The organism is Actinoplanes oblitus (assembly GCF_030252345.1).
Taxonomy (GTDB): Bacteria; Actinomycetota; Actinomycetes; order Mycobacteriales; family Micromonosporaceae; genus Actinoplanes; species Actinoplanes oblitus.
Window position 1 is genome coordinate 9,608,977 of record NZ_CP126980.1, and the last position, 57,671, is coordinate 9,666,647.

Genomic DNA, 57,671 nt, shown 5'->3' on the forward strand with positions numbered 1-57,671 from the left:
AACGCACGCAGAAGTACTTCCGCGTGTGCGGGCGCGGTGACGGCTACCGCCGGACGCGCTCGGCTGCCGGTTCCTCCTCGGCCAGCCGCTCCCGGGCGAACAGGCGGATCAGATTGTGGAAGCGGTACCGGCCGTCGACATGGGCTTGCAGGAGGCTCAGCTCGACGAGTTCGTCGAGGGCGTCCTCGATGCCCTCCGGATCCGCCGGATCGAGGGTGCCCGCGAGCCGCGCGTCGAAATCCGGTCCGGGCGCCAGCGACAAGCGGCGGAACAACCGCCGCGCCGGTGGGGACAACTGGGTGTACGAGAGGCTGAAGGCGGCAGCGATCCGCAGGTCCCCGGCGATGAGCTGGTCGAGCCGACGGCGTTCGTCGGACAGCCGGTCGGCCAGATGCCGCAGCGTCCACTGCGGCCGGCTCATCAGCCGGTTACCGGCGATGCGCAGGGCCAGCGGCAACCGGCCGCACAGGTCGGCCACCTCGGCGACCACGTCCGGTTCCCGGTCGCCGATGATGCGCCGCAGCAGGGTCGCCGCGTCCCCGGCCGGAAGCTGCGTGAGGTTGAGCCGGTGAACGCCCTCCAGCCCGGCGAGCAACCGGCGACTGGTGATGATCGTCAGAGCGGGTCCGGAACCGGGTAGCAGGGGCCGGATCTGCGACTCGTCCGCGACGTTGTCGAACACCACGAGCACTCGCCGGCGGTGCAACAGCTCCCGGTACGTACCGGCCCGGTCGGTCTCGTCGCCCGGGATCTCGTCGTCCCGGACGCCGAGCGCGCTGAGCAGGCGGGCGAGTGTTTCCCCGGCGCCCGCCGGACGGGCGTCCATCCCCCGCAGATCGACGAAGAGGGTGCCCCCGGTGAACGCCGTGCCGAGCAGGTGAGCCGCCTGGACAGCCAGCGTCGTCTTGCCCACTCCGGCTGTTCCGGACACCGTCACCACCGGCGCGGCCACCGGCGCCGGCTCAGCCGCGCTCGCCACCCGGGTCAGCCGAGCCAGCTCCCGGTCACGACCGGTGAAGTCGGGCACCGGCCGTGGCAGGGCACAGCAGCCGGCCGGTACGCCGGCCGTGCCCTTCGAGCGCCCCGCCCGCGCCGCGGCGAGAAAGCCCGGACGCTCGGTCTCGGCCAGATCCAGCGCCTCGGCCAGCGCCTGGACGGTACGCCGCTGCGGCGCGACGCTGCGCTCACGTTCCATGTCACTGATCGCGCGGGCGCTGACTCCCGACCGCTCCGCCAGTTGCTCCATCGTCAGCCCGGCCGTGTGCCGGTGCTCGCGCAGCCGGCGGCCGAAGGTGTCACTCATCGAACAGGCGGGCCGTTCTTCGCCGGCAGCTCACGGACACTTCGCATCCTCTCGTCTTCGTACCGTCGCACGCTGGCATGGGGCGCCTCCGGCCACCAGGGACGGGCAGTCCCTGGCAGCCGTTCCTGCCCGGACGTCCGGGCAGGTCACAGCGATCCCGGGGGAACGCCGAGCGCCGGTGGGTCAGCCGACGGGCGTGGCGGTGGCGGGGTCGGCGACGGCCACGATGCCGACCGGTTCGCCGTCGCGTACGAGAAGCGCCCTGGCCGGTGGCGGGGTGCCCGCCGCCTCAGCGACGGCCCACGCGGTGATGCTCTTGCGCGCGTCAGCGGGCAGTTCGATCCGCTTGCCGGTGCTGGTGACGGTGATGGTTCCCGCCCGCTCCCCGATGGTCACGCACTCGGCTTTGCCGGCGTACTCGACGTACCAGGAATCGAAGTCGCACGGCGACGAAAGGCCACCGAACCAACCGTCCTTCTGGCCGGTGGGTGCCGATGTCGTCAGTTCGTCCTCGATGAACTGGACCTCGACCTGACTGGTGCCGGTGGGTAGCTCGGCGGCGCCGGCCGGCCAGCCCAGCCACAACACGAACGCGGCGACCAGGCCGGTGACGGCGGTGATTCCCCAGATCAGGATGGGGCTGAGTCGAGATTTCATCAGGTCCTTCTTTCTACCGAGGGGTGGATGCGACGCACCGATTCAGCCCATGGGGTATCGCAGGCGCTGATCGCGTAGGAAAGGGAAATGCCCGGCCGGCACCTGCCGGCGCGGTGGATGAGTCAGACGAGGCCGTGGGTGTGTGCCCAGATCACCGCTTGGACGCGGTCACGGGCACCCAGTTTGGCCAGGACTCGGCCGATATGGGTCTTGACCGTGGACTCGGACAGGAACAGCTCTCCGGCGATCTCCGCGTTGGAGAGCCCCCGGCCGATGGCGACGAGTACCTCGCGCTCCCGGCTGGTCAGGTCGTCGAGCAGGCTGGTACCGCCGGCGGCGGGGATCCGGCCGCCCTGGTAGTGGTCGAGCAGGGCGCGGGTGATCCGAGGTGAGACGACCGCCTCTCCGCCGGCGACCGTCCGGACGGCCTTGACCAGGTCGGCGGACGGGGCGTCCTTGAGCAGGAAGCCGCTGGCTCCCGCGCGGAGGCCGTTGAAGGCGTACTCGTCGAGGTCGAAGGTGGTGAGGATGAGTACGCGGGTGCCGGGGCAGTTCGCGACGATGTCGCGGGTCGCCTCGATACCGTCCAGGATCGGCATGCGGACGTCCATCAAGACGACGTCGGGACGCAGGTCGCGGGCGAGCAGCGCACCGGCACGGCCGTCGCCCGCCTCGCCGACGATGCGCAGGCCGGGTGCCGTACCGAGGACCATGGCCATGCCTTCGCGGAGCAGTTCCTGGTCGTCCACGAGCAGCAGGGTTATCTCAGTCATCGGTGTCCTCGGTCTGGTGGGGAAGGCTGACCCGGACGGCCCAGCCGACCGGCTGAGGGCCGGCTTCGACGGTGCCGCCGTAGAGAGCCGCCCGTTCCCGCATCGCGATCAGGCCTTGTTCGCTGCCGACCGACGGCACCGGTGCGGTGCCGCGGCCGTCGTCGACGATCGCGATCCGGATCGGGTCGGCGCTGTAGTCGAGGTCGGCGAGGACCTCGGTCGGGTGATCCGCGTAGCGCAAGGCGTTGGTCAGCGCCTCCTGCACGATGCGGAACACCACCCGCCGCAGGCCCGGTGAGGCGGGGTCCGGTCCTCGGCGCCGCAGGGTGACCGGCAGGCCGGCGATCCGGAACGTCTCGATCAGGGTCTCCAGGTCGCCGGAAACGTCGGGGCTGCCGTCGTGCAGGACGCCGAGCAGCCGGCGCATGTCCTTCATCGCTTCCCGGCCCAGGTCCGCGGCGCGCTCCACGGCCTTGCGGGAGCGCTGCGGGTCGGTGTCGGCGACCGCTGTCGCGCCGTCGGCGAGCCGCACCATGATGGTCAGGTTGTGGGCGACGATGTCGTGCAGGTCGCGGGCGATCCGGGCGCGTTCCCGGGCCGCCGCCAGCAGACCCTCCTGCTCCTTCTCCCGGGCGAGCCGGGCCGCCCGGTCGAGCAGCCCCTGCACGTACCGGCGGCGGGTGGCGACGGTCGAGCCGATCAACACCGCGCCCACCACTGTGACGCCGTAGAAGAAGATGAAGGTGCCCAGACCGTCACGGCCGGACCGGTGCACCGTCTCGGCCCCCAGCACGGCGAGCGAGCCGAGGGTGCCGGCCGTCGCCTCCGGCAACGACCGCTGTGCCGCCAGCGAGTACATCGCCACCCCGAACGCCGCCACCAGGGAGACTTCGGTCGCGGCGTCACCGGCGACCGTCACCGCCAGCACCCACCACGGCCGTGACCGCCGCCAGATCAGCGACAGCGCCACCACCGCGTCGACCGCCACGTTCCACCAGTCGATCCGGCCGGGACCCCACAGCAGCACGTCGCTGCCGAGCCCGGTCAGGAAGCAGAACGCGACGACGAAGCCGGTACCCAGCCGGGGATGACGCGTCCAGAACGCCCGTACCGTGCCCGCCCCGGCCTCCATCCCTCACGCGTCCCGGCGAACCAGGGCGAGGGCGCCGAGCGTGGCCGGGACCGCCAGCCACGCGACGACGACGGGCAGGGCACGGGAGAACGGATCGGTCACCACCTGCGACGCGGCGGCGGAGAACGCCAGGCCGGTCAGGTCGAACCGCACCCAGATGTCGAGCACGGCCAACACCAATCTCAGCAGTAGGAGGACACCCAGCGTGAGGCCGACACCGGCCGCCGTGTTGCGCACCAACAGCGTGACGGCGTACGCGAACAGCCCCACCAGCACGCAGTATCCGATCTGGCCGGCCAGCAGGCTCAGTACTGTGCCGAACGGCACGTCGGCCAACTTCGCCCGGCTCAGCAGCGGGACGGCCGCCGCGTACCCCAGCCCCAGCGACACGGTGGCCAGCAGGGCCGAGGCCGCCGCGACCACCAGTGCCTTCGCGGCTATCACCCGGAGCCGGCGCGGCACGGCCACGAACGTCACCCGGATCGCGCCCCCGCTGAACTCCGAGCCGAGCACGAGCACCCCCAGGACCAGGACCGGGATCTGCAGGACGGCCGTAGCCCAGGAGAAGACGTCGGTAGCGGCATCCCGCGCGGTCAGGCCCTCGGCGAACGCCGAGTCGGTGTAGGCCGCCCCGGCCAGGGCGGCACCCCCGACGGCAAGGATCACCGCGGCCAGAGCGCAGGCCCGGAAGGAGCGCAGCGTGCGCACCTTCAGCCATTCGGCCGCGAAGAGGTGCGACAGATCAGGGCGTACGGCCGTGTCGGTGTTCACTGCGGGAGCCTTTCCGCGAGGTGGCGGGCGTGGTTCTGGGTCAGGGCGAGGTACGCGTCTTCCAGCGAGGCGGCGACTGTCACGTTCTCCAGCAGCAGGATGCCCGAGCGTTGCGCCAGCGCGGCGACGTCCCCGGCGGCCATCCCGGTGACCTCCAGGGTGCCGTCCGGGCGCCGGGCGACAGCCGAGCCGTGCTCGCGCAGCAACCTCTCCAGTTCCGCCGGCCGGTCGGTACGGGTGTGCACCGTCCTCGTCGCGTTACGCGAGATCAACTCGGCGACCGGGGCATCCGCGAGAACCCGTCCCCGGCCGAGCACGATGAGCCGGTCGGCGGTCTGCGCCAGCTCGCCCATCAGGTGGCTGGAGACCAGTACCGCACGTCCTTCCCGGGCCAGCGACCGCAGGAGTGACCGGATCCAGATGATCCCGTCCGGGTCCATGCCGTTCGCCGGCTCGTCGAGCAGCAACGCCGCCGGATCGCCCAGCAGGGCCGCGGCCAGGCCCAGCCGCTGACGCATGCCCAGCGAGTACCCGCCCACGCGCCGCCCGCCCACGTCGCCCAGCCCGACCATCTCGAGCAGCTCGTCCGCGCGGCGGGCGGCGATGCCGTGCGTACGGGCCAGGACCCGCAGGTGGTCGCGCCCGCTGCGGCCCGGATGGATCGCCTCCACATCGAGCAGCGCACCGACCGACCGCAACGGCGCGTCCAGATCCTGATACGGCCGGCCGTCGATCAGGCACTGGCCGGACGTCGGCCGGTCCAGCCCCACCATCATGCGCATCGTCGTGGACTTGCCCGCGCCGTTCGGGCCGATGAACCCATTGATGACACCCGGCTCCAGTCGAAACGACACGTTCTCGACCGCGGCGACAGCGCCGTAGGTCTTGGTCAGTTCACGCACTTCGATCACGGGAACGACGCTACGGACGCCACGGCCTCCGGCCATCCGACCACGGTGCCCTCCGCCGTGGTACCGCGGTACCACGGCGCCGTGGTGTGCGGCCGCTGTCAACCGGCACGGCGGATCGGCGCGCTGAACTCGACGCCGCCGTCGCGGACCGTATGACGCAGCCGCGCGACGTCCGGAAAGGCCCCGTCGATCGGATGGGCGAGCAACCGGCCGACAGCTGTGCAGTACTTCGCCATGGAGTTGCGACCCGGCATCGCGATGAACAGTTCCTCGCCGGGGCCGCACTCCAGCACCTCGGCGTCCGAGGGCAGGGCCGGCACCGTCGCCGCGTTGCCCGCGACCGCGATCCGCACCAGCCAGAACGGCCCCTCACCGGCGAGCGCGGCGCCGGGGGCGAGCACCCGCCAGGGCGGACCCACCGGCGTCGCGCCGCACGACTCCACCGCCTCGATCAGGTCCTCGGCGGCGGCTTCCAGGACCGCCTCGGTCCGGTCCCACTCCTGCCGGTCACGCCCGAGCGGGGTGACCGGCGCCGGCTTGGACACCACGGTCATCGCCGGCACCCGACGCAGAGACGGCTCCGGCGGTGCCGCCAAGAGGTCCCGGGCGGTCCGGATGGCCTCGTCCTGTTCCTCGCGCTGCCGCCGGATCCGAGCGGTGTGCTCGCGCAGCAGAGCGGATGCCACGTCCGGTTCGCCGAGCGCGCTCCTGACCTGCTTGACGCCGAGCCCGGCCTGCCGGAGAACCGTGATCAGCATGGCCTCCTCGATCTGGGCGAAGGTGTACGAGCGGTAGCCGGTCCGCTCGTCGGTCCGGGCCGGTACGAGCAGCCCCTCGGCGTGGTAGTACCGCAGCGTCTGCGCGGAGAGGTGCGCCATCTCGCTGAAGTCTTTGATCGACAACATGTCTCCCAGGGTGATCCTTGCCGTGGCCACAAGGTCAAGCCGGCGGAACGCGTCCCGCCCCGAGCTCACTCCTTGACGCCGAGGTGCTCCAGCGGCGGCGTACGCAGCAGGCGGCCGATCGGCAGGATCGTGGTGGTCAGCGCCAGCAGCGCGGTACCGCCGACCACCGTGACCAGTCCCAGCGGGGGCACGTACGGGATGAGGTTGCCGGTCAGCGCGCGGACCACAGCGACGAGGGTGAGTGCGGCGACGGTCCCGCCGATCACCAGAGCCACGCCGAGCAGACCGGCCTGTTCGGCGTGCACCATCCGGCGGGCCTGCCGGTGTGTCACCCCGACGATCCGCAGCAGGGCCAGTTCGCGGTGCCGGGCCAGTGCGGCCATCACCATGGTGTTGGCCACCGCCAGGACGGCGTAGCCGGCCATCACACCGACGAGCAGTTTGTTGAGCCACGCGGTGAGGGCGAGGTCGGTGGCGAGCCGGCCGCCGCGCCGGTCGGTGCCGGCCAGCGTGGCCGCCGGGCCGAGGGTGGCGAGGCGTGGATCCGGGACGGCACCGGGAGCGAGCCTCACGAGCACCTCGTCGTCGGTATCACGGGCGGTGTGGCCGGTGACCACGTCGTGCGGCAGCACGATGTCACCGAAGCCGAGCCCGCGGCCGTAGATCGCGGCCACCCGCAGCGTGACCGGGGTGCCGTCACCCAGCCACAGTGACACCTGCTCGCCCAGGTCCCAGCCCTGACTCGCCGCGCGTACCCCGGAGACGGCCATCGCCCGGCCGTGCAGGTCCGCCAGGTCGCCGTCGCCGACTGCGAGATCGAAGGCGGACACGTCGTCCACGGCCAGCGCCGACACCGTCTCGGCGTCTCCGCCGAAGACCTTGACGACAACTGACGTACGCCGGACCGCGGTGGCCGACCGCACGCCGGGCAGCTCGCGGGCCTTCGCCGCCGTGGTGGGCGCGAGCCCGGCCGGTGAGCTCAGCACCCAGGGGGCGAGCAGGCCGTCCCGGGCCTGGACGAGTGCGCTGCGCTCGATGTTGTCCTGAAGGAACCAGACCGAGCCGCCGAAGCCGACCGCGAGCACGAGCCCGGTCAGCACGGTGGCCGTTCCACCGGCGTTGGCCCTCAGATTCGCGACGGCCAGGTGTCCTCCGGCACCCCAGATCCGCGGCCACAGCGGCTGGAGCATCCGGGTCGCCACCCGGTTGATCCAGGGGGCCAGCAGTGCCACCGCCGTGACGTACAGGTAGAGCATGCCGATCGCACCGGTGAGGGCGACCTGGCCGCCGGTGCCGACCGTGACGGTGCTGGAACCCACCGCGCCGGCCAGTGCGATCAGACCGCTGATCAGCCGCACCCGGCCGCTACCGCCCGGCTCGACGGCGACCTCCCCGAGAGCCTCGACCGGGCGGATCGCGGTGACCCGGCGCGCCGCGAGCAGCGCCGCCAGAACGGCGGTCAGGATCGTGGTCAGGGTGACGGCCGCCGCCGACAGGAAACCGGGCGCCGGCGGGAAGCCGTCCGGCAGGAGGCCCCGCGTGGTCAGTTCATCCCGCACCCAGCGGGACGCGAGCAGGCCGGCCGGCACACCGAGCGTGGCACCGCCGGCGCCGATCAGCGCCGCTTCGGTCATCACCATCCGGCGGACCTGGGCCGGCGTGGCGGCGATGGCGCGCAGCAGGGCGAAGTCGCGGCGTCGGTGGCGGACGGAGAGGCCCACCGTGCCGGCGACCACGAAGACCACCAGCAGCACGACGTAACCGCCGAACGAGCCGCCGATCCGCACCAGCAGGCCGGCGGCTGCCGTGTCGTCGGTGCGTTCGAGCCGGCCGCGGGCGGCGCCCGCGTACACCTCGGCGCCGGCTTCGGCGGCCAGCCGGTCGACTGCGGCGTGGTCGGCCCCGGGCGCCAGCATGATGCCGATGGCATCGACACGGTCCCGGCGCGGGGCGAGCGCCGCTGCCCGGCGTTCGGTGAAGAACACCTGTGCCGTCTCGGTCTCCACGATGCCGCTGATCCGGTAGCTGGCGGCGACACCACCGATCACCAGATGGGTACGGGCGCCCGGCGGTGAGCCCGCGGCGGTGCCGGCGTCGAGGACGACCTCGTCATCCCGCCCCGGCGGCTTGCCGGCGGCGATGCGGTACGGCGCGAGCGCGGCACTGCCCCACCCGTGGCCGATGACCGGACCGGCCGCGGTGAGCAGCGGAATGGTGCGGTCGGCGACGGCTGCTGACACGCCCGGCACCCGTTGCAGGCGCTGCGCCAAGCCGGCGGCGAGCGTGCCGCCCTCGGGCAGAGCCACCCGGCTGGTCAGCCTGCTCCCGTCGAAGTCCCTGCTGGTCAAGGTCAGTTCGGGACGGGCCACTACCAGGTCGGCCGCGGCATAACGCCGCGGCTCCGGCCGGTGGAGCAGGCCGGACTCGACGAGCACGGCCATCGAGGCGAGGATCGTCGCGCCGACGGTGAGGGCGAGGAAGGTGGCCAGTGCGGATCCGGGGCGGTGCCGCAGCATCCGCAGGGCAAGCCTGATCATCGGATGGCTCCCCGGCGGTCCAGCGCGGTCAGCTGCTCGACGATGCGGGCCACGCCGAGCTGTGGTGTGTCGGACACGATCCGGCCGTCCGCGAGGACCAGGACGCGATCGGCGTACGAGGCGGCGACCGGGTCGTGGGTGACCATCACCACCGTCTGCCCGTGCTCGTCGACCACCGCCCGCAGCAGGGCGAGCACCTGCGCCGCGGTGTTGCTGTCGAGTGCGCCGGTGGGTTCGTCGCAGAAGATCACGTCGGGCCGGGCGGCCAGCGCCCGGGCGATCGCCACTCGCTGCTGCTGGCCACCGGACAGCTCCGCGGGCCGGTGACGCAGTCGCTCGGCCAGTCCGACCCGCTCGACCACGTAGGCGAGCCAGGCCGGGTCGGGGTGTGCGCCGGCGAGTCGCAGCGGGAGCACGATGTTCTCCGCCACGGAGAGCGCGCCGATCAGGTTGAACGCCTGGAAGACGAAGCCGATCCGGTCCCGCCGCAGCTCGGTGCGCCGGGTCTCGCTCATCCGGGAGATCTCGATGTCGCCGATCCAGACCTGACCGTCGCTGGGCCGGTCGAGGCCCGCGGCACACTGGAGCAGCGTGCTCTTGCCGGATCCGGACGGGCCCATCACCGCCACGAACGTGCCGCTGCCGAACGTGGCGTCGACGCCGGCCAGGGCGGTCACCGCCGCGGAGCCGCCACGGTACGTACGGGTAAGCTTCTCGACCCGGACCGCTGCGCGACTTCGCTGGTCAAGATGGACCGTCATGCTGTTGCCTCCGTGTGTCGTGACGTCGGTGCGCACACGGAGAACGCTATGGAGATCGGCGGCCGGCTCCCATCCCGCTGGCCGCCCGATCACGAGTACAGCAGGCGCTACCGTCGGGCGGTGCCGTCGAGATAGCGCAGCACCGCGGTGACCCGGCGGTCGGCCCGGTCGGTGGGGGCGAGACCCAGCTTGGCGAAGATGCCGCGGATGTTCTTGTGCACCGCGCCGTCGGTCACGAACAGGCGTTCCGCGATGGCGGTGTTGCCGAGCCCCTCGGCCATCAGGGAAAGAACCTCGCGTTCCCGTGGGGTGAGCCTGGCGAGCGCGGCGTCGGGGCGGCCCCGGGCCAGCAACTGCCGCACCACCTCGGGGTCTATCGCCGTGCCACCGGCAGCCACCCGATGCAGCGCGCCGAGGAACTCCTCGACCCGGCCGACGCGCTCCTTGAGCAGATATCCGAGCCGCTCGGCACCTCCGCCCAGCAGTTCGGTGGCGAAGGCCTGCTCCACGTATGCGGAGAGGACGAGAACCGCGAGGCCGGGACGACGACCGCGGGCCTCGCGGGCGGCCACGATGCCTTCGTCGGTGTGCGTGGGTGGCATCCGCACGTCGACGATCGCGACGTCCGGCTCGTGCTCGTCCACCGCCGCGAGGAACTCCGCGGGCGTGCCGGTGGCGGCCACCACGTCCAGCCCTTCGGCCCGTAACAACAGTGCGAGGCCTTCCCGCAGCAGGGCGTCATCCTCGGCGATCACGATCCGCATGGCAGCTCCACGTCCATCATCGTCGGCCCACCCGGTGGGCTCGTCAGGGTGAACCGCCCGTCGTGCGCCTCCACCCGGCGCCGGATGCCGGCCAGCCCGGACCCGGCACTCTCGTCGGCCCCGCCCACGCCGTCGTCGCCGACCCCGATCACCAGCTTGTCGCCGTCGATGCGCACGGAGACGGTCGCGCCCGTCGCGCCGCTGTGCTTCACCGCGTTCGTCAGTGCCTCGGCCACCACGAAGTAGGCGGTGGCCTCGACCGACACCGCACACCGGACCGGCAGCTCGACGGCGAGCCGGCACGGCAGGGCGCAGTCCGCGACGAGGCCGTCGAGCGCTCCGGCCAGCCCCCGGTCGTCGAGCACCGGCGGGAGGATGCTGCGGACCACCGTACGAAGGTCGCCGAGAGCCTGCTCGGCGGCCTGCTGGGCCCGATCCAGCAGCTCCGCGCCGACCGCCGGGTCGCGGGCGAACGCCCGGCGAGCCGCACCGAGCAGCACGGTGACGGCGACCAGCCGGTTCTGCGTGCCGTCGTGCAGGGAGCGCTCGATCCGTCGCAGCTCGGCGGCGTGTGCGTCGAGCGCCGCGGCTCGGGTCGCCGTCAACTCCGCGACGCGCAGGCCCAGATCCGCGCCGGGAACCGGACCCAGCAAACGGCGGCCCGGCCATGCCTGGGCCCGCGCCAGCCGGCCACCGGCGACGAGCGACACGACCACCCAGCCCGCCCCGATCAGCGCCACACCGACCGCCTCGGCCAGGGTATCGACGTTCCAGAAGGGAATGCCGGGCGCACCCTCGCCCGGTGGCACCAGGCGATACCAGAGCGGGAACGTCAGATCCTGGAGTGCGGACAGCGGCAGTGACAGCCCGAACAGTCCCACCGCGAAGCCGAAGAACGCGTGCACCGGCAACCAGGCCAGCTCACGCCGGACCGCCGGATCCCGCAGGGCGGCCGGTGCCCGGTCCGGCATCGGAGCCGGACCGACGATGCCGGGGCCCCAGCGGGCCAGGCGGCCCCGTTCCCGGTCGGCGATCGAGCGCACTGTCCGCAACGCGCCGGGAATCAGCGGCAGCCCCACCCCGACCAGGCTCAGAACCACGACGACGAACAGCCAGAACAGCCCCGCGATGGCCAGAATCGAGGTACCGAGCCCACCGACGAGATGCTCCAGCGCGTCGACCGCGATACGCACCCGCTCGACGTGCCGCCGCCGCATACCACCTCCCGTGCGAAACATTAGGCCGCCTCGGCACGCCGGGCAGTACAGCAGGCGCTACCTCTGATCGTCGCGGTGGCGGGATCGTCTCGGGACGCCCGCCTTCCTAGCGTGAAGTCATGACGAACCGCTACCACTCCACCGATGCACCCGCCGCCTCGTCCGACCCGTCGCGTGCGGGACGGCTGCGCCCGGCACTGTGGCTCCTACTGATCATCAGCCTCACGGTCAACGGTGCCGCCTCGACGATCGGGGCAACTGCCGTCAGCGTCGGCTGCGGGCTGATCACGCTGGCGTGCGCCGCCGGATTGGTGGCCGACCACTACCGGCACCGCAACCGATGAAGGTCGTTCAGCGTCCTCGCCGGTGACCCCAGCCGAGACGCGTGCGGCCCTTCGCGGTGTCGGGTCGCTGCGGCATCTCGCCGAGCACACCGACGAACAGCGCTTCGCGCAGCGCCACCTCGCGCGGGTCGTCCCACAGGTGGAAGCCGAGCCGGTTCATGGCGTAGGCGAAGCCGACGCCCGTGTCCGGATCGGCGAAGCCGAACGAGCCGCCCAGCCCCATCGTGCCGAACGCCGAACCGGAGGCCGAGCCGAACCGGAACGCCGGGAACGGCTTCACATATCCCAACGAGTACTGAGTGGGCAGGCGCAACACCTGGTCGGCGAGTCCCCGGGACGGCGTGCTCGCCGGGCTCTTCAACGCCTCCAGGGTCGACGCGGTGAGACCGAGCCCGGCGCCACCGGACGCGGCTTCGCCGTAGAGCCGTGCGATCGATCGCACCTGGCCGATGCCGTTGACGGCCGGGATCTCCGCGGCCTGCACGTCGGGACGGTTGATGTTCTCCGGGACGCCGAGCACCCGCGGGTTCTGGAACGCTCGCGCCGTCAGGCTCCACGGGTTGGCGAACGCACCCGCGAAAGCCGGCGGCATCGCGTTGACGTGCAGCATCATCTCCCAGGTCCGGAAACCGTGGATCCGGGCGAGGCGGCTGCGATCGGTGCTCTCCGGCAGGCCGATGTGGAACTCGAGGTCCAGTGGCGCGGCCACCTCCTCGGCGAAGAACCGTCCCAGGTGGCGGCCCCGCGGGTCGACCCGGCTGACGAGTTCGCTCTCGTACCAGCCGAGCGTCTGGCCGTGATAGCCGTGCCGCTCGCCCGGCGTCCAGGCCGGCCGCTGCTCCGCCAGCGCCGCTGCCAGCACCTCGGAGCCGGACAGGTCGCGCAGCTGGAGCGGGCGGTCGATCACCGGCAGCCCCGCCTGGTGGGAGAGCAGCTGACGTACGGTGATGTCCGCCTTGCCGGCCGCGCCGAACTCGGGCCAGTAGGCCGCCACCCGCTCGTCGTAGTTCAGCAGGCCGCGTGCGTGCAGGACCGCGACCGCCATGGACGACACGCCTTTGCTGGTGGAGAAGACCGGCACCATCGTGTCGCGCTGCCACGGCTCGCGGGCCACGCCGTCGCGATAGCCGCCCCACAGATCGACCACCTTCCGGCCGTGGTGATAGACCGCACAGGCCGCGCCGATCTCCTTTCCCTGCTCGAAATTGCGCCGGAACGCGTCCGCGACAGGGCCGTAGCCCTGCTCCACATCACCGTGAACCATCGCAGCCGGCACGTGCACCCTGAGCCCCAACTCGACCTCTCCTCATCCGCAAGACACCGAACGGTGGCATGGGAGGCAGGGGCCTGCCAGGGATCGGCGATCCCTGGCAGGCGGGCACAACACGGAGACGGGCGAGGTCACGTCGTAAGATCACCTGGTGAAGCGCGACGAGTTGGCGGACTTTCTGCGACATCGCCGGGCGGCGCTCACCCCCGCTCACCACACGGGCCGCCGGACCCGCGGTCTCCGGCGCGAGGACGTCGCCGAGCGCGCGTACATCTCGATCGATTACTACACCCGGCTCGAGCAGCGGCGCGGACCGCGACCGTCACCCGAGGTGGCCTCGGCGCTCTCCCGGGCGCTGGATCTGACCATCGACGAGCGCGATCACCTCTTTCACCTGATCGGCCACAACCCGCCGCAGCAGACAGCCGACCTCGACCGGGTCGATCCGGGGCTCCGCCGAGTGCTGCACGCCCTCGACGGCAACCCCGCGATGGTCATGTCGAACCTGGCACACACCCTGCTGCAGAACCCCTTGGCCCTGGAATTGTTCGGTGATCAGACCCACTACACGGGTCTGGCTCGAAGCGGCTACTTCCGGTGGTTCATGACGCCGGAGGAGCGCGCCATCTATCCGGCGGACATCCACGCCGCCCAGAGCGCGACCTACGCCGCCGCCGTCCGGGCCGCGGCGGACCTGGAACCCGATCCCGCCGAGGCGGAGCAGATGATCGCGGCCCTGCTGACCGGAAGCGCCGAGTTCCGCGGGCTGTGGGACAACCACGAGGTACGCCTCTGCCGTCAGGAGACCACGTCGCTGTCGCACCCGGCGGCGGGCCGGGTGGACCTCGACTGCGAGGTCGTCTTCAGCCACGACCGCCGGCAGCGGTTGCTGGTCTTCACCGCGCGCAACGGCGTGGACCTCCGGCCGCTGGTCACCCCGGAGCGGCTGACCGGCCTGTCGCCGGGCGCTTAGCCGGCCCGGCTATCGGACCGCTGAGGATCCGTCGTGCCGTCGCGCGTATTCCCAGATGGCGCGGTCGACGTCGCGTACCTCAGCGGCATCCGGCGAGCTGGAGCCGAAGAGGATCTCGCGCAACTCCTCCGAGGTGCCGCCCTCCGCCAGCAGCCAGGCTTTGACCTGCTCCGCCGCGTATCCGAGCACGTCACGATCGCCGGCCACCCGGCGTAGATGATCCCGGTCCAGCCAGGGCAGCATGTCGGCCAGCCGCTCCCGCAGGCGGGCGAACACCCGCCCGGCCACGGCTTCGGTCTCGGACCCGTCCTCGATCACCCACTGCCCGAAATCGTCCTCGGCGTCACTGGGATTCACTCGGTCGAACCAGCTCCCGTGCGAGGTGTCCGGCCGCTTCGCCGGCGGGTAGTGGTAGCGCTGCCGATCCCACTCCCAGACCGGGGCCAGCAGGAAAGCCACGTTGACGTAGAAGCGCGTCTCGCCGGAGAACGAGGTGTGCGGCTGGAGATCGACGAGGATCGCGTCGCCGGCCGCGTTGTAACGGCGGAAGACATAGCGGTCCGGCTCGAATCCGAACTCGGCCAGGTGCGCGCCGAGAATCCGCGCACATGCGGTCAGGACTGCCTTCGCCATGGTTTCTCCAAGTTCGGGAAGCCAACATCTATCACACGACGCCGATTGCCGGATCCAGCCACGGAGAGTAGCCGGATCGGCAATCGGCGTCGTCAGCGCTGATCACACACAGACGGGCACCGGCATGGGCACGCAGACCGACACGCCCCCGGGCAGGGGCAGCACTCCGAACGGTCCGGAGTACCCACCGTTCGGCACGCCGTAGTCGTTGCAGCCGCCGCCGCGAAGCGCCGCCATCGGTGCCCCGCAATTCGGCGCCGTCTGCTGCTGCGGGACGGTCTGTTGCTGGGGAGCGGTCTGCGGCTGCTGGGCGGTCTGCGGCTGCTCGGCCGGGACGGGTTGCGGTTGAGCGGCCGGATCCTTCTTCGGCCGGGCGGTCCGGTAGAGGATGGCACCCGGCCGCGTGCCGTTCCAGACGATGACGATCTCATCGCTGCCCGGCACGCCGGCGAACACCTCGTTCTCCAGGGCGAACCCGGCCCGGACGTGCCTGAACCGGCCCCACTGCCGCAGCGTCTGCGCGTAACCCTTCGCTTCCTTCGCCGCCTTGGCCGTCTGACCGATCGACTTGACCTCCCAGAAGTAGATGGTGTCGGTGTCGTCGTCGATGTAGACGATGTCCGGCTTGCCGTCGTGGTCGCACTCGCCGTTGTGGAACTTGCAACCGTTCGGGTACCGGAACGTGGTGATGACCCGGTTCGGGTTTCCGCCCATGGCCTTCACCTGCCGCCGGATCTTGGCCGCGGCGGCCTGTACCGCGGCCTCGTGCCGGAGATTCACCTGCCGGGACAGCCATTTGTTCGCGGCGCGGCGCTTGATCTCCTGCACCTCGCGCTGCAGGCTGCGCAGGTCGTCGACCGAACTCGATCCGCCGGTCGGCCCGCTCGGTTCCGCCGGCACCATCCGGCCGTCCGGGTCGGCGAAGAGAATCGGGTTGCTGTTGGCGTACGCGTAGGCGTTCCACTGCCGTGGATCGTTCAGATCCTGTTCCGGGTCGACCGAGATGAACCGGCCCAGCACCGGGTCGTAGTCCCGGGCACCCAGATGGACCAGCCCGGTCGGGTCGTTGTCCCCGCCGACGAAACCGCGCGCGTTGGGCCAGGCGGCTGCGGTGCCGCGAGGCGTGCCGTACGGCGTCTGCCGCCGGATGGTGACCTGCTGCGTAGCGGCGTTGACACCGGTCAGCTGGGTGCCCTGGTTGTCGCTGAAGAGCCACGTCAGGGAGCTGGTGCTGGAGCTGGTACGACTGGCGACCAGCCGATCCCCGAAGGTGTAGTACCGGGTCGCCGACAGGGCCGGGGTACTGCCGCTTCCGGTCCGGCGGATCTCCATGCCGGGCAGGAAGAGGCTGGCCCCGGTGGCGTCCCGGCGGATCAGCCGGTTCCCGTCCGCGTCGTAGACGTTCGTCTCGACGGCGTTACCGCCCTCGCTGACCGTGCTGAGGTGGCCCTCCGGATCCCACGTCAGGGTTTGCGTCCCCGACGTGCCGGGACGGCCGATCGTATTGCCGTTCGCGTCGTATCCGTAGCTCACCGTGACCGGGTTCTGGCCGGGCACGGTGGTCGTCATGCCGGTCACCGCGTGCGGGCGGACCACGTCGGCGCCCGGCGCCGGCACCGTGTAGTCGCGGGTGGTGTCGCCCGTCGCGGCGTGCGAGACCTCCTTGGTGCGGTTGCCCAGCCGGTCGATCGTCCAGTCCTGCCAGTACGGCGCCGGGCCGCCCAAGCCGGCGACAGACGGTGTCGCGGTCTTGCAGTCGACCGCCGTCGCGGGCGTCCACGCCGTGGTCAGCCGGCGCAGGGCGTCGTAGCCGTAACACTGGTAGTCGGCGACGCCCACCTGCGGCGTGTCGGCCAGGCCCAGGATGTTGCCGGCGTCGTCGTAGCTGTACTTGACGTTCGAGACGGTGCCGGTGGCGGTCTCCGGCTTCACGGTGACGGTGTCCACCCGGCGGGTGTAGACGTCGTAGGAGACGTTCTGCTCGGTGTAGACACCCCCCGCCGTCTTCAGCGTGGTGACTGTCGGTTCGGCGTACGACGTGTACTGCTGGCCCGCGACATACGTCCCGGTCGACGACCAGAGTGAGGTGAGCGTGGTCGGCAGGCCGGTGGTGGCGTCGTAGCCGGTGGTCACGCCCTCGTCCGGCAACCCACCGCCGGCCGGGTAACTGATCGAGGTCGGCTGTCCGGTGTACGGCGAGTACCCGAATCCGTAGACGTAGGTACCGGCCAGTCCGGTCTGGCTCGCCGGGATCACGTAGTTGACGCCCGTCGGCTGACCGCGGTCGGTGAATCCGCGTACCTGCGATTTGTAAGTGTCCGCGCCCACGTACCGCAGACTCTGGGTGAGCTGCCCACGCACGGTGACGCCGGTGTACAGCTTGTCGTAGACCCACTCGGCACGCTTGGTGGTCGCCGTCGGCACGCCGTTGACCAGCGAGCCGTCCGAGGTGGAGAGCTTGCGACCGAGCGCGTCGTACGCGTACACCAGGATCTGGTCGTTCGCGTCGATCGTGTACTGCAGCTCGTCGTAATCGGTGTAACCCGACCTGGTCAGGCCCTTGTCCGGGTCCTTCGACTCGATCAGGCGGCCGCGGATGTCGTACTTGTAGGTCCACGCGTCGCCGGCGTCGTCGGCGACCGCCGCCAGTTCGTCCTTGGCGTTGTAGGTGTAGGTGGTGCGGTAGTACGTGCCGGCCGAGCCCTGCGCGCTGTTGTACTGCCGGAGCTCGACGGTACGCCCGTCGGCATCGACGATCTTGGTCTCCACCGTCCCGCCGGTGGGCGGCACCACGGTGGTCCGGTCGCCTTCGTACGTGGTGCTGGTCCGCCAGCGCTCGACCACGTTCGTCACACCGTCGCCGGACAGGAATATGCTGGCGGTCGCCCGGTTGGCCTGGTCGTAGACGGTGCGGGTCTGCGCCGGCACGGACCAGTCCGGTTCCCACCACAGCGTTCCGGACGGGCTGTCCGGCTCGGCGTGCGCCTGGAACGTCGTCTCGGCCCGGCCCGCGGCGTCGTAGAGCGTGTCGGTCACCACCCGGCCACCGCCGACCGCCGCGGCCTGCGTCTGCCGGGGTCGCAGGAATCCGTCCAGGATGTTGTAGGAGACGGTGTAGCCGCCACCGGCGTTGAGCGCCTCGGTCTTGACGTACGGGTACGCCGACCGGGTCGCCGAATACACGTATTCGTACTTCGACGACGGCTTGCTCGGGTTGGACGTGCGCGACCAGCCCTTGTTCCACGCCGCGCTGACCCGGCCGAGCCCGTCGTAGGTGGCCTCGGAGACCTTGCCGTTGGCGTCGGTAGCCTTCCACGGCAAGCCCCAGTACGGGTTCAGCTCGTCGCTCGAGACCCAGCCTTGCTGCGTGGTCGTCGTCTTCTTGAGCACCGGGCCCGTCGCCGGGCTGTAGGCGATGCTGCTCGTGTTGCCCCGCAGGTCGGTCTCGGAGATCTCCCGGCCGAAGGCGTCGAAGCCGGTCTTCGCCACCGTCCGCCAGACAGTTCCACCCGCGGCGGTCCAGCTCCGCAGGGCGTCGGCCCGGGTGTTCTCACCGTAGACCGGGGCGGTGGCCGGATCCGTCGCGCCGTCGTAGAACAGCTGCGAGTCCGAGATCATGTGGTCCGCGCTGGTCGGCGCGGTGCCACACGGTAGAGCCGTGACGGTGGTCCGCCGCGGCAGCGTCACGATGTTCTTGGCGACGTTGCGGTTGTAGACGGTGGTCGTGCACTTCTCGTCACCGGACTTGGCGATGTCCCCGTTGTCCTGCTGCGACTCGACAGTGCCGTAGGCGTCGTCGAACTGACTCGTGGTACTTGTCGTCCGCCAGCCACGAGAGCCGTCCACGCCGAGCGCCGTGCTCTGGTAGACGGTCTGGTAATTGACGAAGCGGGCGGTGACGGTGTCACCGTTGATCGTGCGGGACGCGGTCGGAGCCGACCGCCACGGCACGTTGACGATCTTGGACACCGGCTTGCTCGTGCTGCCGTTGTAGATCACCTGCTCCCGGATCATGCCGGCGAACTGGTCCTCGTCGTAAACCGTCTCGGAGCCGACCGACGCCGGCACCGTGACACTGCGGACTCCGCCGGTCGGCGCCAGCTTGTCGCCGTGCATGCCCCGCAGGTACGTCGTCCGCGTCAGTGTCTTGGCGCTGTCGCCGACCTGGACGTCGACAGTGCCGTAGCCGCGGAACTGATTCCAGGTCTTGTACTTCGGCTTGCTCAGCCCGTCGTCGTCGGCGTAGTGCCAGGCCGGGGTGCCGCCGTAGGTGAAATAGGTGTTCTTCGGCGGCGCCTGGTGCCCGTCGGCGAGTTGGATGTCAGTCTCGGTGATCTGCCTGACCACGTACTTGTGCCACCACTCGGTGATGTCCCCACCTGAGGTCGAGTACGGATCCGGGCCGACCACCGGGAAGCAGAGCTTCGTGTTGTTCTGCGGGGAGGACGGCAGGTCCGACGCCGTGCACTCCGGCAGCGAATAGGTGACCTGGATGATCGCGCCGGTCTCGGTGTGGATGGCGGCCAGGCGCTGCCAGTTGTTCGTGGTGTTGGTCTTGGTCAGCACCCGGTTCCGGAGGGCCACCGGGTCGAAGGTCGTCGGCGGCATCGCGATCGGCGTACCGACCAGACCGGTGTGCGTCACCGAGCTGAGCCACAGACCGGCTTTCTGGCCGTCGCCCGGCGACGGGAAACTGTGCCCGAGGGTCCACGAGTCCACGTCCTGCCACGCCGGGGTGGCCGCGGAGGTGTCCCACACCCGCGTGGTGATTTTGGCGAGACGCTTGGTGGTCCAGAAAGTCGGGCTGTAGTCGTCGCAGCTCGTCGCGCCGGCCTTGCACTCTTGGTCCCATGGCGTGTCCGGCCAGTGCGAGCCGTCGTGGGTCGAGCAGTCGGCCAGGCATCGATCCGCGGACTCGAAGATCACCTGGGCGGTCGGGGTCGTCGAGCGGTCGCTGCTTCCCCGGTCCCAGGTGCCGTAGTCGATCCGGGTCAGCGTGCCGCCCCGCACGTACGACACGTTCTTGCTGCTGGTGGCCTCGGCCGCGTACTGGTTGGTCTCCTTGGCGTACGACAGCGACATCGTGTTGCCGCGCGGGTCGACGACGTAGTCGAGGTTCCAGCGCCACGCTTGTTCACAGTCCGAGTCACTGAACGCGGTGGCGTGGCACGGCTCACCGGAGTGGTTGCCGTAAACCGGCACCGTCCAGGTGGAGTTGCTGCCCGAGCTCTGCCCGAAGAAGTACTGGGTGCCGTCGGAGCCGGTGACCTTCCAGTACTCGCCGTCGTTGTCACCGTTCGACGCGCCGGTGAGCCGCTCGACCTTCGATCCGTCCTCGCTGCGGGCGTGCCAGCCCTTGCCGGACTCGTACACCAGCTCGGAGCCCGTCCCGTTCAGCGACAGCACCGCGTTGCTGGAACGCCAGCACAGGTCGCCGGTCTGCGACGGGTTGTTGGGTGAGTCCGCCTTGTCGTCGGAGCAGCCCACGTATCGGCGCTCGATGAAGCCCGGCCAGAAGTCGAAGCCCTCACCGATCCAGGACGGCTGGTTGTTGGTAGCCGACGACCGCCCGTCGACGCTCGAGGACGAATAGGAAAGGTTGATCTTCGGTTCCACGCCACCGGGCATCGGCGGCACCCGCATCGGGTAGTTCCACTCGAACGCCCCGGAGTACTGCCCCACCGCCCAGGTCGACGACGGCGCCAGCGAGGTGGCGGTGAAGTCGCCCGAGTCGCCGGCCGGGGCCGCGGCCAGCGCCACCAGCGTCGTTGCCTGGGTCACCGCGGTAACCGAGGCTCCTTCGCGCCGGGTCGGCAGCGGGGTGGCCGAGCATTCCGCGCGGTCGGGGGTGGTGAGCGCGCACTCGGGCAGCCGCCACAGCCGCAGGCGGGACGCCCACTCGGCGCCGTAGGCGTACTGGAAGCCCGAATAGTCGACGCTGACCGCCGCCTTGTCCGAGGTCTTGGCCGTGTTCATGGCCGTGGCCGTCGCCGTGGCCGCCGGCACGCTCAGGCGCGCGACCATGCCGTCGCGCCAGCGCGCGGGAAGCTTCGCCCGGTCCAGAACCTGGACGTCCACCGCCGCCAGCGCGGAACCGGGAGCTCGCGCCAGCGACACCGGCAAGTCGCCGGCGCGCTGCCGGGCCGTCGCCGACAGCGTGGCGCGCGCCGATCCGGCCTTCGGCCACACCGGTTCGGGTACGGCGTACGCCGGCTGCTTCGGCGTCGGCCAGCCGAGGCCGCGAACCTCGCCGCCGTCGCGATCGAGCTTCTCGACCTGGCTCGTCAGATGCTTCCCGTCGCCCGGCGGGGCCGCGCTTGCGGCCGGCGCTGCCAGCATCGATGCGGCGAGTACCGCTGCGGCCAAAGCTTTCGGCAGATGTCTTGCGTACGCGGCGCGGACCGGGCGCCGTCTCGGACTCACCACGAAGCTCTCCAAGATCGACAAAATCCTGTGAGCACTGTAGGACCGGCCGGTAGCGCTGTAAACAGAGAGACATGGGAATGTCACAATCGGCGCGCCGCCTCGCGGTGCGCCGGTTCGATCACTTCCCCGGCCCGCGGCAGGCGCACCCCGGCCCCCGTGACGATCGACGACGGATCGCCGTACCAGGGCGCTACCTGCCGCGCACCGCGGGACGCGTCAGCCGGCGGCCCGGACGATGAGCTTGACGACCGCGTCCGGACGGGAGACCGCGACTGCGTGCGAAGCACCCTTGACCGTCACGGTGGCACGTGAACCGGCGCGGTCAGCCATGAACTTCTGTGCCCGGAGGGGGATGTTCTTGTCGGCGCCGGCCAGCAGGAACCACGAGGGGATGCCCGCCCAGGCGGGCTCGCCGGACGCCTCGTTCAACGCGGTGTCCCGGACGGGGCGCTGGGTGCTCGCCATGAGAGCCGTCTGTCGCGCCGGAACGTCGGCCGCGAACTGCTGCCGGAACAGCGAGGGCTTGATGTAGAGGTCGTTGGAGCCGTCCGGCAGCGCGACCGGTGCCAACGTATCGCCCAGCGTGCTACCGGGGTAGCTCGCGGCGAGCTCCGCCGCGGACTCCCCTTCGGCCGGGGCGAAGGCGGCCACGTACACCAGCGCCTTCACCTTCGGGGAACGTGCCGTCACGTTGGTGATGACGGCACCGCCGTAGGAGTGACCGACAAGCACCACGGGCCCGTCGATGCCGGCGAGACGCGCGTCGAGGGCCTCGGCGTCCGAGCGGACTCCGCGCAGCGGGTTGGCCACGGCGACAGCGGTGAAGCCCCGCCGCTGCAACCGCTCGATGACCGGGGACCAGCTGGCACCGTCCGCGAAGGCACCGTGGACGAGGACGATCGTGGGTCGCTGCCCACCAGCCGGGTGCGCGGCAACGACGGTCGACGTGCCGAGAAGGGCGAGCCCGGCGACAGTGACCAGCGCGGCCAGCAGAGCGGTGATGCGTACCGTGACGCGGTGCGTGAGCATGTGCATGTCCCGGCTCTCAGTCTTCGAGGAAGGCGATCAGGGCGGCGTTGACCTCGGCCGCGTGCGTCAGCAGCAGGCCGTGCGGAGCGCCATCAATCTCGACGTAGCGCGCGCCGGGCAGGCGGCGCCGGAACTCGCGGGCGGTCGCGTCGATCGGCAGGATCCGGTCGGCGGTGCCGTGCAGGATCAGCGATGGCACGTCGATGCGCTCCACATCGGCCCGGAAGTCTGTCAGCCACGCCGGAACGCACGCGTACGCCGCCACGGGCGCGGAGCCGATGGCGGTGACCCAGTTCGCCCGCAGCGCGGCCTCACTGAGACGCGACCCGAGCGTCTCGTCGGTGTTGAAGAAGTCGACGAAGAAGTTCTCGTACCAGGCGTACCGGTCGGCTTCGGCCTGCTCGGCGATGCCGTCGAACACCGACTGCGGTACGCCAGTGGGGTTGTCCTCGGTCTGCAGCAGGAACGGCTGGAGCGAGCCCAGGAACGCCGCCTTCGCCACCCGCTCCGAGCCGTAGGTGCCGAGGTAACGGGCGACCTCGCCGGAGCCCATCGAGAAGCCGACGAGGACGACGTCACGCAGGTCGAGCTGGGTCAGAACCTTGTCCAGGTCGCCGGCAAAGGTGTCGTAGTCGTAGCCCGTCATGGTCTTGCTCGACCGGCCGAAGCCCCGGCGGTCGTAGGTGATGACGCGGTAGCCGGCCTTGACCAGCGCATCGGTCTGCTTCTCCCAGGACTGCCCGTCCAGCGGGTAGCCGTGGATCAGGACGACCGGCTGGCCGGAGCCGTGGTCCTCGTAGTAGAGCTCGACGGCGGTCGAGCCCTCGGTGCCGACGGTGATGGTCCCCATGGTGTGCCTTCCCGCCCGTCCGCCGGGTGCGAACCGGGCATGGCACGAAACCTAGGGAACAGACCGGGTCTGCCGCGTCCGTCAGGCTACGTCTTCGGCGTACGTCATCGTGCTGCGCAGCACCCCCGCCAGCTCGCCGCGGGCGGTCACGCCCAGCTTGGGGAACATCCGCTGGAGGTGGGTGCTCACCGTTCTGGGCGAGACGTACAGTCGCTCACCGATCTCCCGGTTCGTCAGCCCCTGCGCTGCCAACTGGGCGACATGCAGCTCGGTCGACGTGAGCCGGTCGACGGCGGCCGGGTCCTGCCGAGGCGAGGAAGCACCCGCGGCGCGCAGCTCCTGGCGCGCCCGCTCCGCCCAGGCCGATGCGCCGAGCGCGTCGAAGACCTCACGTGCGGCCTGCAGGACGACGCGAGACTCCGCGGGTCGCCGCTGACGCCGCAACCACTCGCCCAGAGCGAGCTGCACCCGCGCCCGTTCGAACGGCCAGTCCACGGGAACGGCGGCGAGGGCCGCCCGGTAGAGCGGCTCGGCGGCGTCGGCCGGGCTCAACAGTGCCCGGCCGAGGCGCAGTCCACAGAGCAGGGCGGGGGACGGAGTCAGCTCCCCGAGCGGGGTCAGCTCCTCCAGGATGTCCCGTACCGCCTCCGCGGACTCGCTCCGTACGCCGGCCTCGACCAGCTCGGCGAGCGCGTAGAAGCGCAACCACGGGTGGAAAGCCGGGTCGGCCGGGTCGAAGACGCGGTGCAGGTGCCCGAACGCGTCGCCGTAGCGCCCCTGACAGAGGGCCGCGTGCCCGCGGGCCGTCTGCAGGATCGCCAAGGCCGGGCGCGCGCCGGCCGGCAGGGCCGCGCGCTCCGCCTCCGCCGCCCAAGCCTCCACCCGCGGGTCGCCGCAGACGGCGGCGAGTTGCGCCCGGATGGCGTGCACCATCGCGCGCACCAGGGGCTGACCGGTCTCGCTGGCCAGCTCGGCGGCCTCCTCGGCGGCGAGGGAACCAGCGCGTACGTCACCGAGCCGCGCGGAGCTGCCTGCCTGGACGCAGAGCGCCCGAGCCAGCATCGACAACCGGCCCCGCGCCCGCAGGACGTCCAGCGATCGTGCCGTCAGCCGGCTCGCCAGAGCCGGCGCACCCACTGTCACCGCGGCACCCCCGAGGAGCTGGTCTCCCTCGGCATCCTCGGAGGAACGCTCGAGCTGACCGGCCAGGGACTCGAGGACGGCTCGCCCGCGCTCGACCGGCGCGCAGTAGGCGCGCAGCGCCACCAGGTCGGCGTTGTCCGCGTCCACGGGCATCCGGCCGACGGCGGCGGCGACCCGCCGGCGGGCAGCCGGTCCCGGCTCGCCCCAGTAGCAGTGCAGGACCGCGCCCCACAGCATGCGCAGCCCCAGCACGGGCTCACCACCAGCGGCGATCCCGACGGCCAGCTCGGCCAGCTCGGCGGTGGCGATGCCCTCGCCCCGCGCCGCCCCCTCGATCAGCGCGATGCCGACCCAGGCCGCGCGCCCCTGGTCCCGGACCGAAAGGTCCAGCGAGCGCGCCTGAGCCAGCAGGTGCGTCGCGACGTCGCCTTGGCCCGACTCCAGGGCCAGCTCGGCCGCGCGCAGCAGCCGGTCCGCGCGAGCGTGCGGATCAGCAGTCAGTTCCGCCGCCCGCCGCATCGCGGCCAGGGCCGCGGCCACGCCGCCGCGCCGCAGGGCCCGGCCGGCAGTGGAGTCCAGGTCCCGCGCCGCCTGCTCGTCGTGGCCGGAGGTGGCGGCAGCGCGGTGCCATGCCTGCCGGTCGGGCTGCCCCTGGAGCTCGGCGGCGAGAGCGGCGTGTGCGGCCTGTCGTTCGGCGGCGGTCGCGGCGTGATGCATCGCCGAACGGACCAGCGGGTGTCTGAAGACCATCCCCCAGGCCTCCACCAGGCCCGCACCGACCGCCGGGCTCAGGGCGGCGATGTCGACCGGCCTTCCGAGCATCCGAGTGGCGGCGGCGAGGCACTCGTCCATCGTCCCGTCACCGTTGAGGGCCGCGAGGAGCAGCACCGTCCGGGTGTCGACCGGAAGACGAGAGACCCGAGCCGTGAACGTCCTTTCCAGCCGCTCGGTCAATGGCAGCGGACCGGGGGTGAGCGCGTACGCCCCACCGACCGACTGCAGCGCGACGGGCAACTCGGTCAGCGCCAGCGGGTTCCCGGCCGCCTCCTCCAGCAATCGCTTCCGCACCTGCTGCCCCAGGCCGGGGGCCACGGTGTCGAGCAGCTCGCCGGACACCTCGTCGGTCAGCGGGTTCAGGGGCAGCACAGGTAGTCCGGCACCGGCCAGCCGATCGTCGAGGCCACGGGTGACGACGACCAGGACGAGGGGGTCCGACTCGATCCGCCGCGCGACGAACCCGAGCACATCGAGGCTGGCGCGGTCCATCCAGTGGGCATCCTCGACGACCACGAGCAGCGGTGCCTTGCCTGCCGCGTCCGACAGCAGAGTCAGCGCTGCCAGACCGACGAGATAAAGATCAGGTACGGCCTCGTCGACGAGCCCGACGGCTCCGCGCAGCGCGGCACGTTGCGGTCCCGGCAGGTCGTCGATCCCCTCTCGCAGCTGGTGGACCAGCTGGTGCAGGCCGGCGCAGGGCACGTTCTCCTCCGACTCCACCCCCACCGCCGTGATCACTCGGGTGCCCCGGCGGGCGGCCTGTGCCGCCGCCTCGGCGACCAGCGACGACTTGCCGATCCCGGCGGCCCCGAGGACGACCACCGCGCCGCCGGACCCGGAGGCGGCCTGCTCGACCAGGGCAGCCAGCACACGGCGCTCCGTCTCGCGACCCAGCAGCACCCGTCCCTGCATACCTCGCTCCGTCTTCTCCGCGCTGCTCCATCTGCCCACCGGGCGCCGCGTCACCGCCCGACCGGGTGGTCCCGTCCCGAGCCCGTCAGCCGACCGCGCTGGACCGGGAGGTGATCCGCACAATGGCACGCGCGCCGCCGCGCGGGAAACAGGGGTCGCCGGGCCCGCGGGCGTATCTCCGGACCAGCCCGGACATTCCACGTGCCCGCTGCTGACAGCGGTGATGGACGTTACTTCCGATCCCTGCCGCCGGCACCGGAGCGGAGGCGTGGGTGACGGCCGCGGCGGAGTACCCACCGCTCCGGCCGAGAAGCCACGATCAGAAGCGGCGCCTCAGCGGTGACTCGACACCAGGCCGCGCTCACCTCGATCCCGCTGCGGCGCGTGGCTAACCACATCTTCCGGCAGGCGCATCGACGCCGCGTGGAAGTGTTCGGAGGTTACTTCCGGTGATCGTGAGCCGAAGACCGTCCGCGATTGCTCGAGCCCCCTGGTAACTGAGGCCGGCGGGCAGGTGAGGCAAGTCGACTGTACGGACTCTGGCCCTGTCCCCCAGACGGTCCGCGGAGACTCTGAGGCCCAGCAGGGGAATGCCTACCTCGGTGGGTTGGATGGTCAGGGCGGTTCCGGCAACGGTGAGTGTCGCGTAGACCGTCACGGATCGAGGCCGACCGAGCAACCGCACATTGGTGCCTATGGTGAGCTTCCCGTCGCCATCCCAGCCAAATGTCGAGTCGGCGGAATCCCGTGGTGCGTCACCTGGTGATCCGTTGGCCGCCTCGGCCGCGCCGAGACCGGCGTACGGAACAGTGATGTCGGCGGTCAACGACTTCGCCTGGATCGGGCCGCCGTGAGGCACTCTCACCTCGTGTGCGGTCGCGTCGAGCGCGGCGGTGAAGTTGCCAACTGCCAGTCGGGGTGCCCGGACCCGGACGGAGCTGTACGTCCCGCGCATCCATTGGGTCAGGAAGGGTACGCCGCCGAAACTGACTTTCGGATCCACGTCCGTGCCCGCGACGCATCGCAGGCGGTCAGCGAGGCGGTCGGCCGCTCGATCGGCGGCTGTCCGGTCAGCGGCGAACCCGGCGCCTACCAGCACGACGGCGACACCGAGGATGATCCATGACTTTCGCACGAGGACATGCCACCAAGCGGGGGTGAGGGTCGGCTGCCGACCGGCTGAGGGTTTGGTGAAGGGTCGCCGAGGCGACCCACCCGAGCGCGATGGTCACTCCTGCCGCGAAGGCGGCCTCGCGGCCGGTGTCAGCGGGCGAGTCGTTCGCCTCGGGTCCCGCGACGCCTGCCGGTCGAACGCCGCCGGGTCGGCCTCGATGGAGATCTTGGGCAGCAGCCTGTCGAGCAGCGTGGGCAACCGCCACTGCCGTTCGCCGATCAAGACCATCACCGCGGGAACGAGCAGGCAACGGACGACGGTGGCGTCGACGGCCACCGCGACGGACAGGCCCAGCCCGAACATCTTGACGATCGGGTTCGCATTGATCAGGAAGCTGGCGAAGACGGCGACCATGATGAGCGCCGCGCTGCTGATGATTTTTCCGGTGTCGGCCAGGCCGAGGCGTACCGCCCTGGGGTTGTCCCGGGTGGTGTGCCAGTGCTCCTGCACCGAGGTGAGCAGGAAGACCTCGTAGTCCATGGAGAGCCCGAACAGGATGGCGAACATCATCATCGGCACGTACGACTCGATGGGCACCGGCCCGTCCAAGCCGAGCAGCCGGACTCCCCAGCCCCATTGGAAGACGGCGACGACAACGCCGTAGGCGGCGGCGATGGAGATCAGGTTCATGGCGGCGGCTTTGGCGGCGAGCCACAGCGACCGGAAGGCGAGCAGCACGAGCACGCAGGCGAACACCACCACGGCGCCGATCAGCAGCGGCAGCCGTTGGGAGATGCGTTCGGCCAGGTCGGCTTTGGTGGCGGTCAGCCCGCCCACGTGTGCTTCGGCGCCTTTGCCCGCCAGGGCATGTGGCAGCGTGGTGTCACGCAGCTGATCGACGAGGTCGACCGTGCGCTCGTCCGACGGTGACGTCTGCTCGGTCACGCTGAAGACCGCTACGGCGGAGTCGGCGCTGATGACCGGGTCACTGACCTGGCGGACGCCGGGGGTGCCGGACAGAGTGGTGCCCAGCGTGACCAGGCGGGGGTCCTGAGCTCGCGGGTCCTTGCCGTCCCCGGTCTTCGCGCCGGCCGGTGCGGTGGCCGGGTCGAACATCTCCACGACCACCCGCAGCGGGCCGTTCGCACCGGGGCCGAACCCTTCGGCGAGGGCGTCGTAGGAGCGGCGCGACTCGGTAGAGGCCGGCAGCCGGCCGGCGTCCATCTGGCCGAGCCGCAGTCCGAGCACGGGTGCGCTGAGCGCGAGCAGCACCGCGGTGGCCGCAAGCGCGGTGACGAGCGGGCGTCTGGCGACTCGCAGGGCCAGGCGGGCCCAGACGGTGTTGTCCAGTTCCTCGGGATCGGCGGCGGTGCCGCGCCGGCGGCTCGGCAGGGACAGCCGGTTGACCCGCGGTCCGAGCCAGCCGAGCAGCGCCGGCGTCAGCGTGATGGCGGATCCCAGGCTGACGGCCACGACGATGGCCGCCGAATATCCCAGCCAGCCGACGAACGAAACCCCGGACAGCGCCAGGCCGCAGACGGCGATGATGACGGTGCCGGCGGCGAAGACGATCGCCCCACCGGAGGTCGCCGCGGTGCGACCGGCCGCTTCCTCGGGCGAGAGGCCGTCGGCGAGCAGGCGCCGGAAACGGACCACCAGGAACAGGCCGTAGTCGATGCCGACGCCCAGGCCGATCATGGTCGCCAGGGTGGCGGCGACCGTGGGGATGTCGACCGTGTCGCCCAGCAGCTTCAGCAGCGCGAGGCCGCCGCCGACGGACAGGACCGCGGTGATGATCGGAACGCCCATGGCGACAGCCGACCCGAAGGCCAGCAGCATGACGATGATCGCCACCACGATGCCGATGAGCTCGCTGGTGTGCACCGGGCTCTTGGACAGTTGCTGACCGAGTTGCCCGCCGATGGAGACGTCCAGACCGGCGGCGCCGGCCGGGGAGGTCGCGTCGCGCACCTGCCCCGCGAGCTCGACGGTAGCGGCGGAGTCCGACTCCGGGGTCACGGTGAGGTAGCCGATGCGGCCGTCGGCGCTCAGCGACGCGTCACCGGTCACCGGCGGGACACTGACCAGGCTGACACCGGAGATCTCACGGATCTTCTCGGCGGTGCTGCGCAGCGCGTCGGCGTACACCTTGTCGGTCAGCTTGCCCGTCGGTGCCTCCACCACGACGAAGCTCGGGTCGACCGACTTGCCGGGGAACTCGCGGTCCAGCAGCGTTTGCGCCACCGCGCTGTCGCTGCCCTCGACGGCGATGGCGTCGGCGTTGCCGCCGCCGAAGCGGTTGCCCGCCACGATCACGACGAGGGCCACCACGATCCAGGCGAGGGTCACCGCCCGGGCATGGCGGGCGCAGAACCGGCCCAGCCGATGAAGGATGTCGGTCATCGCGATCCGCTCACACCACTACGGGCATCTGCCTCACCCCTGATCGGGGGCGTCGTCGGCTGATACCAGGATTCGGAAACCGTTGTCAGTGGCACGCGGATCAGCCAACCAGCGGTTGTTTCCGATGACCGTCGCTGACCCTGACGGTTGGCTGAGGACTGGTGCGCCATCATGTGCGGGTGACGACAACCGATCCAGCCGGGCCGGCTCGAGCCGGATGGCCGGCGGCTGCGGCTGCGCGGGTCCTGGTCGTCGACGACGAGCAGCCGATCCTGGAGGTGTTGACGGCCACGCTGGCTTTCGCCGGCTTCGAGGTCCGCACGGCCCGCTCGGGCGCTGAGGCTCACCGGGTCGTCGCCGGGTTCCGGCCCCAGGTGGCGCTGCTGGACGTCATGCTGCCCGACGTGTCCGGCTTCGAGCTGTGCCGGCAACTACGACAGACGTACGGTGATCTGGGCGTGCTGTTCGTGACCGCCCGCGACGCCATCACCGACCGGCTGACCGGGCTGGACGTGGCCGACGGCTACATCACCAAGCCGTTCAGCATCGCCGAAGTGATCGCTCGGCTGCGGGTACTGCTGCGCCGCATGCGAGCCCGGCAACCCGGCCTCCCCGACCCCGGCGTGCTGCACGTGGGCGATCTCATGGTCAACGAGAACAGCCACCGGGTGAGCCGCCACGGCCGGCCGGTGGACCTGACGCCCACCGAGTTCCGGGTGCTCGCTCTCCTGCTACGTCATCCGGGCCTGGTCGTCAGCAAACAGCAGCTGCTCAGCGACGTCTGGGGACACCAGTTCGGCGGCCCGGCGGCCGTCGAGAAGGTCATCAGTCAGCTGCGCCGTAAAATTGGACCGGGCCTGCTGCACACCGTCCGCGGGTTCGGCTACACGGTCCGCGACAGCGCGTCATGATGGACCGGTAGCGTCACCCGGGCTTCCAGACCTCCCCCGTCGTCGCGCCGATCGTGCAGGGCCAGTGTCCCGCGATGTTGCTCGGTGATCTCGCGGGCGATGCTCAGGCCCAGACCGCTGCCGCCGTTGGCCTTGCGTCCACCGTCGGCGCGCCAGAAACGCTCGAACGCACGAGTGATCGACTGCGGATCGAGGCCAGGCCCGTGATCCCGTATGGAGATCGTCAGATCCGTGTCCGCGCCGCTGACCACGATGTCGATCGGACTGTCTGCGGGCGTGTACCGGACGGCGTTACCGAGCAGGTTGCGCAGCACCTGGACCAGTGCTGCCTCGTCGCCGAGCACGACGGCACGTGGCGGCTCGACCCGCAGCGAGATCACCCGCTCCGATTCGACCACGCCCAGATCGGCGACCAGTCCACGCAGGACCGGGCCGACGTCGACCGGGGCGAGCTCCAACGGCCGTCGCGCGTCCAGCCGGGCCAGCAGGATGAGCTCCTCGACCAACTGTTGCATCCGTCCGGTTTCCTCGCCGATCCGCGTCATCGCCAGGTCGGCCTGCTCCCAGTCGGCGACGCCGCCGCTGAGATAGAGATCGCTCCAGCCGCGAACCGTCGTCAGCGGTGTCCTGAGTTCGTGCGAGGCATCCGCGACGAAGCGCCGAATCCGGTCCTCGGCATCCTCACGCTCGCTGAAAGCGGCGTTGAGCTCGGCCGCCACCCGGCCGATCTCGCTCTGCGGATGCCGCACGGTGATGCGTCGGCCGCGCTGACCACCGGCGATGGCCCGGGCGGTGTCCGCGACGGTGCGCAGTGGCCGCAGCCCGATCCGCAGTACCAGAATCGCGGTCAGCACACCCGCGGTGAGGATGGCAGCCGACGCGGTGATCTCCACGATCAGCAGGCGGTGCAGCGTGGCGTCGACGTCGGCCAGGGAGACGCCGACGACCAGAGCCGCCGGCCGCACCCGCATCCCGTCGATGGTCAGCGTGACGCCCTCGGCGGCGCCGGGCAGGGCGATCACGGTCAGTCGATAGCCGGGCCCCTTGCCCGCGCTGGGGGCGGTGAACGGCTCGGCGGTGGCTCTGACCGGCGCGGGCAGGACCGGCGGTGTCAGGTCTTCCCTGCCGGAAACCGCCGCGTGTGCCACTAGGGTGCGGCCGTCGTCACCGACCACGGCGACGTACTGGGTGCTGGGGGCCAAGAGGCGCACCGTGTCCCAGCTGATCGGCGTGTCCGGACCTCGGCCGGCCTGCTCGTTGATGCGATCCGCCAGCGAGGCGAGCGTCACGTCGACCCGGTCACCCATGAACGTCCGCAGCGCGGTGTACGCCGCCACGTCCGCGATGAGCAGCCCGGCGGCCAGCAATGCCAGCGTCCCGGCCAGCAGCCGCCCTCGCAGCCCCTGCCACACACCGGCGCCCCGCAACCGCGCGAGCGACATCACGCGACGGGCTCGCGCATCGCGTACCCGAAACCGCGCACCGTGTGCAACAGCGGCACCGCGCCATCCGCGTCGATCTTGCCGCGCAGCTGGCTGATGAACTTCTCCACCACCGCGGTCTCGCCGCCCCACTCATACCCCCACACCTCGCGCAGGAGCTGCCGGCGCGACAGGACCAGCTCGGCGTTACGCATGAGAAAGCGCAGCAGCCGGAACTCCGTGGGCGACAGGGTGATCGCCCGACCGGCGCGAGCCACATGGTGAGTCTGCTCGTCCAGCTCGAGATCGCCGACTCGCAGACGCAAGACCGCCTCAGTCGCCGCGAGGCCGCGCCGCAGCAGCACGTTCAGCCGGGCGACCACCTCGGCGGTGCTGAACGGTTTGGTCACGTAATCGTCAGCGCCGAGCGCCAGACCGGCCACCTTGTCCTCGACCCCGTCGCGCGCGCTGAGCAGCAGCACCGCCAGGTCCTGGTCGCGCGCCCGCAGCTCCAGACACAAGTCCAGACCCGAGCCGTCGGGCAGCATGACATCCAGCACAGCCAGCTCCGGAGCGAACTCTCGCGCCACGGTCCGGGCCTGCGCGCAGCTCGCCGCCGCCCGCACACTGAACCCCGCGAACGACAACATCGCGGTCAACACCTCCGCGATGGGTCCCTCGTCATCGACCACCAGCACGCGAGCCGGGCGCAGCGCGGTGAGCCCGGGCGCGGGCGGCCGCGACTCGTCGGCCTGCCGGGGACCGGGACGCTTCGCAGTTGTCACCGATCAACCATGCCGTACCGGCGCCGCCGGCAGCCTCACCACAACCTTCCCATCACCTGCCGATTCGCTGAGCGCGCCGCAGCGGGGGATGGGGACGAACCGGCCGTGACCATTGTTTCCGCAGGTCACGGCCTTACTTGAAGTGCGCCCGAAGGGACTCTGTCAGATCGCCGCCGCCTACAGGTCGGCCTGCGTCACCCGGGAGGATTCGTACGTCGTGGAGGCCTGGGGAAGGCCCGGCACGGTAGAGACGCTCTTGACCAGCATGCCGGTCGTGGCGTCGACGGTCAGCACCTGGCCGCCCTCGCCGCCGAACACCTCCGGGCCGGCGGTGATCGTCAGCGTGGCCTTGTCGTCGGTGGTCGACTTCTTGACGTCGACCGCGGAGATCGTGGACAACAGACGTAGCACACCGGCGCGGACCTGCGTGTTGCCGTCGCCGGCGGACAGAGCTTCGGTGCTGTACGTCCACAGGGCGTTGTCGAGATGCTGCTGGACGGCCTGAGGGCTGTACGGCTTCGGCGCTGCCTTGCCACCCTTCTGCTTGATGATCACCTGGGCGGCCGCCTGCTGTTTGTCCCACTCCGCCTTCTGTGCTGCTGGGTCGAGGCCGACCAGCCGATCGTTCGCTGCCTTGAGCATCTGGGTCCGGCCGTCGGCCGGGCTGCTGTCCGCCGCGGCGACGGCCGCCTTGAGGAGGGGGGCGTATCCGCCGTCCTTCATCTGGTCCTGTTGACGGGTGATCGCCAGCTTGATGTCCTGCACGCTGTTGCCGGTGTAGATCGCGTGATCGTCGGTGTACAGCGTGTAGACGACCTGCATGGTCTTCTTGCCGTTGACCTGAGTCGCTTTCACCAGCCATGCATCGCCCCCGGAAGGGGTGAGGGTCTTGATGGACCCGGCCAGAGTCATCAGCGGCGCGCGTTCGGCGGAGCCGTCGGCGGCGACTGGCCCCGAGGCGGCAGCCGACGGATCGCCGGCGGCCACCACGCCCCCGGTCGCCGACGAGTTGAGCGCCACAGCGACGACCGCTGCTGCGGCGGCGGCCGCCACACCGGCGCCGATGCCGAGGCGACCCGCCAGGCCCAGCCGGCGGCGGCCGCGCCGGATCGCCGGGCTGGACTCGTGACGCCGTGTGGTTGTCGTCGTTTCCATTGTCGAATTCGTCTCCATAGTCGTGTCCTCCGCTGATGTCGCGCCCAGCAACCGCACGGTTCCGGGATCGGCCATCGCCGCGCGCAGCACCGCCCGCGCCCGCTGATAAGCCTCCGGGCGCAGTGGCTCTGCGCTGCCCAACTCACCGACCAGATCGAGCTCGTCGGTCATCGGTGTTTCTCCTTCGCGCTGTTGCGTTCCTTCAGAAGCGCGGACACCCCTGGCGCCTCACGGAGAGCCGCCCTGGCCTGGCTCAGCAGCCGCCGTGCGGTGCCGGCCGGCATGCCGAGCGCCCGCGCGGCGTCGGCTGCGGTCAGGTCCTCCCAGGCGACGAGCCTCAGAACTTCCCGCTCCTCGGGTTTGAGCCGCATCAAGGCCGACTCGAGTACTGCCTGCGCGTCCATGCCGAGGTCCACCGCCGACCACGGATCCCACCCGCTAGCCAGCTCCGTCACGTCCTCGACCAGGTCCTCGGGCGGCCGGGACCGCCAGAAGCGGCGCAGGCGGTTCAACGCCACCCCGTACAGCCACGGCCGCGCGTCGTCGTACGACCGGTCGTACGATCGCCGCGACTCGAACGCGGCGACCCAAACTTCGCCCAGCAAGTCCTCCGCCGCGTCGCGCCCCACCCGACGAACGAGGTAGGAACCGACGGCGGCTTCATGACGACCGACCACCTCCACGAAGGCGTCGACATCGCCATTCAGCGACCGGCCTATCAACTCCGCATCCGACGCCATGGCCCTCCTCGGCGAGATCCGCGCTTCCAACCTGACATTGCCGATCAGGCTGAGAAGTGTTCAGGCTTCGAAGCACCCCGGACCGGAGAACAAGCGATGGCGTGGGCGCACGTGCTGCGCGGATCGTGGCGAAACCACTCTCAGGGGTCGACGCGCTGGAGGGCGTCCAAGGCGGGCACGGCAGGTTCGACATCACGGGCTACCGGCGGCCGGAGCGCTCCCGCTGATCTTTTCGGCCTCATGCAACCTCGGGCCGGGCGAAGGGGTCAGGGTGGGTGTGAAAGAGGACAGCAGCTCGGGCAGGTCCGAGCGTGACGAGCAGTTCCACGAATTCGTGGCCGATCGGCGTAAGTGGCTGCTGCAGACCGCGCGGCTGCTGACGGCCGGCGATCCGCACCTGGCGGAGGATCTCGTGCAGACGGCACTGACCAAGCTCTACGTCTCCTGGGCGGCATTCCGGCGGGCGGACAACCCGGACGGCTACCTGCGCCGGGTGCTGGTCAACGCTTTCCTCAGGGAACGCCGTCGATCGTGGTGGCGATTCGAGCGTCCGTCCGACCGGCTACCTGACCGCGCCGACACGCAGTCGGCACCGGTCGACCTGGATCCGGAGCTGTCCCGCGCACTGGGTCAGCTGCCGCGGCGGATGCGCGCCGCGGTCATCCTGCGCTTTTTTCACGAGCTGGACGTCACTGAAACAGCGGCGGCACTGGGCTGCTCGACCGGAACGGTCAAGAGCCAGACCTCCCGAGCTCTCGACAAGCTACGGGTGGCGCTGGACCAGCCCGCAGCACCGCGTAACCCGCCTGCCCCCACCGCCCGATCCCAAGAACAGGAACTCATCCGATGATGGATCTTCACAACCGCCTGCAGCACCTGGCCGGCCCCGCCGATGAGACCCCGGCCGCCGTCATCGAGGAGGATCTGGCTCGCGGGCGCCACGCCGTCCGGCGCAACCGGGCCTTCCGGGTGGCCGCCGGGTCGGCGTTCAGCGTCGCGGCCGTCGCGGCGGCGCTGTCGCTGGGGCACGGACTGGTCGGCGGCCACACCCAGGACGCGCCCACGGCGGCGCAGAGCGCGAACGGCGTGACCGCCGGTGTCAAGCTCGTCAGTTACACCGGAGAACAGCCTCGCCTGTTCACCATCGACACGGTGCCGCAGGGGTTCTTCATCCAGGGCCAGAACGAGTACGAGCTGGTCATCGCGCCGGAGCAGGCCAAGACTCCCGATCCGGCCAAGCCGTACCTGTCCGATCCCAAGGTCTACACCGGCAAGATCGCGGTCTATCTGCAGAACAAGGACTTCACGGTCGAGCCCGGCGGTGACGAAAAGTTCAAGATTGACGGCAAGCCGGCTGCGCTGCGCTACATCCACACCGACGAGGGCACCCCGGATGAGGGAACCACTGTGGAAGCGACCCAGATCTTCGTTGTGCAGTCGCCCCACGTCTACCTCACCGTTCAGTTCGACGCCAGCACCGGCCTGACCAAGGAACAGATGATCAAGGTTGCGGGCGGTATCAACCTCACCGCCGAGGCAGTCGCCAAGGCCGAGAAGGGGTACGCCGCACAGACCACGGACATCAAGACTGACAAGAACTGAACGTCACCGCATCAATACCGGCCGCGTCGATGATTCACTGACGCGGCCGGAAGCGTGCGCACCGTGGTCAGCGCTTGGGCGGCCAGCCGCAACAACGCCGGCTTCTCCCTGAAAGGTGCCATCTCCGTGTGCAGATGAGCACCGGGCCCCGAACAGCAACGATCTTCGTTCCTGTCCCCGGATCTGCTCGGTGCAACGGAGTAGCGGCAATGCGTACCCCTCTGATCTTTCTGACCCCTTTGGTCCTCGCCGTGCTCGCCGGTTGCGGCGCTGGGGCAGCGGCCCAGCCCGGCCCCGACTTCGTCGACCCGCTGGCGGTCACGTCGTCGGCTCCACAGGCCGCCGCGGAGACGCCCAGCTCGCTGGATCCGGAGTCCGAGCCGGTGACCACCACGGAGCCGGATCAGTCGGAGTCGGACCAGTCAGAGTCGGACCAATCGGAGCCGGACCAATCAGAGCCGGACCAGTCGGAGCCGGATACCAGCCAGCCCGACACCAGTGAAGCGGCCGCCGATGAACTGGATACCAACCCGCCTGCCACCACCGACGAGCCGGCGACTCCGGTCAGGATCCGCCGAGGTGACGGGCCGGCCAGGAGCCTCAGGAAGACCGGCCGGGCCGGCGTGGCGCTCACCTTCGACGACGGACCCGACCCGGTGAATACGCCGGCGCTGCTCGACCTGCTGAAACGGACACACGTCAAGGCGACCTTCTGCCTCGTCGGCCGGAACGTCGCCGCGCATCCCGAGATCGTCCGGCGGATCGTCGCCGAGGGCCACACGCTGTGCAACCACACCTGGCGGCACAGCCTCACCCTGGGCCGGCAGAAACCATCGGTGATCCGCGCCGACCTACAACGGACCAACGACGCCATCCACGCCGCGGCCCCGGGCGCCGAGATCAAGTACATGCGCGCGCCCGGCGGCAACTTCACTCCGGCGTTCGTCAAACAGGCCGCCCTGCTCGGCATGACGTCCATCTACTGGCAGGTGGATCCGCGCGACTGGGACCACCCGGCCGGCGAGTCCGCGGCCGCGCACCAGGCCAAGGTGATCGGCACGGTGCGGAAACACGTCAGCAAGGGCGCGATCGTGTTGTCTCACGACTATCGGCAGCCGGGCACCATCACGGCGTACGAGACACTGATCCCGTGGCTGAAGAAGCGCTACACCCTGATCGCCCTGCCGGTTGGCCAGGACACCGCGGCCGACGGCTCGCCGATTACCAGCGGGTAATCATCCACCGCGACTGACTGTGAAGATCCCCTACCCGCCGCGCGCCCTCGGGCGCCGACGCATGGGCGTGGTTTCTCCCTGCCGCTACGACCCGGCCGGACGCGCCTGACCAGAGCAGTTTGCGCCGCGCCGGCTTGCCCGCTCCGGCTGTCGTGCATGCTGGACGGCGGCCTGAGTGCCGGCGAAGCTGGCGTCACGTCACCTTCAGGGTCACCGTGGCGCTGGTGCCGGTGGTGTTGTAGGTGCCACCCGCGATCACCATCCGCAGGGTCTAGGTGCCGTGCTTGAAGGCCCGATTGAAGCTGTACGTACCCTTGGCCGTCGCCCGTGTGCCCGTTCCAGCGCGAACCGGCTTTGCGCTGCAAGGTGACCACGACCCCGCCGCGCGCGGGCCCGGCCGTACCTAAATCTTGATCTTCTTGTTGGCTTTGGGTTCTTGGTGCTGGTCTTGGCGGTGATGGTGTAGCGAACCGATGCCGACATGGCCGCCGAGCTGGCCGCCCACATGCCGGCCGAGCCCGGGTGGGTGACCCGGTACGCGGTGGTGACTCCGAGCCGTACCAGGCCGCCTGCGAGGAGGTCGTGGGACAGTTCATGCACCACGTGCCGATCCTGACCGAGGGCATGGCCGACGGCTCCTCGATCGAGTACACCCGCCAAGCGCTGAAGGCGACCGGCTACTACATCGACCCCGAGTTCTGGGCCGGCGAGGCGAAGTCCTGCTGTCCGCCGAACCCGGGCATCTGAAAGGCCACCTGACCGATGCGCACTGACTGGACCGCGCTGCCCGAGGCCGTCACGAAAGAAGTCGCCGACCGCATCGGCGGAACTCACGCCATCCCGGCCCGGACCGGTGACCACGCGGAGATAGCCGCAACCGTCACCGGGACCAACGGCACGGTGTTCGTCAAAGCGGCCCACAGCGACTTCGGGATCAGGTCACTGCGCTTCGAGCTGCGGGTGAGTGAGGCCGTCAACGGGCCGCACTCACCCGCGGTGCAATGGCACTTCGAGACGGCCGGCTGGCTGGTCGTAGGGTTCGAGCACTGCGACGGCCCGCACGCCGACCTGTCCCCGGGAAGCCCCGACCTGGACCTTCTCGGCGAAGCCCTGGCGACGCTGGGTAGGACGCCCGCGCCGGACGTGGGGCTGTTCAGCCCGAAAGGGCGGCTCGGGTTCGAGCACCCGGCGATGGGCGGCGACACGCTCGTGCACACCGATCTCGGCCCGGCCAACCTCATCGTCACCCCGGGCGGCCTGCGGATCGTCGACTGGGCGATGGCGACCAAAGCCGCGCCGTGGGTCGAGTTGGCCATGCTCGTCCCGTGGCTGATCGGTAGTGGCCACACCTCGGAACAAGCGGAGAACTGGCTGGCCCAGCGCTCGGCTTGGGACATGGTGGACCCCTCGGTCCTCGACGACTTCGCGGCGAAAAACGCCGAGAAGTGGACGCTCAAGGCGGGCCAGAACACCGCCGGGTGGATGCGCGACCTAGCGGACTGGACAGGTCAATGGTGGACGTACCGGCGCACTACGTACCAGCAGGTCAGGGCCGAGTGCATGATTCCGGCCAGCCACTGATCGATCGGCACCGCTCAAACGTGCTGATTCAGTCGCGCCCGTACTGAAACGGTCGCCGACATCCGATCACCCACGGATCACCCGACACCGCCGTTACCGTCGGTAGAACACAGACGGAACGCGGCCGGTCAGGCCAGTCCGTGAGGCCCACTCCGCTGAGCGGATGGCGTCGATGCCGCCGTCAAGGCGATATTCGATCACCGACGGATCACCACCGTCGGCAGCACCGAGGCGCGGCTCTGCCGAGGCCGCCATCGCTTCGCCGAAGAACGTGAAGCGTCGACGAGGCCGGCCACGGTGCCCGGACGGCGGCAGACCAGTACGCCGATCCCGCCCCTGGGCGACGCGCGTGCATACGCCGCTTTCGGTGCCAGCGTGACGACGGAGGAACCGGCCGTATAGACCCGCAGCCCGGGGAAGCGCGCGTCGCACCGCATGGCCCGATGAGTCGAGCCGCAGCGGTCCTGGACCGCATCGCGCCCATTGCGACCTGTCAAGAAAACCGTCGTGCAGAGGAACGGTCGATCCGTATCCGTACCGCAGGGCCAGCCGTTGGTGAACAATTTCCGGAATGCGCACCACAGCCCTTAACCGATGTATCGATTACTTCTAACATTCCATTTGTTCACCGGCGCGGGCCGGTGAATCGATAAGAATGGGGAGGCTTTCATGCCGGAGAACGAGAGCATCGACCAGACCCTGGCGAGCCTGACCGGGCTGGACTCGGAGCAGCTCCAGAAGTTCCTCGAGGAGAAGTCCGGCATCGCGCCGGACGAGGAGGCTCAGGGCTCGGTGATGGCCGCTATCGGTTCCATCGTCGTCCACTGCTGATAGGCCGACATCATGGGCGTCTCAGATGACTGGGCCGCCCGGCTCGACCCGGGTGTGGTTTCCTTCTACCGCTTGCGGATGATGGGTGTCCACGCGACTGCCGCTACCCGTGGAGAACGTGCAGGCGGCGGAGCCCGGCCGGAGACGGCCGAGATCCGCCGCCTGCTCAGCGAGTCGGGTATCGAACGTGGCGAGCCGACAAGGATCTACTGGTACACGGCGCGCCGGCCCGTAGCGCACGTGGAATTCTCGGCCGGTACGCCGGTCGTGCTCAAATGGCTGGACGCCGCCGGACTGTCCAGCGGCAACGAATCTTTCGCCCTGCGCTTGTTACGAGGCCTGGCGCCGCCGGACGTTCTGGCCGAGGCGTTGCCCCGGCTGGTCGGTACCTCGCCCACCGGCGAGGTGCAGATCTTCGACTACATCGACCACGTGAGTACGTGGGCCGAGCAGGCCACCAACCGGGGCGCACCGGGTGCCCCGCCGTACACGGCGTTGGGCCAGGTCCTCGCCGCTCTGCATGCGCTGCCCGTCGACGGGATGGATCAGCGTTATCCGGATCGTCGGGTGAAGTTCCCCATTCCGTCGCTAAGCCGGTTGACGCCGGCCGAATTCTCGCGCGGTTACGGGACGGATTTCGCCGAATACGTAACCGCCATCCAGGCAGTCGAGGAAGAAATGGCGCTGATGCGCGAGACGTGGACGCATCACCATTACATTCATTTTGACCTGCACGACGACAATGTTCTTTTCCGTGACGAGGAACCTTCCGTCGCGCTCATCGACTGGGAAGCAGCAGGATTCGGTGAAGCGGCATATGACGCCGGTACCGTGCTCGGCCAAATCTTGTTGCATGGGCTGCCGGGACTGCAGTCCGGCGCCGATTCACCCGCAGCGGCGAAGGCGCTCGAACCGGCGCGGACCTTCCTCGGCTCTTACCTACGCTTCTCCACGATGTCCGACGAAGCTCTGCTGCGGATCATCCAGTTCGCCGGCGTCTTCCTCATGATGAGCAACCTCGGACGGCTGGAGAAAGTCGGCTCGCTCGGACGCGTAGGACGCCTGTCTCTGATCGTCGGCCGCCGACTCGTCCAGGACCCGGAGCCCCGACTCGCCCTCTTCGCAGCACGGCTCGGACGCCAATGAATCACTACCGTGAGACATACCGGAGAATCGCCTCAGAGGTCGAGATCGTCGACCAGGACGCTTTCCGGCACCAGACACTGGGGACACTGCGCCCGACGCGCGAGATCGACGTCGAAGCAGGCCATCCGGTCGTCGCCCACCTGTGGCGCTTTATCTACCTGCACTACTACGTCGCCGATGAGGACGCGGCGCTCACGCTGCTGGGCGGCTCCCGGATTTCGGCCGGGATCGCCGAACGCGAGAATGGCCCATTCGTGGACCGGGTGGCCGCCGCGCGGTCCGGGCGCCGCTATGCCGACCCGGGATGGCGGATCTCGGGCGAAGCAGGATCGGAGTGGAAGGCAACACGGGACGGACTCACCCTGACCGTACGCCGCGACGAGATCTCCGGCCTCGATCGAGTCCCGCAGGTGGGCGACGAGATTGCGGTGCTCTTCCCGGCGGAGCGTCGTTACACGAATCCTGGCTGGTATGTGGCGATCGGCCGCGCCGGACTGCGCCGTGAACCCGCGGAACCGGTGGTCCGGTTCTACTTCGCGCTGGACACCGCCGACGAGGCACCCGGCTTCCTCGCCTCGATCGAGAACGTCCTGAACGGGGCGAATGTGCCGTTCCACATGAAGGTCGTCAATGACCCCGCCAAAATGGTACGCAACGACGCGGTGGTTCTGTACATGGCAGCCGCCGACGGCGAGATCCACTACGCCGCGTTAGCCAGCGTGTATGCCCGATACCGACACGCCATGCGCGCGGCGTGGCCCTGCTTCGCCCGTCGCCTGGAGCCGGGCTGGGGCATGGCCGCCGAACCCACCGAGGCGACGCGACAAGGCCTGAGTTACGGTCAGCACCGCTGCGTCCTGGTCGCCGAGGGCCTCCTGCGTGCCTGGACGGCCGGCACCACCACGGCCGAGGGGCGCGAACGGGCAATCATCGACCGGCTCGCTGCGGCCGGCGTGGACCCCGACGCGCCGTACCGGGACCGGCCGCTGGTCGTGATCGCATGATCGGTCAACGAGTCCTGAGCGGCGCTTTCGTCTCCCGTATCTGTGTGCCGGTCACCGGCGGTGTGGCGGAGTGGCGGGAGACGGCCCCCAGCGCCCTGGATGGGCTTCTCGGAGCCGACGACCTGGAGAACCTGCGCCGGGTCCTGCCGCAGGATCCATGCCGGGCGATCCTTCCCCGGCTCGTGGCGGGCGCGGCCACGTGGCGGCCGGTGGACGATTCCTGGCTCGCCTTCGACGCTGTGCTGGGACTGGCCCCGGATGCCGCCGGCGCGCTGGGGGACCGATTCCGGAAGGTTGGGGCGTACCTGCGCCGCCTGCACGCCGTCGCGGTGCCGGGCGACCTACCGGCCACGGGCCGCCAGCTGCCACGCGACATCACGATGCGTGAACGGATCGACGACGTACGCCGGTGGCTGTCCGCTGAATTGCCGATCGCGATGCCGCGGCCGTCGCCCCTCCCACCGGTCCTCGTACATGGGCGTTTCTCGCTCGGGGTCATCACCTGGAACGACCCGCCAATCGTGCTGGGCTGGCGGGAGGCAGGGTGTGGAGAACCAGCAGTGGATCTCGCCCAGCTACTCGGCGAACTCGCGGAGATTCATAGCACCGTCCGATCCGGCGACCCGGTGGTGCGGGCAGCGGCATCCGCGTTCGTGGCCGGGTACGCCCGCGACGACCGCATCCCCCGGCTGTGCGCGACGAGGCTGCATGGGCACATCGTCCGCACGGTGGTGGAACACGCCGCGCTGCGGGCCGTGACCACCGGCGTTCGTGAACCGGCATTGATGCTCGTACGGCTGGTGAGCGCCGGCCTGCCCGCGTTCACCGCCGGGTTCGCCGACCGGCTTGAGCCATGTGGGCGGGAGTGCGGATGCTGACCGCGGAACAGTTCAGCGCGAAGGCTCGAGCCCTCAAAGTCGTCATCGGGGTGTGCGGATCGGTATCCGCGGTCGCGGTGCCGCACCTGGCGATGTGGCTCAAGGCATCGTTGGAGATCACGAACGTGGACATCATCGTGACTGCCGCGGCACGCGAGCTCATCGGCCTTCCGATCCTGGAAGCCTCGATCGACGGCCGGGTTGTCACCGATTGGCGGACGTCCGCCGACGATCGGGTCACCCACGTGACGATCGCCGAACGGGCGGACCTGGTCGTAGTCCTGCCGGCCACCGCCAACTTCCTCGCCAAAGCGGCACACGGCATCGCTGACGACATCCTGACCACCACCATCCTCGCCGTCACCTGCCCGGTGGTGATCGTGCCCGTGATGAACGAGGCGATGTGGAAGAACAAGGCTGTACAGCGCAACGTCGCGACCTTGCGCGACGACGGCTACGACGTCGTGCCACCCAAGGCCGGGCTTTCCCTGGCGACCGGCCGATGGGAGCTCGGGTCGATGGGCGACTTCCGGCCGATCGTCGTCGCCGCGCTCACGAAGGCGCTGTCCGCGCCGGGCACCACCCTGACGGAGTAGGAGACCAGTTTGTCCATCAGCTCGAACACCATGCTGTACCGGGTTCCGGAACTCTTGATCGGCGTCGACACCAGCAATCTGGCAAAAATCCACCATTCTGGGCGAGTCTTCAAGACCGGTCAAGACGCATTGGCGTTGCTCGATGTGTTGCATACTCCGCGTACCGTTGCCGAGGCCGTCGCCGCAGTGCGTGAACGGTGCAAGGGGACGCGCGCCTCCGAGCAGCTGCTGAGCACCCTCCTTCAGCTGCTCAACGCCGGCGTACTGCGTCGTGAGCCGGTGGTCGGGTTCAGCGAGGCCACCTGGCCGGCAGGTGGCTACGACGCGGCCTACGCGCACCTGCGCATTCTCGACGACCTGACGCGCAAGGGTGCCTTTGTCAGGGCCATGCGTGAGACAGTCCGACCCGGCGACGTGGTGCTTGACCTCGGTACCGGTTCGGGAATCCTCGCAGTCGCCGCCGCTCAGGCCGGCGCGGACCATGTGTACGCGGTGGAGCCAGCCGGAATGGTGCACATGGCCGAAAAGGTGGCCGAGGCCAACGGGGTCGCCGACCGGATCACGTTCATCCGCGGCTGGTCCACCCAGCTGGAGCTGCCGCGGAAGGCCAACGTGCTCAGCACCGACATCGTCGGTAACGAGGGCCTGGACATGACGATCTGGGAGACCGTCCAGGACGCACGCCGACGACTACTCACCGACGATGCCCGGTTCGTGCCGCAAGGCTTCCGCTCGTACGCCCGGCTGGTCGCACTGCCACAACGCGTGCGCGAGGACCACCGAGTCCACGACGAGCAACTTCTGCGCTGGAAGGACACGTACGGCATCGATTTCAGTCCGATGCGTTCCTTCGACCGGCGGCGCAGCATCGGCTTCTATGAGCGTCCCGAGGTGGTGCAGAAGTGGCCCGTCTGCTCCGGCCCCAGCGAGCTGTATCAGGTGGACCTCTCCCGCGATGTGCACGATCTCGGGACGACGTGCACGGTGACTGCGGACCGGGCCGGTGAGGTATCGGGCGTGGTGGTGTACTTCGAGGCCCGGCTCGGACCCACGACGACGTTCAGTTCGGCACCCTGGGGTGGCAGCGAACGCAGCCACTGGTACACCGCAGTCTGGGCGTTGCCCGAGGTGCTGACGCTCGAGCCGGGGGATCAGGTGGATCTGGCATACGTGTATCGCGGTGACGGTTCGTCACAGCTCGACCTGGCGGATGTGCGTCGCGCCGGGGGCCGGTGATCATGCGGTTCCGTACCCGAGTACCGAAGGTCTACGGGGTGGGCCCGCACCGGGAGGTCACCACCGAACAGACCTTCCGTGCCATCGCTCCGCATCTGGGGCGCGTCGGTATCACGAGGATCGCCAACATCACCGGGTTGGACCGGATCGGCATCCCTGTGTACAACGCCATCTCCCCGCAGAGCAACGACTACCTGTCGGTATACAACGGCAAGGGCGCCACCGCGCTGGCCGCCAAGACGTCGGCGATCATGGAGGCGGTCGAGCGGTTCAGCGCGGCGCTTCCGCTTCGTCCGGCGGCGATCGCGTCGTACGCCGAACTCGTGTCCTCCAGCCGTAAGGCTCTGGACCCGCGTGAGCACACCATCGCGCTGCACCATCAGTACGACATCGACCTGCCGATCTCCTGGGTGCCGTCCTGGGATCTGCTGAACGCCGAAGAGGTGCTGGTTCCTCAATATCTGGCCGGTTACCACACGTACTACCACGAGGTGCCGTGCTACGAGATCACCACAACCAACGGCATCGCGTCCGGCAACTCGCTGGAGGAGGCGACCTGCCATGCCCTGTGCGAGCTGATCGAACGTGACGACTGGACGATGGCCGAGATCGTCAGCAACCGTCTGAGCCGCGCAGCGGAGACCGGCCGGGCCGGCGTTCCCGCGTCCCGCGAGGCCGGCCAGTACTTCCAGGACATGCACCCGTCGATCGACATGGCGTCGCTGCCAGAGCGTGCCGGCGAGTTCGTGCGCATGTTCGAGCGGGCCGGCGTGAGCCTGCATCTCAAGGACATCACCTCGGCGACCGGGATCCCGAGCGTGCTCGCGGTGGTGGAGGAGGACATCAGTCCCACCTTCTCGCGCAGCCACAAAGGCATCGGAACCCATCCGGACGCGGAGGTCGCGGTAGTGCGGGCCATTGTCGAAGCCGCGCAGAGCCGGGTCGTCGACATGCAGGCGATGCGCGAGGACATCACCCTCCCGGATGCGACGGTGCCACACTGGGCGCGACACACCCAGCGAGCGTCCCGGTTCAACGCCGATGCCTGGGCCCACCGGCGATCGTCACGGGTAATGAGATTCGAGGATCTCCCGTCGCACCCGAGCGCGGACATCGTCGAGGACCTGGATCTCATGCTGCATCGGCTCCGCGCGCAAGGCCTGTCACAAGTGCTGGTGGTGGATCTGACGGCACCGGGCATCCCGGCGAGCGTGGTCCGTGTCATCGTCCCGGGCCTGGAGTCCTGGGCGCTGGACCGATCCAGGATCGGCCAGCGGGCGACGCGGCACTTCCGGGCCGCAGCGAGCCGCCTGGAGCAGCTGGCGACGCCGGTCGGTGGGCAATGAGCGCCGACACGGTGGTCTTTCTGGGCCCGAGCCTCGATCTCGGCCATGCGAGGCGGATTCTGCCGGACGCCGAATACCTTCCCCCGGTACGGCGCGGCGACATCGATGCCCTGATGGTTCGTCCGGCGCCACCGCGACGCGTGGCCATTGTCGACGGCTGCTTCCTGCACGCCCTGTCGATATCACCTAAGGAGATCAACAAAGCGATGCTGCGCGGCGTCGCATTCTTCGGTTCGTCCAGCATGGGTGCGCTACGCGCCGTGGAGCTCTGCCGCTGGGGTATGACGGGGGTTGGGCAGGTCTACGACCTGTACCGCACTGGAGCAGTCGAGGACGAGGACGAGGTCGCGATCACCTTCGATCCGGAGTCGCTGCGGCCGCTCTGCCTGCCGATGGTCAATTTCCGGATCGCTGTCGGCGAGCTGGTGGCCCGTGACCTGCTGAGCGCCGGTGACGGGACGGCGCTTCTGGAGACGGCGAAGGCGGAGTACTTCCCCGACCGTACAGTCGGGATCGTCTTTCGCCGGCTGGCCGACCGGCTCGGTGTGGAAGAGGCCGAACGGATCCGCCGGATCTGGGACGAGCATGCGCCGGATGCCAAGCGCGACGACGCGGTCCAGTTGCTGGAGATACTCGCCGGCGATCGCGGCGATGAAGGAGCGGAATGACGACGTTCGACAGTGACGGCTTCGTCTTTCCGCACGACGGGCTGACGACCGGTGAGTGCGCCCGCTATCTGGCGGCTTTCGACCAGTACGACCGGGAGGCCAGCGAGCGTGGCGGTCTGCGCGCGGCGTTCCGGCACTTCCCGAAGATTCATCTGCTCGCGCCGTGGGCGGATGAGCTGATCCGGCACCCCGCTGTGCTGAGCGCGGTGTCCCGGCTGCTCGGCCCTGATTTGCTGGTGTGGTCCACTAACGTCTTCGTCCGCGAGCCGGGGAGCACCAGTGGCATGGCCTGGCATCAGGACGCCCTGCACTACAGTTTGAAAGGGTTCCATACCGGGGCCGTCCGGGTGTGGCTGGCCCTGACCCCGGCGGACCTACGCAACGGGGCGATGAGGTTCTCGAGGGGTTCGCACCGGGCGGGAATCGTCGGTCATCGCACCGGCGCGGACCGCGCGGCGATCCGATCCGTTGGCCTCGAGATCGATGTGGAGATCGACGAGGACACCGTGGTGCCGGCCATTCTCGGCCAGGGACAGTTCTCCATGCATCATATGGCCGTGGCCCATTGCTCCGGCGGCAACGCCACAACGGCCGATCGAGTCGGGTTCGCGATCGATTACCTTCGGCCGGACGTCGCGCCGGTCGGGGGTCCGGACGGTGCGATGCTGGTCAACGGCACCGACACACACGGCAACTTCGAGTTGGAAAGCCCGGTCACCACGAGCGGGCTCGCCGTCGAAGAACAGTTCCGTCGTTCGGTCCTGCTGCGCATGCAGCGCTTGGGACTGGCGTGAAGGCCGCTGCGCCGCGAGTCGGAGCCGGTGAGGTGGTCACTCTCGATCACCTCACCGGCTCCGCGCTGTCGCCGATCCGGGCACTGCCACGCCGAATTTGCCTGGCCGACTGGATTCCCGGCGCAGTCGGTGACCAGGGCTTGTACCCGCTGTGTACCGCAGCCGTCGTGGCCGGCCTGGGCCGCTACTGGGCAAACCGGACAGCCGGCTGCTCCTTCGAGCCATCACTGCTGTTCAATTACCGCCTCTCGCGGCGCATCGCCGGAAAGCCGGATCGGAACGGTTCCACCGTACGACATGCGCTGGCGGCTTGGCTCAGCTACGGTCTCGTGCCCGAGCACCGCTGGCCGTTCACACCGGATCGCGTCGACGTTGAGCCGCCGGCGGAGGTCATGGTTGAGGGCGCGGCGCTGACCGCGGTGACTTATGGGCGTCTCGACGGTCCGGAAGTCACCGGAGAGACGTATCTGGACCAGGTGCGGCATGCTGTGGCCCGGGGTCTCCCGACGACCATCGACTTTCCGCTCGGCGCCTCGTTGCTGGAGTCGCTGCGAAGCGGCGTGTTGACTGTGCCTCCCGATGGGGAACCAGTCCTGGGACGGCACGCGGTGTTGGTTGTCGGCTACGACGATGACCGGGGTGCCCTCCGATTCCGGAACAATTGGGGAGAGAATTGGGGCGACCGCGGCTACGGATGGATGCCCTACGCCTTCGTGCGGCGCGGGATCGCCCGGGACAGCTGGGTGGTGCTCGAGTCGCCGTGGCAACGGCCGGCCTGACGGATTCGACAGATCGCGGGCTGCGTATGGCAGCCCGCGATCTTCTGTTGTTCAGGACGGCGAGACCCGAAGGGCGTTGATACGCGCGGCGGCCATCGACGGCTCGTCCGCGGCGAAACGAATCGCGGTGAGGTCGCCACGGCGCGTGCCACTGACGACGACCTCGGACCCTGGTACCAGCCGAATCTCCACCGTGGTGCTGCCGAGAACCGACAGGGCCGCCACTCCGTCGTCGATCTGCACGGTCTTACGCAGACCGGCGACCGTGGCCACGCGGGCGTCGGCCACCGCCGCGATGGGTACCCGGATGTCGCCGAAGTGACCGAACCTCAGATGCGCCTGATCCGCCGTCAGATAATGCGGCTTGCGGTGGATCGCACCGAGCAGGCCTACGATCCAGAGGATGCCGTAGACGGTCAGGATCAGCAGCGCGATTCGCACCCATCGCCAGGGAACCAGCAATTCGACGACGATGATCTCGGCGACCGACAGGGCCGCCAGGATGGAGAGCATCGGCAGTAGCCCTCGTCCGTAGCGAAACTTCTCGGCGCCGGCCGGAACAGCGTCGCGCCCGCGCAGAAGGAGCCACAAGCCCTCGAAGACACGGAATTCGTGGCTCATGAGGCGGCCGATCGGGTGCGGCAGGACGTGCTCCAGCGAGGTGCAGAAGGCGTCCATTCCGGGGAGCCCGTCCGCGCGCATCCGGCGGTAGTGCCGGACCATGACGACGGCCATGGACAGGCTGATCACGGCCAGGAGCAACTCAAGACCAAGAGCGATGATGAGCGCGCTGCGGAGTTCCAGGACGCCGGTCAGGACCAGTCCGGCCTCGACGACCACGATCGCCAGGGCAAGCCAGCGCAGGATCTGTCCGGTACCGCTTCGGCCGCGGCCCGCGGGTTTAGCGGTGGCCGGTGGTGAGGAGACGTTGCCGTCAGTTTCCGGGGAACGAGTCAAGATCTGTCCTGTTCTTTCGGGTGCCGAACTGCTCAAGCGACGCCGCTCAACGGGCGCGGGCCTCGCGTGCGCCGGACACTCATCGGGTGTCCACTTCCTGTGCGACATTCCGGGAAGTGAGCGAACGACTGACTCGTGAAATCGCTGCACACCTGAACAATGGCCCGATAGGGGCGTTCGCCGGAATCACGTAGCCAGTAAATAACCGCACCGATCAGTCCGCCGGTGATCCACGCAGCGGTTGCGCGGAGCCTATCCGCGCTCTGTTGCGATAAGCAGCAGTCCGCGTTCAGCAGGCGCAGTACGACGCTGTTGAGCCGGTCATTCAACAGATCGGTGAACCACTCGCTGCGATGGCGGATGAGCAATGCTTGATAGAGGCGCGCGTTGCGGGCGAAGTGGTCGAATATCTCGATGAGATGCTCCTCCACGACAGGCTGAGCGAGATCTCCATCATCATCCGGGCCTGGAATCGGAAAGATCCTGTTCAAGCCGGATATAAGTGCCTCGACCAGCTCGTACTTGTCGCTGTAGTGGCGATAAAACGTGGTGCGGCCGATGCCTGCCCTGCTCGTGATGTCCACGACTGAAATCGCGTCAAACCCCACCTGATGGCTGAGTTCGATGAGCGCGCGATGAATCTGTCGTCGTGTGCGCTTGATGCGCTTATCCTCCATTGTTGCCCCCGCATGACTTGCAACAGTGTCGGTAAATCTAGAACGGTGTTATGCAAAGTCCCGGCCTCATAAGTTGCTGAGCCGGGACTCTTTAGCCGACGTAGGAGTTGAGCACAACCGGTTGCATTCCGGGCCCGCCGTATCGATGACTGTTTCCTTCCTCCACGTGGGCTCCATTTATAACAGACGTTCCTGCCCGCTGTCGGCAGAAAGGGAACACATGGTGTTGATGTGACTCGCGCCCATGTTCGGCGCATTACGATCAGTAATCCCTTAACTGGCATTTCGGGCATATGACTGTGGCTGCCTACTTGACGTATTCACTGGTGATCCAAGTCACGATCGGCTCTGACCGTGCTGGCCAGGCTCAACCAAGTCACGCACGGCTGGGCCAACTACTTCCGGCACGCCGTCGCCAAGCACACCTTCCACACCCTGGACCGGTTCACCTGGCACGGCTGATCACGATGCTCATGCATCGGCACCGCGGAGCTGGAAGGCTGTCCGCAAGCAGTTCACCACGCCGACCGGCAGGTGGCTGCCCATCACCGCGGACGGGACCGCGCACCAGTCGATCGCAGCCACCCCGGTGACCCACTACCGGCAACGCACGTTCCCCAACCCCTGGCCCGCACCCGACAACGCCTGACGACAGCGACCGTGGAGAGCCCGTTGCGCGGAGACGCGCACGGCGGGTTCGGCGAGCGGCCTGGAGAAACGGACCAGCGGCAACGCAACACCGCGCTCCAGGCCGACTCAACTAGCGCGACTGAGCCGGCGGCGGCACCAGGGTGCCGCCGCCGAGGGGCAGGTCAGTAGCCGACGCCGGAGCTCGTCTCGGGGTCCTGGTTCGCGAGGCGTTCCTGGCGGGTGAGGTCTTCGAGCCGCTGGCGGAAGACCGGAAGCCGTAGACGTTTTTGTCGGATCGGTCCGCAGGGTGAAGTCTCGCCGGAGCGCTGCGGTCTTGATCCTGAGGCCGTCGTGGGCGGCGGAATTGTCGAGGCTGCTCTCGATCTCGAGGAGACGGCTGTCGGCGATCGCGGGTTGCGCCGTCGCGGTAGTCGTCGAGGAAGCTGCGGACGATGCGGCCCATCCGCTTCTCGCCCCAACGTTGGGTTTCGCCAATCGCGGCGTACCGGCGCCCGCACGCCCAGGTCTGGACCGACGGCCCCGTCGAGCACTGGGAACTCACCGGCGAGCACCCGGCGGTCGCGGTGTGAACCGCCACGCAGCTCTCCACCTTCCTGGAGACCAACGTCGAGGACTCGCTGTTCGCGTTCTGGTGGCTCGCCGCACTGCGCGGACTGCGCCGCGGCGAGCTGTGCGGGCTGCGGTGGGCGGCCGTCGACCTCGATCGCGGGCTGTTGTTCGTCGAACGTCAGCGCACCACGGCCGGCTACACCGCGGTCGAGGGCGAGCCCAAGACCGCCGCCGGCCACCGAGTCGTCGCCTTGGACAAGCACACCGTCGCGGTCCTGCGGGCGCACCGCAGCCGCCAACTCGCCCAGCGCGACAAACGGCACGGCAACAACCAGGTCTGGGTGAACTCCGGCTACGTCTTCACCCGCAAGGACGGCGAACCGATCAATCCCAGCTACGCCACCACCAGATTCCGCAAACTCACCACCCGCGCCGGCCTACCACCGGTCCGCTTACACGACCTCCGCCACGGCGCCGCCTCCCTCGCCCACGAAGCCGGCGCGGACCTGAAAACCCTGCAAGATCTACTCGGGCACTCCAGCATCGTCGTCACCGCCGACACCTACACCACCGTGCTGCCCGACTCCCAGCGCCGCTGCGCCGACGCGACCGCAGCGCTGGTCCTCGCGGCGGCACGGCACACCCGCAGACGCATCAAGGAGAAGGCCGCGAAGAACCGGCCCGCGGGGCGCGCCGAAAAAGAAACACCTTCGGAAAAACGGCACCCGACCAAGAAGCGAAGCCGCAGGTCACGCAGCCGTCGCCACCCGCTCTGTCACGGAAAGTGATGACACCCATGTGCCACCCACACGCCACCCAACCTCTACAAAGGCCGGACAACGAGAAAGGCCCGAACCACCTTCCCGCAGCCCAGGCCCTTTTCGATCAAGTGCGCCCGAAGGGACTCGAACCCCTAACCTTCTGATCCGTAGTCAGACGACTGGTGGTCACTAGTACGCTCCGTAACCACTCGGGTGCTGAGCAGCCCAAAGGCGTTCTCGCAGTTCAGAGATGCTTTACGGACCGGCAGGTCAGGGCCGAGTGCATGATTCCGGCCAGCCACTGATCGATCGGCACCGCTCAAACGTGCTGATTCAGTCGCGCCCGTACTGAAACGGTCGCCGACATCCGATCACCCACGGATCACCACGCGACGCCATCACACTCTGTAGAACCCGCCTGGAACGTCGCTGTTCAGGTCAGCCCGGGAGAGCCAATTCGCAGAGCGGACAGCGTCAAACGCGACCGCCGAGGCGCCATGCGATCACCGACGGATCCCTACGGGGTCACTCTTCAGGAAGCGGCGACACGGCGGCGCCCGCCGGAGGCAGGGTGGACTGTCATTGATCCTGTATTCCTGGCTCAGTGGCTGGAGCGCGGCCTCGTTAGCATGACCCGCGTGAGTAAACCGACCGCGGCCGATGGATTCTTTCCGGTTGAGGCCCTGGTCTCCCGGCTCAGCGCCACCTTCTCCTTCGAACCCTCCGGTACGCGTGCTGGGGCGCACGCCGTACAGGAGGGCAGTGGTGTTTACGGTGTATTGGCAGGCGCCGATCGGGTCGGCGACGAACCGCGTCTGCTCATTGACTTCAACCAGGGACGCCCTTTGCTGACTGCGCACGGACAGCAGGTGGGTGAGCGCCACGGCGACATCGTGCGATTGTGGGGGCAGGACTATCACCTCCGCAGCCCGCGATACCGCTCATGGCTACGACTGAGGGTGCGAGTCGAGGTGACCGTTGCCGAGCGCCCCGTTCTCCGAGCCTATGAGCAGTCTGATCCTGGCCGCACCGTCCGCACCCTGCGAGCCGAGAGCGACCCTGCACTCGACCCTATGGTCGCGCTCGCCCTGCTCCTGCTGGTGACACGACCCGACAAGATGGGCGTTCTCGGCGAGCTCTTCAAGAACGCGGAGTAACGCGCGGATTGCGGCAGATGAGATGACATGCATCGGCCGGTTGTGGCCGGTGGGTTGAGTCGAGGTGTACGCCGTTCGGGGCATTGACCTTCACGGGTGTGGAGGGCCTCCTCAGCTCAGACGCAGGTTTCTGCGTTGGACATCGAGGGTCACGGAGCTTGAGGAGGTCCCGAATGTCGATCGTAGGCGGCTTGGACATCCATCGGAAGCAGCTGACATTCGACTGGGTCGACAAGTAGAACGGGAGATGGGAACGTGGCCGGATCACGCCGGCCGACCGGGAGCACCTGGCCGGCTGGCTGACCCGGTTCGACCCGGCCACCGCAGGGCCGGTGGCGTTCGCGATGGAGGGCTGCATCGGCTGGCGCTACATCGCCGAAGAAATGGCCAAGGCGGGTGTGATCGCGCATCTGGCTGAGCCGGCCGACACGTCCGCGCTGCGTCGCCCGAAACGGCGGGCCAAGACCGACAAGGCCGACCCGAAACTGCTACGGGAGCTGCTCGCCGCGGGCCGGCTGCCGCAGTGCTACATCCCGCCCGCGCAGGCTCTGGAATATCGGGCGATGCTGGAGCTCTACCAGGACCTGCGCACCCAGCACACCGGCTGGGGACAGCGGATCCAGGCGGTCTGCTTCCACCAAGGCATTACCGCGCCCGGGCAGGCAGGCATCATCCGCGGTGACCGGGCCCGGCTGCGCGCGATCGTCGACGACCAGCTGTCGATCTCCGGACGGCTGCGGGTCAACACCGCCCTGGCGGTCATGGATGTCCTCGCCGATCACCTCGACCGGCTCCGTCGCCGGCTGCTGTCCAGTGCCCGCGGGTTGAAGGGCGCCCGGGCCTTGATGCACGACATCTACGGCGTCGGCCCACTCAGCTCGCTCGCGTTGTGCGCCCGGCTCGGCGGCGCCGACCGATTCTCGTCCTCGCGCAAAGCGGTCCGGTTCGTCGGCCTAGACATCACCGTGCATTCCTCCGACGGCAAACGCAGCCCCGGCCGGCTCTCCCGCCAGGGCCCTGAGGTGCTGCGCTGGCTGCTGTTCGAAGCCGCGAAGACCTCGGCCCGTGCCTGCGCACCCGGCTACGACTACTACACCCAGGTCAAAAACCGTTACGACGCGAACCGCCCACCATCGCCCGCTAAACGATCACGGGACCGGCTCGGCGAGGACCGGCCAGCCCGACATCGCGATGACGGGCACCAACCGCGGCCAGCTCCCTCGGCTTACTGTCAGACCGCACCACCACCGTCCCCACCCGGGCGGTGACCGCGGACGGCCCAGTGAGAATGAGCGGCCGCACCCAGCAAGAGGGCCACCCGATCAATCATCATGTCGCGGACACGACCACACCCGTCCGACGGCCATAGGTAAGTCTGGCTGCCACCTTGCCACCACCCGCACCGCACGCGAGCGAAAGCACCCAGCCATCGGAGCCGCCTCACCAGGAGAAACTCCGACCGTCACCACTCGCTGAGCGCCAACAGCGAGACGGTGCCCTACGGCCCGCATCACCTAAACAGCACAAAATCCCAATGGACAACCAGGAATGGAGCAGAACTGTCCGAGGCTGCCCGAGCGCGGCCACGGTACGTGGTACTTCCAGTGCTTCGCACCCGACCTGTTCGGCCGCTCTGAGAGAGTCCGCTGGGACGGATTCGTCTCCCAGGCCGCGTGGGAGGACTGCCTGGCCGACAGCGCCGCCGGCGCGCCGGCGACGGATGGACCGTCGAACGCTGGCTGCGGCACTGGCTCGACACCCGCACCCGGATCCGGCCCACGACCCGGCTGCACTACACCCGCGACGTCGAGCTCGTTCTCATCCCCTACCTCGGCCACTACCGGCTCAGCGACTTCGACGGCCCGCTGCTGCGCGCGGTGTTCGCCGAGATCGCCCAGACCACCAACGCCAAGGGCCTGCCCAGCAGTCGCCGTCTGCGCTCAAGCACCTGCGCACCACGCTGAACCTCGCCGTACGCGAGGAGCTGATCGACAGCAACCCGGCCCGGCACATCGAGATCGCCGGCTACCGGCGCCCGCACGCCCAGGTCTGGACCGACGGCCCCGTCGAGCACTGGGAACTCACCGGCGAGCACCCGGCGGTCGCGGTATCGACCGCCGCGCAGCTCTCCACCTTCCTGGAGACCAACGTCGAGGACTCGCTGTTCGCGTTCTGGTGGCTCGCCGCACTGCGCGGACTGCGCCGCGGCGAGCTCGGCAGCCTCACGCGGGCGGCCGTCGACCTCGACCGCGGGCTGCTGTTCGTCGAACGCCAGCGCACCACGGCCGGCTACACCGTGGTCGAAGGCGAACCCAAAACCGCCGCCGGCCGCCGGGCCGTCGCCCTGGATAAGCACACCGTGGCGGTCCTGCGGACACACCGCAGCCGCCAACTCGCCCACCGCGACAAACGGCACGACAACAACCAGGTATGCGTCAACTCCGGCTACCTCTTCACCCGCAAAGACGGCGAACCGATCAACCCCAGCTACGCCACCACCAGATTCTGCGAACTCACCACCCGCGCCGGCCTACCACCGGTCCGCTTGCACGACCTCCGGCACGGCGCCGCTTCCCTCGCCCACGAGGCCGGCGCGGACCTCAAGACGCTCCAAGATCCGCTTGGGCACTCCAGCATCGTGGTTCCGCCGACACCTACACCAGCGTGCTGCCCGATTCGCAGCGCCGCTGCGCCGACGCGACAGCAGCCCTGGTCCTCGCCGCGGCACGGCACACCAGGAAGCGGATCAAGCACAAAGCGGCGAAGAACCGTCCCCCGAGCCGCGACGAAAAACAAACCACCCCAGCGGATAAGCCGAACCAGAAGAACCACAATCCCAGGTCACGGGTCCGCAAGCACCTGCGCCGTCACGGAAGGTGACGACACCCAAGTGCCACCCACACGCCACCCAACCTCTACAAAGGCCGGACAACGAGAAAGGCCCGGACCGCGTTTCCGCAGCCCAGGCCCTTTTCTGAAAGTGCGCCCGAAGGGACTCGAACCCCTAACCTTCTGATCCGTAGTCAGATGCTCTATCCATTGAGCTACGGGCGCTCGTTCAGTGCTCAGCCAGCATACACACTGACTTTCGCGCGGAGACTCCGGGATTCGAACCCGGGAGGGGCTTTAAAACCCCAACCGCATTAGCAGTGCGGCGCCATAGACCAGACTAGGCGAAGTCTCCTCGGTGACCCGTGAGAGTCACCGAGGATTGAGGATACCGGACCGTCTCGGGGCCACACAAAGAGGTCCGCCCGAAACCTCCCGAAGATCTGCCACGAAGGCTGCGAACAGGCGAAACGTTGCGCTTGCGACTAGGCTGCGCAGGATGGAGGAGAAGCAGACGGGGCGTGGGCGGGATCCGCGCGCGCCGTTCAGCGCACCGGGTTCTCAGGAGCCGGCTGCCCCGCCGGCGCGGCGTGGGGCGCCGCCTGCGGTCACCTTCCAGCCGCCGCGGCCGGGATCCAGTGCTGAAGGTCACCCCGAGAAACCCCTTTCCGGTACGCCGGAAAGTCCCGCCCAGCCCAAGCCGTCGGCAAGAGTGCCCAAGACCACACGAGCGACGTCACCTCGCCCGGCACGTCCGAGCGAGCCCGAGATGCCCGCTACGGCATCTCCGAGCGAGCCCGAGGAACCCGCGACGGCACCTCCGAGCGAGCCCGAGGCCACGAGACCCGCCCCGACCGCAGAGGTGACACCGGCCGCCAGGAAGGCCGCACGCCCCGCCAAGGCCGCCACGCCAGCAGCGAAAAAGGCCGCTCCTCGAGCCCGCACAGCGGGCAAGACCGCCGGCACCGATCCGGCAGCGAGCCCGGAGACGCCGGCGAAGCGCGCCACCCCGGCCAAGCGCCCCCGCAAGGCCACACCCGCCAAGACAGTGACCCCGGCAGAGGCCGCGGCCCAGAGTCCAGCTCCCACGGTGGAGGCGACCCCGCCAGAAAAGGCAGTCGCCTCAGTCGCGCCAGCAACGACGGCAAGCGTCCCGGAAGCAACGACGGCAAGTGCGGCAACGACGGTAAGTAGGGAAGAGCCCCGCCCCATCCCCGCCCAGCCGACCCGCGCCGCCCTCACCCACCCGGCCAGCCCGACCCCCGACCAACTAGCCGCCGACCTCTGGCCCCGCCTCCTGGCCGACCCCCGCAACGCCGCCAAGCTCCTGGCCGAGACCGCCGTGCAGACCCTCGGCCCCCGAGCCGCCGCCTGGGCCGCGCACACCCGGGCGACCTACCCGGCCGCTACCCCGCAAGCCCTGGCCCGGCTCGCCACCGCCCGCTTCGCCCGCACGGCGGCACTGCGTGGCGGACTCAGTGCGCTCTCCGGCACCTACGCCCCGGTCGCCTTCATGGCCACGGCCGCGCTCACGCACGCGGAGCTGGTGTTGCACCTCGCCGCGGCGTACGGTCTCGATCCCACCCATCCGGACCGGGCCGCGGAGATCGTGGTCCTCCTTCCGGGTTACCGGGGTGGCGCGGCCTGGGCCGGCCTGCGGCTTGCCGACCGGTTCCTGCCGGGCGCGAGCCTGCTCGGCGCGGTCCTCGGCGGCCGCAACGTGGCCGAGGCGGTAGCGACCCGGGCGGAGCGCCGTTACGGCTGGTACTTGAGCCAC

The 57,671-nt window shown here is 69.5% G+C and carries 51 protein-coding genes and 3 tRNA genes (2 of these 54 only partly in view); 25 read left to right on the forward strand and 29 right to left on the reverse strand.

The genetic code is table 11. The features are described from left to right. Positions 1-43: 43 nt before the first annotated feature. The 11 genes from Actob_RS42935 to Actob_RS42985 form a co-directional block, all read right to left on the reverse strand. Positions 44-1,303 carry a helix-turn-helix domain-containing protein gene (locus Actob_RS42935; RefSeq protein WP_284917677.1) on the reverse strand — a complete coding sequence of 420 codons (1,260 nt, stop codon included), beginning with the start codon at positions 1,301-1,303 and terminating at the stop codon, positions 44-46. A gap of 183 nt (positions 1,304-1,486) precedes the next feature. After that, positions 1,487-1,960 carry a hypothetical protein gene (locus Actob_RS42940; protein ID WP_284917678.1) on the reverse strand — a complete coding sequence of 158 codons (474 nt, stop codon included), beginning with the start codon at positions 1,958-1,960 and terminating at the stop codon, positions 1,487-1,489. A 122-nt stretch (positions 1,961-2,082) separates the two neighbouring features. Further along, entirely contained in the window at positions 2,083-2,733 is a 651-nt protein-coding gene (locus Actob_RS42945) for a response regulator (RefSeq protein WP_284917679.1), read from the reverse strand. After that, positions 2,726-3,865: a sensor histidine kinase gene (locus Actob_RS42950; protein ID WP_284917680.1), complete on the reverse strand. Its 1,140-nt coding sequence runs from the start codon at positions 3,863-3,865 to the stop codon at positions 2,726-2,728. Before Actob_RS42950 ends, Actob_RS42945 begins: the two co-directional genes overlap by 8 nt. Positions 3,866-3,868: 3 nt before the next feature. Further along, positions 3,869-4,636, reverse strand: coding sequence for an ABC transporter permease (locus Actob_RS42955; RefSeq protein ID WP_284917681.1), 768 nt, complete (start codon positions 4,634-4,636; stop codon positions 3,869-3,871). Further along, positions 4,633-5,547, reverse strand: a complete 915-nt coding sequence (locus tag Actob_RS42960; protein WP_284917682.1) for an ATP-binding cassette domain-containing protein — start codon at positions 5,545-5,547, stop codon at positions 4,633-4,635. The genes Actob_RS42955 and Actob_RS42960 overlap by 4 nt, the downstream gene beginning before the upstream one ends. A gap of 98 nt (positions 5,548-5,645) precedes the next feature. Further along, the gene (locus tag Actob_RS42965) at positions 5,646-6,452 is read right to left on the reverse strand and encodes a MerR family transcriptional regulator (protein WP_284917683.1); all 807 of its coding nucleotides are present in this window, start codon (positions 6,450-6,452) and stop codon (positions 5,646-5,648) included. A 65-nt stretch (positions 6,453-6,517) separates the two neighbouring features. Next, the gene (locus Actob_RS42970) at positions 6,518-8,989 is read right to left on the reverse strand and encodes an FtsX-like permease family protein (RefSeq protein WP_284917684.1); all 2,472 of its coding nucleotides are present in this window, start codon (positions 8,987-8,989) and stop codon (positions 6,518-6,520) included. Beyond that, positions 8,986-9,750 (reverse strand): ABC transporter ATP-binding protein, encoded by a 765-nt coding sequence (locus Actob_RS42975; RefSeq protein ID WP_284917685.1) that lies wholly within the window; start codon positions 9,748-9,750, stop codon positions 8,986-8,988. The genes Actob_RS42970 and Actob_RS42975 overlap by 4 nt, the downstream gene beginning before the upstream one ends. Before the next feature lie 107 nt (positions 9,751-9,857). Then, positions 9,858-10,514 carry a response regulator transcription factor gene (locus Actob_RS42980; RefSeq protein ID WP_284917686.1) on the reverse strand — a complete coding sequence of 219 codons (657 nt, stop codon included), beginning with the start codon at positions 10,512-10,514 and terminating at the stop codon, positions 9,858-9,860. Then, positions 10,502-11,731: a sensor histidine kinase gene (locus Actob_RS42985; protein WP_284917687.1), complete on the reverse strand. Its 1,230-nt coding sequence runs from the start codon at positions 11,729-11,731 to the stop codon at positions 10,502-10,504. The genes Actob_RS42980 and Actob_RS42985 overlap by 13 nt, the downstream gene beginning before the upstream one ends. Positions 11,732-11,850: 119 nt before the next feature. Between Actob_RS42985 and Actob_RS42990 the strand changes: the two genes are divergently transcribed. Continuing rightward, a complete protein-coding gene (locus Actob_RS42990) occupies positions 11,851-12,075 on the forward strand; it encodes a hypothetical protein (protein ID WP_284917688.1) in 225 nt (74 codons plus the stop codon). 7 nt (positions 12,076-12,082) lie between these two features. Here the strand turns inward: Actob_RS42990 and Actob_RS42995 are convergent, their stop codons facing one another. Then, positions 12,083-13,339 carry a serine hydrolase domain-containing protein gene (locus tag Actob_RS42995; RefSeq protein ID WP_284917689.1) on the reverse strand — a complete coding sequence of 419 codons (1,257 nt, stop codon included), beginning with the start codon at positions 13,337-13,339 and terminating at the stop codon, positions 12,083-12,085. Between the two features lie 157 nt (positions 13,340-13,496). Here Actob_RS42995 and Actob_RS43000 point away from each other — a divergent pair, with 157 nt between their 5' ends. Continuing rightward, positions 13,497-14,318, forward strand: coding sequence for a helix-turn-helix transcriptional regulator (locus Actob_RS43000; RefSeq protein WP_284917690.1), 822 nt, complete (start codon positions 13,497-13,499; stop codon positions 14,316-14,318). Between the two features lie 9 nt (positions 14,319-14,327). On the opposite strand, the gene Actob_RS43005 is transcribed toward Actob_RS43000, so the two are convergent. From Actob_RS43005 to Actob_RS43030, 7 genes are all read right to left on the reverse strand, one after another. Then, positions 14,328-14,951 (reverse strand): DUF4304 domain-containing protein, encoded by a 624-nt coding sequence (locus Actob_RS43005; protein ID WP_284917691.1) that lies wholly within the window; start codon positions 14,949-14,951, stop codon positions 14,328-14,330. Positions 14,952-15,053: 102 nt separating this feature from the next. Beyond that, complete coding sequence (locus Actob_RS43010; RefSeq protein WP_284917692.1) at positions 15,054-21,290, reverse strand: RHS repeat-associated core domain-containing protein; 6,237 nt, start codon at positions 21,288-21,290, stop codon at positions 15,054-15,056. A gap of 303 nt (positions 21,291-21,593) precedes the next feature. Continuing rightward, a complete protein-coding gene (locus Actob_RS43015) occupies positions 21,594-22,406 on the reverse strand; it encodes an alpha/beta fold hydrolase (RefSeq protein WP_284917693.1) in 813 nt (270 codons plus the stop codon). A gap of 16 nt (positions 22,407-22,422) precedes the next feature. After that, the gene (locus Actob_RS43020; RefSeq protein WP_284917694.1) at positions 22,423-23,256 is read right to left on the reverse strand and encodes an alpha/beta fold hydrolase; all 834 of its coding nucleotides are present in this window, start codon (positions 23,254-23,256) and stop codon (positions 22,423-22,425) included. 81 nt (positions 23,257-23,337) lie between these two features. Then, complete coding sequence (locus Actob_RS43025) at positions 23,338-26,088, reverse strand: ATP-binding protein (RefSeq protein WP_284917695.1); 2,751 nt, start codon at positions 26,086-26,088, stop codon at positions 23,338-23,340. Positions 26,089-26,476: 388 nt separating this feature from the next. Continuing rightward, a complete protein-coding gene (locus Actob_RS44195) occupies positions 26,477-27,223 on the reverse strand; it encodes an LmeA family phospholipid-binding protein (RefSeq protein WP_407653513.1) in 747 nt (248 codons plus the stop codon). A gap of 93 nt (positions 27,224-27,316) precedes the next feature. Then, positions 27,317-29,605 carry an MMPL family transporter gene (locus Actob_RS43030; protein WP_284917696.1) on the reverse strand — a complete coding sequence of 763 codons (2,289 nt, stop codon included), beginning with the start codon at positions 29,603-29,605 and terminating at the stop codon, positions 27,317-27,319. A 179-nt stretch (positions 29,606-29,784) separates the two neighbouring features. Here Actob_RS43030 and Actob_RS43035 point away from each other — a divergent pair, with 179 nt between their 5' ends. Next, positions 29,785-30,516 carry a response regulator transcription factor gene (locus tag Actob_RS43035; RefSeq protein WP_284917697.1) on the forward strand — a complete coding sequence of 244 codons (732 nt, stop codon included), beginning with the start codon at positions 29,785-29,787 and terminating at the stop codon, positions 30,514-30,516. On the opposite strand, the gene Actob_RS43040 is transcribed toward Actob_RS43035, so the two are convergent. The 4 genes from Actob_RS43040 to Actob_RS43055 form a co-directional block, all read right to left on the reverse strand. Beyond that, a complete protein-coding gene (locus Actob_RS43040) occupies positions 30,489-31,958 on the reverse strand; it encodes a sensor histidine kinase (RefSeq protein WP_328518457.1) in 1,470 nt (489 codons plus the stop codon). The genes Actob_RS43035 and Actob_RS43040 overlap by 28 nt on opposite strands. Further along, positions 31,958-32,722 (reverse strand): response regulator transcription factor, encoded by a 765-nt coding sequence (locus tag Actob_RS43045; protein WP_407653514.1) that lies wholly within the window; start codon positions 32,720-32,722, stop codon positions 31,958-31,960. Before Actob_RS43045 ends, Actob_RS43040 begins: the two co-directional genes overlap by 1 nt. A gap of 177 nt (positions 32,723-32,899) precedes the next feature. Then, positions 32,900-34,048 (reverse strand): hypothetical protein, encoded by a 1,149-nt coding sequence (locus tag Actob_RS43050; RefSeq protein ID WP_284917698.1) that lies wholly within the window; start codon positions 34,046-34,048, stop codon positions 32,900-32,902. Then, a complete protein-coding gene (locus Actob_RS43055) occupies positions 34,045-34,617 on the reverse strand; it encodes an RNA polymerase sigma factor (RefSeq protein WP_284917699.1) in 573 nt (190 codons plus the stop codon). The genes Actob_RS43050 and Actob_RS43055 overlap by 4 nt, the downstream gene beginning before the upstream one ends. A gap of 277 nt (positions 34,618-34,894) precedes the next feature. Between Actob_RS43055 and Actob_RS43060 the strand changes: the two genes are divergently transcribed. From Actob_RS43060 to Actob_RS43130, 15 genes are all read left to right on the forward strand, one after another. Then, positions 34,895-35,467: a SigE family RNA polymerase sigma factor gene (locus Actob_RS43060; RefSeq protein WP_284917700.1), complete on the forward strand. Its 573-nt coding sequence runs from the start codon at positions 34,895-34,897 to the stop codon at positions 35,465-35,467. Further along, a complete protein-coding gene (locus Actob_RS43065) occupies positions 35,464-36,219 on the forward strand; it encodes a hypothetical protein (RefSeq protein WP_284917701.1) in 756 nt (251 codons plus the stop codon). The genes Actob_RS43060 and Actob_RS43065 overlap by 4 nt, the downstream gene beginning before the upstream one ends. 74 nt (positions 36,220-36,293) lie before the next feature. Further along, entirely contained in the window at positions 36,294-37,454 is a 1,161-nt protein-coding gene (locus Actob_RS43070) for a polysaccharide deacetylase family protein (RefSeq protein ID WP_284917702.1), read from the forward strand. A gap of 522 nt (positions 37,455-37,976) precedes the next feature. Further along, positions 37,977-38,201: a glycine-rich domain-containing protein gene (locus tag Actob_RS43075; RefSeq protein ID WP_284917703.1), complete on the forward strand. Its 225-nt coding sequence runs from the start codon at positions 37,977-37,979 to the stop codon at positions 38,199-38,201. A 15-nt stretch (positions 38,202-38,216) separates the two neighbouring features. After that, complete coding sequence (locus Actob_RS43080) at positions 38,217-39,035, forward strand: phosphotransferase (protein WP_284917704.1); 819 nt, start codon at positions 38,217-38,219, stop codon at positions 39,033-39,035. A 669-nt stretch (positions 39,036-39,704) separates the two neighbouring features. After that, entirely contained in the window at positions 39,705-39,866 is a 162-nt protein-coding gene (gene tvaA / locus Actob_RS43085; RefSeq protein WP_284917705.1) for a thioviridamide family RiPP peptide, read from the forward strand. A 12-nt stretch (positions 39,867-39,878) separates the two neighbouring features. After that, positions 39,879-41,012 carry a phosphotransferase family protein gene (locus Actob_RS43090; protein ID WP_284917706.1) on the forward strand — a complete coding sequence of 378 codons (1,134 nt, stop codon included), beginning with the start codon at positions 39,879-39,881 and terminating at the stop codon, positions 41,010-41,012. Beyond that, on the forward strand, positions 41,009-42,016 hold the full coding sequence (locus tag Actob_RS43095; protein ID WP_284917707.1) for a T3SS effector HopA1 family protein: 1,008 nt from the start codon (positions 41,009-41,011) through the stop codon (positions 42,014-42,016). Before Actob_RS43090 ends, Actob_RS43095 begins: the two co-directional genes overlap by 4 nt. Before the next feature lie 44 nt (positions 42,017-42,060). Then, positions 42,061-42,894, forward strand: coding sequence for a phosphotransferase family protein (locus Actob_RS43100; protein WP_284917708.1), 834 nt, complete (start codon positions 42,061-42,063; stop codon positions 42,892-42,894). Beyond that, positions 42,888-43,490, forward strand: a complete 603-nt coding sequence (locus Actob_RS43105; RefSeq protein ID WP_284917709.1) for a flavoprotein — start codon at positions 42,888-42,890, stop codon at positions 43,488-43,490. Before Actob_RS43100 ends, Actob_RS43105 begins: the two co-directional genes overlap by 7 nt. 9 nt (positions 43,491-43,499) lie before the next feature. Continuing rightward, a complete protein-coding gene (locus Actob_RS43110; protein ID WP_284917710.1) occupies positions 43,500-44,726 on the forward strand; it encodes a 50S ribosomal protein L11 methyltransferase in 1,227 nt (408 codons plus the stop codon). A 2-nt stretch (positions 44,727-44,728) separates the two neighbouring features. Next, positions 44,729-46,072, forward strand: a complete 1,344-nt coding sequence (locus tag Actob_RS43115) for a YcaO-like family protein (RefSeq protein ID WP_284917711.1) — start codon at positions 44,729-44,731, stop codon at positions 46,070-46,072. After that, positions 46,069-46,740, forward strand: a complete 672-nt coding sequence (locus Actob_RS43120) for a TfuA-like protein (protein ID WP_284917712.1) — start codon at positions 46,069-46,071, stop codon at positions 46,738-46,740. Before Actob_RS43115 ends, Actob_RS43120 begins: the two co-directional genes overlap by 4 nt. After that, positions 46,737-47,534, forward strand: a complete 798-nt coding sequence (locus Actob_RS43125) for a phytanoyl-CoA dioxygenase family protein (protein ID WP_284917713.1) — start codon at positions 46,737-46,739, stop codon at positions 47,532-47,534. The genes Actob_RS43120 and Actob_RS43125 overlap by 4 nt, the downstream gene beginning before the upstream one ends. A gap of 32 nt (positions 47,535-47,566) precedes the next feature. Next, positions 47,567-48,313 (forward strand): C1 family peptidase, encoded by a 747-nt coding sequence (locus Actob_RS43130; protein ID WP_284917714.1) that lies wholly within the window; start codon positions 47,567-47,569, stop codon positions 48,311-48,313. 51 nt (positions 48,314-48,364) lie between these two features. On the opposite strand, the gene Actob_RS43135 is transcribed toward Actob_RS43130, so the two are convergent. Then, the gene (locus Actob_RS43135) at positions 48,365-49,270 is read right to left on the reverse strand and encodes a hypothetical protein (protein WP_284917715.1); all 906 of its coding nucleotides are present in this window, start codon (positions 49,268-49,270) and stop codon (positions 48,365-48,367) included. 32 nt (positions 49,271-49,302) lie between these two features. Then, a complete protein-coding gene (locus Actob_RS43140) occupies positions 49,303-49,947 on the reverse strand; it encodes a TetR/AcrR family transcriptional regulator (protein WP_284917716.1) in 645 nt (214 codons plus the stop codon). A 354-nt stretch (positions 49,948-50,301) separates the two neighbouring features. Here Actob_RS43140 and Actob_RS43145 point away from each other — a divergent pair, with 354 nt between their 5' ends. After that, on the forward strand, positions 50,302-50,409 hold the full coding sequence (locus Actob_RS43145; RefSeq protein WP_284917717.1) for a group II intron maturase-specific domain-containing protein: 108 nt from the start codon (positions 50,302-50,304) through the stop codon (positions 50,407-50,409). Positions 50,410-51,275: 866 nt separating this feature from the next. After that, complete coding sequence (locus Actob_RS43150; protein WP_328518458.1) at positions 51,276-51,935, forward strand: site-specific integrase; 660 nt, start codon at positions 51,276-51,278, stop codon at positions 51,933-51,935. Positions 51,936-52,037: 102 nt separating this feature from the next. On the opposite strand, the gene Actob_RS43155 is transcribed toward Actob_RS43150, so the two are convergent. Beyond that, a tRNA-Arg gene (locus tag Actob_RS43155) sits at positions 52,038-52,125 on the reverse strand. Between the two features lie 421 nt (positions 52,126-52,546). Here Actob_RS43155 and Actob_RS43160 point away from each other — a divergent pair. The 4 genes from Actob_RS43160 to Actob_RS43175 all read left to right on the forward strand — a co-directional run bounded on the left by Actob_RS43160 (position 52,547) and on the right by Actob_RS43175 (position 56,081). Beyond that, positions 52,547-53,065 (forward strand): hypothetical protein, encoded by a 519-nt coding sequence (locus Actob_RS43160; RefSeq protein ID WP_284917718.1) that lies wholly within the window; start codon positions 52,547-52,549, stop codon positions 53,063-53,065. 332 nt (positions 53,066-53,397) lie between these two features. Next, positions 53,398-54,333 (forward strand): transposase, encoded by a 936-nt coding sequence (locus Actob_RS43165; RefSeq protein ID WP_284917719.1) that lies wholly within the window; start codon positions 53,398-53,400, stop codon positions 54,331-54,333. Between the two features lie 405 nt (positions 54,334-54,738). Next, complete coding sequence (locus tag Actob_RS43170; protein ID WP_284917720.1) at positions 54,739-55,029, forward strand: tyrosine-type recombinase/integrase; 291 nt, start codon at positions 54,739-54,741, stop codon at positions 55,027-55,029. A gap of 233 nt (positions 55,030-55,262) precedes the next feature. Beyond that, positions 55,263-56,081, forward strand: a complete 819-nt coding sequence (locus Actob_RS43175; protein ID WP_328518459.1) for a site-specific integrase — start codon at positions 55,263-55,265, stop codon at positions 56,079-56,081. Here the strand turns inward: Actob_RS43175 and Actob_RS43180 are convergent. Both Actob_RS43180 and Actob_RS43185 read right to left on the reverse strand, forming a co-directional pair. Beyond that, positions 56,047-56,119: transfer RNA gene (locus Actob_RS43180), tRNA-Arg, on the reverse strand. The genes Actob_RS43175 and Actob_RS43180 overlap by 35 nt on opposite strands. A gap of 39 nt (positions 56,120-56,158) precedes the next feature. After that, positions 56,159-56,249 (reverse strand) — tRNA-Ser (locus tag Actob_RS43185). Between the two features lie 987 nt (positions 56,250-57,236). On the opposite strand from Actob_RS43185, the gene Actob_RS43190 reads away from it, so the two are divergent. Continuing rightward, a protein-coding gene (locus tag Actob_RS43190; protein WP_284917721.1) for a hypothetical protein crosses the window boundary here: on the forward strand, positions 57,237-57,671 show its 5' portion. 30 nt of this gene lie beyond the right edge of the window; only the first 435 of its 465 coding nucleotides appear in the window; its start codon is at positions 57,237-57,239; the stop codon falls past the right edge of the window. Next, on the reverse strand, positions 57,650-57,671 hold the final stretch of the coding sequence (locus Actob_RS43195) for a CPBP family intramembrane glutamic endopeptidase (protein ID WP_407653515.1). It continues 758 nt past the right edge of the window; the window shows 22 of its 780 coding nt (coding positions 759-780); its start codon lies off the right edge, out of view; its stop codon occupies positions 57,650-57,652. The genes Actob_RS43190 and Actob_RS43195 overlap by 52 nt on opposite strands.

Coding starts and splice junctions, on each gene's coding strand:
- Actob_RS42980 (WP_284917686.1), bottom strand. CDS start 10,514: ATGCGGATCGTGATCGCCGAGGATGACGCCCTGCTGCGGGAAGGCCTC.
- Actob_RS43125 (WP_284917713.1), top strand. CDS start 46,737: ATGACGACGTTCGACAGTGACGGCTTCGTCTTTCCGCACGACGGGCTG.
- Actob_RS42950 (WP_284917680.1), bottom strand. CDS start 3,865: ATGGAGGCCGGGGCGGGCACGGTACGGGCGTTCTGGACGCGTCATCCC.
- Actob_RS43105 (WP_284917709.1), top strand. CDS start 42,888: ATGCTGACCGCGGAACAGTTCAGCGCGAAGGCTCGAGCCCTCAAAGTC.
- Actob_RS43020 (WP_284917694.1), bottom strand. CDS start 23,256: ATGGGGACCATCACCGTCGGCACCGAGGGCTCGACCGCCGTCGAGCTC.
- Actob_RS43055 (WP_284917699.1), bottom strand. CDS start 34,617: ATGGCGTCGGATGCGGAGTTGATAGGCCGGTCGCTGAATGGCGATGTC.
- Actob_RS42940 (WP_284917678.1), bottom strand. CDS start 1,960: ATGAAATCTCGACTCAGCCCCATCCTGATCTGGGGAATCACCGCCGTC.
- Actob_RS42965 (WP_284917683.1), bottom strand. CDS start 6,452: ATGTTGTCGATCAAAGACTTCAGCGAGATGGCGCACCTCTCCGCGCAG.
- Actob_RS43025 (WP_284917695.1), bottom strand. CDS start 26,088: ATGCAGGGACGGGTGCTGCTGGGTCGCGAGACGGAGCGCCGTGTGCTG.
- Actob_RS43040 (WP_328518457.1), bottom strand. CDS start 31,958: ATGTCGCTCGCGCGGTTGCGGGGCGCCGGTGTGTGGCAGGGGCTGCGA.
- Actob_RS42935 (WP_284917677.1), bottom strand. CDS start 1,303: ATGAGTGACACCTTCGGCCGCCGGCTGCGCGAGCACCGGCACACGGCC.
- Actob_RS42990 (WP_284917688.1), top strand. CDS start 11,851: ATGACGAACCGCTACCACTCCACCGATGCACCCGCCGCCTCGTCCGAC.
- Actob_RS43120 (WP_284917712.1), top strand. CDS start 46,069: ATGAGCGCCGACACGGTGGTCTTTCTGGGCCCGAGCCTCGATCTCGGC.
- Actob_RS42970 (WP_284917684.1), bottom strand. CDS start 8,989: ATGATCAGGCTTGCCCTGCGGATGCTGCGGCACCGCCCCGGATCCGCA.
- Actob_RS42975 (WP_284917685.1), bottom strand. CDS start 9,750: ATGACGGTCCATCTTGACCAGCGAAGTCGCGCAGCGGTCCGGGTCGAG.
- Actob_RS42995 (WP_284917689.1), bottom strand. CDS start 13,339: ATGGTTCACGGTGATGTGGAGCAGGGCTACGGCCCTGTCGCGGACGCG.
- Actob_RS43090 (WP_284917706.1), top strand. CDS start 39,879: ATGGGCGTCTCAGATGACTGGGCCGCCCGGCTCGACCCGGGTGTGGTT.
- Actob_RS43030 (WP_284917696.1), bottom strand. CDS start 29,605: ATGACCGACATCCTTCATCGGCTGGGCCGGTTCTGCGCCCGCCATGCC.
- Actob_RS43065 (WP_284917701.1), top strand. CDS start 35,464: ATGATGGATCTTCACAACCGCCTGCAGCACCTGGCCGGCCCCGCCGAT.
- Actob_RS43005 (WP_284917691.1), bottom strand. CDS start 14,951: ATGGCGAAGGCAGTCCTGACCGCATGTGCGCGGATTCTCGGCGCGCAC.
- tvaA (WP_284917705.1), top strand. CDS start 39,705: ATGCCGGAGAACGAGAGCATCGACCAGACCCTGGCGAGCCTGACCGGG.
- Actob_RS42985 (WP_284917687.1), bottom strand. CDS start 11,731: ATGCGGCGGCGGCACGTCGAGCGGGTGCGTATCGCGGTCGACGCGCTG.
- Actob_RS43140 (WP_284917716.1), bottom strand. CDS start 49,947: ATGGAGGATAAGCGCATCAAGCGCACACGACGACAGATTCATCGCGCG.
- Actob_RS43095 (WP_284917707.1), top strand. CDS start 41,009: ATGAATCACTACCGTGAGACATACCGGAGAATCGCCTCAGAGGTCGAG.
- Actob_RS43115 (WP_284917711.1), top strand. CDS start 44,729: ATGCGGTTCCGTACCCGAGTACCGAAGGTCTACGGGGTGGGCCCGCAC.
- Actob_RS43080 (WP_284917704.1), top strand. CDS start 38,217: ATGCGCACTGACTGGACCGCGCTGCCCGAGGCCGTCACGAAAGAAGTC.
- Actob_RS43050 (WP_284917698.1), bottom strand. CDS start 34,048: ATGACCGACGAGCTCGATCTGGTCGGTGAGTTGGGCAGCGCAGAGCCA.
- Actob_RS43010 (WP_284917692.1), bottom strand. CDS start 21,290: ATGCTGGCAGCGCCGGCCGCAAGCGCGGCCCCGCCGGGCGACGGGAAG.
- Actob_RS43015 (WP_284917693.1), bottom strand. CDS start 22,406: ATGCTCACGCACCGCGTCACGGTACGCATCACCGCTCTGCTGGCCGCG.
- Actob_RS42945 (WP_284917679.1), bottom strand. CDS start 2,733: ATGACTGAGATAACCCTGCTGCTCGTGGACGACCAGGAACTGCTCCGC.